This is a genomic window from Streptomyces venetus (genome assembly GCF_039540295.1).
GTDB lineage: Bacteria > Actinomycetota > Actinomycetes > Streptomycetales > Streptomycetaceae > Streptomyces > Streptomyces venetus.
This window is the reverse complement of sequence record NZ_BAABET010000004.1, coordinates 408190-464499: the sequence shown is the minus strand read 5'-3', so window position 1 is coordinate 464499 and position 56310 is coordinate 408190. Positions and strand designations below refer to the sequence as shown.

52 protein-coding genes and 1 pseudogene (2 of these 53 cut by a window edge) are annotated in these 56310 nt (G+C 72.9%); 29 read left to right on the top strand and 24 right to left on the bottom strand.

The genetic code is table 11. The annotated features are described in order from the left end of the window. The 5 genes in view from ABEA82_RS15825 to ABEA82_RS15805 are tightly spaced (at most 31 nt apart) and all read left to right on the top strand, a layout consistent with a single transcriptional unit that may run on beyond the window. Positions 1–512: the 3' portion of an ABC transporter permease gene (locus ABEA82_RS15825; RefSeq protein WP_345662109.1), read on the top strand. Its footprint begins 343 nt before the window's first position; only the last 512 of its 855 coding nucleotides appear in the window; its start codon lies off the left edge, out of view; its stop codon occupies positions 510–512. After that, positions 509–1396, top strand: a complete 888-nt coding sequence (locus ABEA82_RS15820; protein ID WP_345662108.1) for a carbohydrate ABC transporter permease — start codon at positions 509–511, stop codon at positions 1394–1396. Before ABEA82_RS15825 ends, ABEA82_RS15820 begins: the two co-directional genes overlap by 4 nt. A 17-nt stretch (positions 1397–1413) precedes the next feature. Continuing rightward, on the top strand, positions 1414–3063 hold the full coding sequence (locus ABEA82_RS15815; RefSeq protein ID WP_345662107.1) for an extracellular solute-binding protein: 1650 nt from the start codon (positions 1414–1416) through the stop codon (positions 3061–3063). 31 nt (positions 3064–3094) lie between these two features. Next, positions 3095–4162, top strand: coding sequence for a LacI family DNA-binding transcriptional regulator (locus ABEA82_RS15810; RefSeq protein ID WP_425588524.1), 1068 nt, complete (start codon positions 3095–3097; stop codon positions 4160–4162). Positions 4163–4184: 22 nt separating this feature from the next. Further along, a complete protein-coding gene (locus ABEA82_RS15805; protein WP_345662106.1) occupies positions 4185–6098 on the top strand; it encodes a DUF2264 domain-containing protein in 1914 nt (637 codons plus the stop codon). Between the two features lie 69 nt (positions 6099–6167). Here the strand turns inward: ABEA82_RS15805 and ABEA82_RS15800 are convergent, their stop codons facing one another. Genes ABEA82_RS15800 through ABEA82_RS15790 form a run of 3 tightly spaced genes read right to left on the bottom strand, consistent with a single transcriptional unit; the run spans position 6168 to position 9182 of the window. Next, the gene (locus ABEA82_RS15800) at positions 6168–7661 is read right to left on the bottom strand and encodes a tripartite tricarboxylate transporter permease (protein WP_345662105.1); all 1494 of its coding nucleotides are present in this window, start codon (positions 7659–7661) and stop codon (positions 6168–6170) included. A gap of 1 nt (position 7662) precedes the next feature. Then, positions 7663–8202, bottom strand: coding sequence for a tripartite tricarboxylate transporter TctB family protein (locus ABEA82_RS15795; RefSeq protein WP_345662104.1), 540 nt, complete (start codon positions 8200–8202; stop codon positions 7663–7665). Beyond that, the gene (locus ABEA82_RS15790; RefSeq protein WP_345662362.1) at positions 8199–9182 is read right to left on the bottom strand and encodes a Bug family tripartite tricarboxylate transporter substrate binding protein; all 984 of its coding nucleotides are present in this window, start codon (positions 9180–9182) and stop codon (positions 8199–8201) included. Before ABEA82_RS15790 ends, ABEA82_RS15795 begins: the two co-directional genes overlap by 4 nt. A gap of 227 nt (positions 9183–9409) precedes the next feature. Between ABEA82_RS15790 and ABEA82_RS15785 the strand changes: the two genes are divergently transcribed. Beyond that, positions 9410–10165 (top strand): response regulator, encoded by a 756-nt coding sequence (locus ABEA82_RS15785; RefSeq protein ID WP_345662103.1) that lies wholly within the window; start codon positions 9410–9412, stop codon positions 10163–10165. A gap of 202 nt (positions 10166–10367) precedes the next feature. Here ABEA82_RS15785 and ABEA82_RS15780 read toward each other — a convergent pair whose 3' ends face one another. From ABEA82_RS15780 to ABEA82_RS15770, 3 genes are all read right to left on the bottom strand, one after another. After that, positions 10368–11771: an NAD(P)/FAD-dependent oxidoreductase gene (locus tag ABEA82_RS15780; protein ID WP_345662102.1), complete on the bottom strand. Its 1404-nt coding sequence runs from the start codon at positions 11769–11771 to the stop codon at positions 10368–10370. A 7-nt stretch (positions 11772–11778) separates the two neighbouring features. Next, entirely contained in the window at positions 11779–12450 is a 672-nt protein-coding gene (locus ABEA82_RS15775; protein WP_345662101.1) for an HAD-IA family hydrolase, read from the bottom strand. A 152-nt stretch (positions 12451–12602) separates the two neighbouring features. Next, on the bottom strand, positions 12603–13262 hold the full coding sequence (locus tag ABEA82_RS15770; RefSeq protein WP_345662100.1) for an SDR family NAD(P)-dependent oxidoreductase: 660 nt from the start codon (positions 13260–13262) through the stop codon (positions 12603–12605). Between the two features lie 166 nt (positions 13263–13428). On the opposite strand from ABEA82_RS15770, the gene ABEA82_RS15765 reads away from it, so the two are divergent. Both ABEA82_RS15765 and ABEA82_RS15760 read left to right on the top strand, forming a co-directional pair. Beyond that, positions 13429–14772 carry an MFS transporter gene (locus ABEA82_RS15765; RefSeq protein WP_345662099.1) on the top strand — a complete coding sequence of 448 codons (1344 nt, stop codon included), beginning with the start codon at positions 13429–13431 and terminating at the stop codon, positions 14770–14772. Positions 14773–14875: 103 nt separating this feature from the next. Further along, a complete protein-coding gene (locus ABEA82_RS15760; protein ID WP_345662098.1) occupies positions 14876–16435 on the top strand; it encodes a PucR family transcriptional regulator in 1560 nt (519 codons plus the stop codon). A 12-nt stretch (positions 16436–16447) separates the two neighbouring features. On the opposite strand, the gene ABEA82_RS15755 is transcribed toward ABEA82_RS15760, so the two are convergent. Further along, positions 16448–18040 (bottom strand): alpha/beta hydrolase, encoded by a 1593-nt coding sequence (locus ABEA82_RS15755; protein WP_425588523.1) that lies wholly within the window; start codon positions 18038–18040, stop codon positions 16448–16450. A gap of 288 nt (positions 18041–18328) precedes the next feature. Between ABEA82_RS15755 and ABEA82_RS15750 the strand changes: the two genes are divergently transcribed. From ABEA82_RS15750 to ABEA82_RS15720, 7 genes are all read left to right on the top strand, one after another. Then, complete coding sequence (locus ABEA82_RS15750; RefSeq protein WP_345662096.1) at positions 18329–19453, top strand: Gfo/Idh/MocA family protein; 1125 nt, start codon at positions 18329–18331, stop codon at positions 19451–19453. Continuing rightward, positions 19450–20376 (top strand): DUF6807 domain-containing protein, encoded by a 927-nt coding sequence (locus ABEA82_RS15745; RefSeq protein ID WP_345662095.1) that lies wholly within the window; start codon positions 19450–19452, stop codon positions 20374–20376. The genes ABEA82_RS15750 and ABEA82_RS15745 overlap by 4 nt, the downstream gene beginning before the upstream one ends. Beyond that, positions 20370–21131, top strand: a complete 762-nt coding sequence (locus ABEA82_RS15740) for a cupin domain-containing protein (protein ID WP_345662094.1) — start codon at positions 20370–20372, stop codon at positions 21129–21131. Before ABEA82_RS15745 ends, ABEA82_RS15740 begins: the two co-directional genes overlap by 7 nt. 68 nt (positions 21132–21199) lie before the next feature. Further along, positions 21200–22483, top strand: a complete 1284-nt coding sequence (locus ABEA82_RS15735) for an ABC transporter substrate-binding protein (protein WP_345662093.1) — start codon at positions 21200–21202, stop codon at positions 22481–22483. Continuing rightward, the gene (locus ABEA82_RS15730) at positions 22480–23418 is read left to right on the top strand and encodes a carbohydrate ABC transporter permease (protein WP_345662092.1); all 939 of its coding nucleotides are present in this window, start codon (positions 22480–22482) and stop codon (positions 23416–23418) included. The genes ABEA82_RS15735 and ABEA82_RS15730 overlap by 4 nt, the downstream gene beginning before the upstream one ends. Beyond that, positions 23415–24275: a carbohydrate ABC transporter permease gene (locus ABEA82_RS15725; RefSeq protein ID WP_345662091.1), complete on the top strand. Its 861-nt coding sequence runs from the start codon at positions 23415–23417 to the stop codon at positions 24273–24275. The genes ABEA82_RS15730 and ABEA82_RS15725 overlap by 4 nt, the downstream gene beginning before the upstream one ends. Positions 24276–24280: 5 nt before the next feature. Continuing rightward, positions 24281–24871 (top strand): hypothetical protein, encoded by a 591-nt coding sequence (locus tag ABEA82_RS15720; protein WP_345662090.1) that lies wholly within the window; start codon positions 24281–24283, stop codon positions 24869–24871. Between the two features lie 327 nt (positions 24872–25198). Here the strand turns inward: ABEA82_RS15720 and ABEA82_RS15715 are convergent, their stop codons facing one another. Beyond that, complete coding sequence (locus ABEA82_RS15715; RefSeq protein ID WP_345662089.1) at positions 25199–25900, bottom strand: phosphatase PAP2 family protein; 702 nt, start codon at positions 25898–25900, stop codon at positions 25199–25201. Positions 25901–26064: 164 nt separating this feature from the next. Between ABEA82_RS15715 and ABEA82_RS15710 the strand changes: the two genes are divergently transcribed. Next, positions 26065–26721 (top strand): class I SAM-dependent methyltransferase, encoded by a 657-nt coding sequence (locus ABEA82_RS15710; RefSeq protein ID WP_345662088.1) that lies wholly within the window; start codon positions 26065–26067, stop codon positions 26719–26721. A 12-nt stretch (positions 26722–26733) separates the two neighbouring features. On the opposite strand, the gene ABEA82_RS15705 is transcribed toward ABEA82_RS15710, so the two are convergent. Both ABEA82_RS15705 and ABEA82_RS15700 read right to left on the bottom strand, forming a co-directional pair. After that, positions 26734–28986 carry a heavy metal translocating P-type ATPase gene (locus tag ABEA82_RS15705; RefSeq protein WP_345662087.1) on the bottom strand — a complete coding sequence of 751 codons (2253 nt, stop codon included), beginning with the start codon at positions 28984–28986 and terminating at the stop codon, positions 26734–26736. Between the two features lie 3 nt (positions 28987–28989). Continuing rightward, positions 28990–29202, bottom strand: a complete 213-nt coding sequence (locus ABEA82_RS15700) for a heavy-metal-associated domain-containing protein (RefSeq protein WP_345662086.1) — start codon at positions 29200–29202, stop codon at positions 28990–28992. 204 nt (positions 29203–29406) lie between these two features. Here ABEA82_RS15700 and ABEA82_RS15695 point away from each other — a divergent pair, with 204 nt between their 5' ends. Next, positions 29407–30369: a hypothetical protein gene (locus ABEA82_RS15695; protein ID WP_345662085.1), complete on the top strand. Its 963-nt coding sequence runs from the start codon at positions 29407–29409 to the stop codon at positions 30367–30369. 3 nt (positions 30370–30372) lie between these two features. Here the strand turns inward: ABEA82_RS15695 and ABEA82_RS15690 are convergent, their stop codons facing one another. Beyond that, positions 30373–32208 (bottom strand): glycoside hydrolase family 15 protein, encoded by a 1836-nt coding sequence (locus ABEA82_RS15690; protein WP_345662084.1) that lies wholly within the window; start codon positions 32206–32208, stop codon positions 30373–30375. A 64-nt stretch (positions 32209–32272) separates the two neighbouring features. Continuing rightward, a complete protein-coding gene (locus tag ABEA82_RS15685; RefSeq protein ID WP_345662083.1) occupies positions 32273–33052 on the bottom strand; it encodes a DeoR/GlpR family DNA-binding transcription regulator in 780 nt (259 codons plus the stop codon). 116 nt (positions 33053–33168) lie between these two features. Here ABEA82_RS15685 and ABEA82_RS15680 point away from each other — a divergent pair, with 116 nt between their 5' ends. Then, positions 33169–34050, top strand: a complete 882-nt coding sequence (locus ABEA82_RS15680) for an SIS domain-containing protein (protein ID WP_345662082.1) — start codon at positions 33169–33171, stop codon at positions 34048–34050. A 20-nt stretch (positions 34051–34070) separates the two neighbouring features. Next, a complete protein-coding gene (locus ABEA82_RS15675; RefSeq protein WP_345662081.1) occupies positions 34071–34931 on the top strand; it encodes a class II fructose-bisphosphate aldolase in 861 nt (286 codons plus the stop codon). On the opposite strand, the gene ABEA82_RS15670 is transcribed toward ABEA82_RS15675, so the two are convergent. Next, on the bottom strand, positions 34921–36066 hold the full coding sequence (locus ABEA82_RS15670; RefSeq protein WP_345662080.1) for a methyltransferase: 1146 nt from the start codon (positions 36064–36066) through the stop codon (positions 34921–34923). The genes ABEA82_RS15675 and ABEA82_RS15670 overlap by 11 nt on opposite strands. 56 nt (positions 36067–36122) lie before the next feature. On the opposite strand from ABEA82_RS15670, the gene ABEA82_RS15665 reads away from it, so the two are divergent. The 4 genes from ABEA82_RS15665 (at position 36123) to ABEA82_RS15650 (ending at position 39512) form a co-directional block, all read left to right on the top strand. Then, positions 36123–36764, top strand: a complete 642-nt coding sequence (locus ABEA82_RS15665; RefSeq protein WP_345662079.1) for an alpha-ketoglutarate-dependent dioxygenase AlkB family protein — start codon at positions 36123–36125, stop codon at positions 36762–36764. Positions 36765–36800: 36 nt separating this feature from the next. Beyond that, positions 36801–38039 (top strand): ROK family protein, encoded by a 1239-nt coding sequence (locus tag ABEA82_RS15660; protein ID WP_345662078.1) that lies wholly within the window; start codon positions 36801–36803, stop codon positions 38037–38039. Between the two features lie 140 nt (positions 38040–38179). Beyond that, on the top strand, positions 38180–39070 hold the full coding sequence (locus ABEA82_RS15655) for an NAD(P)-dependent oxidoreductase (protein ID WP_345662077.1): 891 nt from the start codon (positions 38180–38182) through the stop codon (positions 39068–39070). 19 nt (positions 39071–39089) lie between these two features. Further along, positions 39090–39512: a PPOX class F420-dependent oxidoreductase gene (locus tag ABEA82_RS15650; RefSeq protein WP_345662076.1), complete on the top strand. Its 423-nt coding sequence runs from the start codon at positions 39090–39092 to the stop codon at positions 39510–39512. 18 nt (positions 39513–39530) lie between these two features. Here the strand turns inward: ABEA82_RS15650 and ABEA82_RS15645 are convergent, their stop codons facing one another. The 3 genes from ABEA82_RS15645 to ABEA82_RS15635 are packed head-to-tail and all read right to left on the bottom strand — an operon-like array spanning position 39531 to position 41588. After that, on the bottom strand, positions 39531–40439 hold the full coding sequence (locus ABEA82_RS15645) for a phosphotriesterase family protein (RefSeq protein WP_345662075.1): 909 nt from the start codon (positions 40437–40439) through the stop codon (positions 39531–39533). Further along, a complete protein-coding gene (locus ABEA82_RS15640) occupies positions 40436–41014 on the bottom strand; it encodes a DUF4865 family protein (protein WP_345662074.1) in 579 nt (192 codons plus the stop codon). Before ABEA82_RS15640 ends, ABEA82_RS15645 begins: the two co-directional genes overlap by 4 nt. Positions 41015–41024: 10 nt before the next feature. Next, entirely contained in the window at positions 41025–41588 is a 564-nt protein-coding gene (locus tag ABEA82_RS15635) for a TetR/AcrR family transcriptional regulator (RefSeq protein WP_345662073.1), read from the bottom strand. Between the two features lie 238 nt (positions 41589–41826). Between ABEA82_RS15635 and ABEA82_RS15630 the strand changes: the two genes are divergently transcribed. Continuing rightward, positions 41827–42108 (top strand): SHOCT domain-containing protein, encoded by a 282-nt coding sequence (locus tag ABEA82_RS15630; protein ID WP_345662072.1) that lies wholly within the window; start codon positions 41827–41829, stop codon positions 42106–42108. Between the two features lie 62 nt (positions 42109–42170). Next, positions 42171–42254 (top strand): annotated as a pseudogene (locus ABEA82_RS15625) (ATP-binding cassette domain-containing protein); the annotation flags it as partial. A 152-nt stretch (positions 42255–42406) separates the two neighbouring features. On the opposite strand, the gene ABEA82_RS15620 reads toward ABEA82_RS15625, so the two are convergent. After that, complete coding sequence (locus ABEA82_RS15620; RefSeq protein WP_345662071.1) at positions 42407–42946, bottom strand: ATP-binding protein; 540 nt, start codon at positions 42944–42946, stop codon at positions 42407–42409. A gap of 183 nt (positions 42947–43129) precedes the next feature. Then, the gene (locus ABEA82_RS15615; protein ID WP_345662070.1) at positions 43130–43453 is read right to left on the bottom strand and encodes a hypothetical protein; all 324 of its coding nucleotides are present in this window, start codon (positions 43451–43453) and stop codon (positions 43130–43132) included. A 354-nt stretch (positions 43454–43807) separates the two neighbouring features. On the opposite strand from ABEA82_RS15615, the gene cds1 reads away from it, so the two are divergent. Beyond that, positions 43808–44932, top strand: a complete 1125-nt coding sequence (gene cds1, locus ABEA82_RS15610) for an L-cysteine desulfhydrase Cds1 (protein WP_345662069.1) — start codon at positions 43808–43810, stop codon at positions 44930–44932. Between the two features lie 41 nt (positions 44933–44973). Here cds1 and ABEA82_RS15605 read toward each other — a convergent pair whose 3' ends face one another. Beyond that, entirely contained in the window at positions 44974–45804 is an 831-nt protein-coding gene (locus ABEA82_RS15605) for a DeoR/GlpR family DNA-binding transcription regulator (RefSeq protein ID WP_345662068.1), read from the bottom strand. Between the two features lie 290 nt (positions 45805–46094). On the opposite strand from ABEA82_RS15605, the gene ABEA82_RS15600 reads away from it, so the two are divergent. Continuing rightward, the gene (locus ABEA82_RS15600; RefSeq protein WP_425588522.1) at positions 46095–48437 is read left to right on the top strand and encodes a hypothetical protein; all 2343 of its coding nucleotides are present in this window, start codon (positions 46095–46097) and stop codon (positions 48435–48437) included. 8 nt (positions 48438–48445) lie between these two features. On the opposite strand, the gene ABEA82_RS15595 is transcribed toward ABEA82_RS15600, so the two are convergent. The 4 genes from ABEA82_RS15595 to ABEA82_RS15580 all read right to left on the bottom strand — a co-directional run bounded on the left by ABEA82_RS15595 (position 48446) and on the right by ABEA82_RS15580 (position 53224). Further along, positions 48446–50881: a right-handed parallel beta-helix repeat-containing protein gene (locus tag ABEA82_RS15595; protein WP_345662067.1), complete on the bottom strand. Its 2436-nt coding sequence runs from the start codon at positions 50879–50881 to the stop codon at positions 48446–48448. A 228-nt stretch (positions 50882–51109) separates the two neighbouring features. Beyond that, positions 51110–51715: an Rv1733c family protein gene (locus ABEA82_RS15590; RefSeq protein ID WP_345662360.1), complete on the bottom strand. Its 606-nt coding sequence runs from the start codon at positions 51713–51715 to the stop codon at positions 51110–51112. A 205-nt stretch (positions 51716–51920) separates the two neighbouring features. Then, a complete protein-coding gene (locus ABEA82_RS15585) occupies positions 51921–52748 on the bottom strand; it encodes an MOSC domain-containing protein (RefSeq protein ID WP_345662066.1) in 828 nt (275 codons plus the stop codon). A gap of 44 nt (positions 52749–52792) precedes the next feature. Beyond that, entirely contained in the window at positions 52793–53224 is a 432-nt protein-coding gene (locus ABEA82_RS15580) for a DUF6643 family protein (protein WP_345662065.1), read from the bottom strand. A gap of 296 nt (positions 53225–53520) precedes the next feature. On the opposite strand from ABEA82_RS15580, the gene ABEA82_RS15575 reads away from it, so the two are divergent. Then, positions 53521–54762 (top strand): TerD family protein, encoded by a 1242-nt coding sequence (locus ABEA82_RS15575; RefSeq protein WP_345662064.1) that lies wholly within the window; start codon positions 53521–53523, stop codon positions 54760–54762. 15 nt (positions 54763–54777) lie between these two features. Here ABEA82_RS15575 and ABEA82_RS15570 read toward each other — a convergent pair whose 3' ends face one another. Further along, positions 54778–55971 carry a glycosyltransferase gene (locus ABEA82_RS15570; protein ID WP_345662063.1) on the bottom strand — a complete coding sequence of 398 codons (1194 nt, stop codon included), beginning with the start codon at positions 55969–55971 and terminating at the stop codon, positions 54778–54780. A 39-nt stretch (positions 55972–56010) separates the two neighbouring features. On the opposite strand from ABEA82_RS15570, the gene ABEA82_RS15565 reads away from it, so the two are divergent. After that, positions 56011–56310, top strand: partial view of a glutamate racemase gene (locus ABEA82_RS15565; protein ID WP_345662062.1) — the beginning only. 486 nt of this gene lie beyond the right edge of the window; the window shows 300 of its 786 coding nt (coding positions 1–300); it begins with the start codon at positions 56011–56013; the stop codon falls past the right edge of the window.

The following is a 56310-nucleotide window of genomic DNA, read 5'->3' as shown; positions in this document are numbered from 1 at the left end:
TGCTGGGCGACACCGGCCTGCTCAACAGCGGCCTGAGCGGGGCCGGTCTGCACACCGTCGACATCATCGGCAACCCGGACGCCTTCGAGCCGCTCGTCGTCGCCCAGGTCGTCTGGAAGGACGCCGGCTGGGGCACGATCATCTTCCTCGCCGCGCTCGCCCAGGTCGACGAGCAGCAGTACGAGGCCGCGGCCATCGACGGCGCCGGGCCCTGGCGCCGCTTCTGGCACGTCACCCTGCCCGCCATCCGCCCGGTGATCGTGCTGCTGCTCATCATGCGGCTCGGCGACATCCTCTCCGTCGGCTTCGAGCAGATGCTGCTGCAACGCGACGCGGTCGGCCCGGAGACCGCCGAGGTCATCGACACCTTCGTCTACTACCAGGGCATCGTCGGCGGCGACTACGGATTCGCCGCCGCCGCGGGCCTGTTCAAGGGGCTCGTCGGCGCCCTGCTCGTCTACGCGGCCAACAAGGCCGCCCACCGTCTCGGCGAACAAGGGGTCTACAGATGAGCGCGTCCGCCCGTCCCGGCTGGATGGAGAAACCCCGGCCGCTCACCCGGACCGCGAAGGTCCTCGCGCTGGCCACGGTCGTGCTGCTGGTCTGCGTGCCGTTCCTGGTGATCGTGTCGACCTCGCTGGCCTCCACCCAGGAGGTCGTCGACAACGGCGGCTGGGTGCTGTGGCCCGGCGACCCCACGCTCGACGCCTACCGTGACATCCTCGACGGCGGCATCGTCACCCACGCCCTCGGCGTGAGCGCCGGGGTGACGATCGTGGGCACCCTGCTCAGCCTCGCCTGCACGGTCGCCCTGGCCTACGCGCTGTCCCGCCCCGGTGTCCTCGGCGGCAGACCCGTGCTGCTGCTGGTGCTGTTCACGTTCCTCTTCCCGCCCGGCATGATCCCGAGCTTCCTGCTCGTGAAGGAACTCGGCCTGCTCGACTCGTACGCCTCGCTCGTCCTGCCCGTCCTGGTCAACGTGTTCAACCTGGTCGTGCTGCGCGGCTTCTTCCAGTCGATCCCCGAGGAGCTGTACGAGGCGGCCCGGCTGGACGGGGCGGGGGACTGGCGGGTGCTGGTGTCGGTGGTGCTGCCGCTGTCCAAGGCCGCGCTCGCCGTCGTCGGCCTGTTCTACGCGGTCGCCTACTGGAACTCCTGGTTCTACGCCTCGCTGTACCTGGAGAGCGACCACTGGCCGCTCCAGCAGGTGCTCCGCACCTATGTGGTGGCCGGTGCCGGACTCACCGACGCGACCACCGGCGAGGCCACCGTCACCGCCCCGCAGACCGTGCAGATGGCGGTGCTCGTGATCGCCACCGTGCCGATCCTGCTCGTCTATCCCTTCCTGCAGAAGTACTTCACCAAGGGCGTGCTCACCGGCGCCGTCAAGAGCTGACACGAGGTGGTTCATCCATGCCCCGCATGTCCCGACGCACCCTCCTGCGCTCCATGGCGGCCGGCGGCGCGGCCGTCTCCGCGCCCGCCCTGCTGACCGCCTGCTCCTCCGGTTCCGGCGACAGCGACGTCTCCAACGCGGGCAAGAAACTCGCCCCCTGGCCCGCGTACCGTCCCGCAACCGGCCCGAAGCCGGACCTCGCCCCCACCGAGGAGGGCGTCCAGGCCGGATACACGTCCTACCCCTCCGACCTGGTCAGGTCCGTCTCCCGCACCCCGGGCGACGGCTCCACCGTCCGCGTCATGACCGTGTCCTTCGGCACGCCGCCCAGGCCCGCCTCGCAGAACCGGTTCTGGGCGGCCGTCGAGAAGGCCCTCGGTGTGAGGATCGAGTACACGGTCATCTCCCAGGCCGACTACCAGAAGAAGATGGCGACGGTCATGGCGGGCGACGCCGGTGCCCTGCCCGACATCATCAACATGTTCTCCGGCTTCACCCTGCCCCGCGAGGCACAGTTCGTGCAGCGCCGCGCCCAGGACCTCACGCCGTACCTGTCCGGCGAGGCGATCGGCGACTACCCCAACCTCGCCAACATCCCCACCCACGCCTGGCGCGACATGGGCCGCATCGGCGGGCGCGTCTACGGCATCCCCCTGGAGCGGCCGCTGCCCGGTTCGACCCTCTGGATCAACCAGGGCATGTTCGCCGACGCGGGCATGAAGGACGGCTGGACCGCGGAGGACTTCACGGCCGTGGCGCGGCGGGGCACCCGCGGCAGGACGTACATGCTCGGTGCCGCCAACGGGTCCCTGTTCGGCAACGCCTTTCACTCCGCCGCCCACAACGCGCCCCAGGGCTGGGCCGTCACCGACAAGGGCACCTTCCTGCCGGCGGCGGCCGACGAACGGTACAAGGAGTCGATCGCCTTCCAGGCGCAGCTGCGCAAGAACGGCTCCTACCACCCCGACGCCACGTCCGTCTCCCAGATCGACCTGACGACCCTGTACTACAACGGCACCGTCGGCTCCATGCAGGACGGGTTCGGCGCCTACCTGCCCAAGTACCGTGAGTCCGAAGGCAAGATGACCCCGGCGGCCGCCCTCCCGTACAGCGTCGGCGGCGAGCCCGGCGGAATCGTCGCCGCCCGCCGCTCCTTCGGCTACACCGTCCTGAAGCAGGCGAAGAAGGAACGCATCGAACTGCTGCTGCGCATCCTCGACTACCTCGCCGCGCCCTTCGGCAGCGAGGAGTGGGAACTCGTCCACTACGGCGTCGAGGGCGTCCACTTCACCCGCGCCGAGGACGGCTCACCCGAGTACACCGAGCTCGGCGAGGTGGAGAACAACACCAACCTGCCGCTGAAGTACCTCGCCGAAGGCCCCCAGGTGCTGTTCGTGCCCGGCATGCCCGACGCCGTGCGCGCACTGCACGCCTGGCAGCGGAAGGTCGTGCCGCACGCCGTCCGCAACGCCTCGTTCGGGCTGCAGTCCGCGACGAACAACTCCCTGGGCGCCACCCTCAAGACGTTCCTCGACGACACCGTCACCGGGATCATCGCCGGACGTCTGCCGATGTCGGAGTGGGACGCGGCCGTGAAGAAGTGGCGCGGCCGCGGCGGCGACAGAATGGCCGAGGAATACGCCGAGGACCACGCGGCCAACACCTGAACAGCGGTCAGCGGAAGAGGAGAAGCGGGGGATGGGGAACGACATGGTGTCCAAGGGACGGGTCACGATCCGCGAGGTCGCCGAGCGGGCGGGTGTGTCCACGGCCACCGCCTCCCGCGCGCTCAGCGGCAACCACCCGGTGCCTCCCGCGACCCGGGCCCGGGTGCTGCGGGCGGCCCGCGACCTCGACTACGTGGCCAACGCCCACGCCCGCGCCCTGGTAGGCGGCGGCCGCAAGATGGCCGCCGTGGTGGTCCGTCAGGTCACCAGCCCCTTCTACGCCCAGGTCGCCGAGGGCGTGGAGGCGGAGGCCGCCGACCGCGGCTGGCTCTGCGTGGTCGGCGCGACGGGCGGGGACGCCCAGCGCGAGATGGAGTTCGTGCGGCTCATGCGGGAGGAGGGGGCGCGGCTGGTGATCCTCGTCGGCGGAGTCGTCGAGGACGAGGCCTACCGCGAGCGCGTCGCCCACTACGCCCATGCCCTGGACTCCTCCGGAGCCCGGCTCGTGCTCTGCGGACGGCCCGCGCCCGGCCCGGAGATCCCCGCGCTCGTCGTCGAGTTCGACAACGAGGCCGGGGCCCGCGCCGTCACCGCCCACCTGCTCTCGGCCGGGCACCGCCGGATCGTCTTCCTCGGCGGACTGCCCGGCAACACCGCCCTGGACGCCCGCGTCGCCGGCTACCGGGCCGCCCTCGCCGACCACGGACTGCCTCCCGAGGCCGCGCACGTCGTCGACTGCGGACTCGGCCGGGCCGCCGGCCACCGCGCGATGACCGAACTCCTCAAGAAGACGGACGAGTTCACGGCCGTGTTCGCCGGTGACGACATGGTCGCCGCCGGCGCCCTGCGCGCCATCGCCGATGCCGGACGGCGTGTCCCCGACGACATCTCCGTCGTCGGCTACAACGACATCCCGCTCGCCGAGGACTTCAACCCGCCGCTCACCACCGTCCGCACCCCCGCCGAGGAACTCGGCCGCGCCGCCGTGCGCATCGCGCTGCGCGACCCCGAGCACGCCGCCGGGGCCCACCATCTGCTCGGCACCCACATCGTCGTCCGCGAGAGCGTCGGCGCGCCCCCGCCCGGGCGCGTCCTGTGACCAACGGAGGAACCGCACCCGCATGAGCGCGCCGCACGTGTCGCTCCCCGACCCGAGGCACCTCCCCAACCTGCCCCACCTGCCACCTCCCGACCCGCTGACCTCGCCCGTCACCGGCTGGACCCGCGCCCACTGGGAGTCGATCGCCGACCGGCTCCTCGACGCCCTGACGCCCTACGCCTCGCCGGGCCTCGCCCAGTACCGGCTCCCCGGGCCGCCCAGCCATTCCGGGCCGTGGTCGGACGGGCTCGAGGGCTTCGCCCGCTCCTTCCTGCTGGCCGCCTTCCGCATCGCCGGTTCCGGCGGACAGCGGCCCGCGCTCGTCGAGCGGTACGCGGCCGGGCTCGCGACGGGCACCGACCCCCGCAGCCCCGACCACTGGCCCGCCATCACCGACCGGTCCCAGCCGATGGTGGAGGCCGCCTCCGTCGCGATCGCCCTGCACGAGACCCGCCCGTGGATCTGGGACCGGCTCGACGACCGCGTACGGCAGCGGATCGCCGACTGGCTGGGCGGCTTCGTCGGAGCCGTCGTCAACGACTCCAACTGGCGGCTGTTCCAGGTCATCACCGAGGAGTTCCTCGCCTCCGTCGGTGCGCCCCACAGCCGCGGCGAGATCGACGCCGGCCTCGCCCGCCTGGAGGACTGGTACCGGGGTGACGGCTGGTACACCGACGGCGACGGCCGCAAGTTCGACTACTACAACGCCTGGGCCCTGCACCTGTATCCGGTGCTGTGGGCCCGGATCGCCGGTCCGCGCGCCGATCCGGCGCTGGTGGCGGGCCACCGGGCGCGACTGCGCTCGTTCCTCCACGACCACCAGCACTTCTTCGGCACCGACGGGGCCCCGGTCCACCAGGGCCGCTCCCTCACCTACCGTTTCGCGACCACCGCACCGCTGTGGGCCGGGGCCCTCGCCGACGCCACGCCGCTGCCGCCCGGCCGCACCCGCCGCCTCGCCTCCGGCGCGCTGAAGCACTTCGCCGAACGCGGCGTGCCCGACGAACGGGGCCTGCTCACGCTCGGCTGGTACAAGCCCTTCCTCCCGGCCACCCAGCGCTACTCGGGCCCGGCCTCCCCCTACTGGGCGAGCAAGGCCTTCCTCGGTCTGCTCCTGCCCGCCGACCACCCCGTGTGGACCGCGCCGGAGGAACCCGGACCGGTCGAGAAGGGCGACGTACGCCTCGCGCTGCCGGCACCCGGCTGGCTGCTGCACTCCACCGCGGCCGACGGGATCGTACGGCTCGTCAACCACGGCAGCGACCGGCTCCCGCCCCCGCCCGCCGAAGCGCAGGACAGCCCGCACTACGCCCGGTTCGCCTACTCCAGCGCGACAGCCCCCGAGACACCGGCGGACCGGGGCCCCGACAACCACCTCGCCCTGCTCGCCCCCGACGGCACGCCCAGTCCGCGCGGCCGTATCCACCCCCTCGGTGTCGACGGCGCCCGTGCCGCGTCCTGGCACCGGGCCGTGCTCCCGGGCGGCGGTGAGGGGCACCGCATCGAGACGGTCAGCGTCGTCCACGGGCCCTGGGAGGTCCGGGTGCACCGCGTCGACGCGCCGCCCGGCACGCCCGTGCGCGAGGGCGGCTGGGCCGTGGCCGACGACACCGGGCCACCGGCCGTCCGGACCGGCCCCGGCCGGGCACTGGCCCGGCGCGCGGACGGCCTGACCAGCGCGCTCATGGGACTGCACGGCTGGAGCGACGCCGAGGGCACGGTCGCGGCGGCAGTGGGCCGCAACGCGTACGGGCACCACTCGGCGACTCCGCTTCTGACGCTGCCGTCCCACCCCGGTGGTACCTGCCTGCTGGTGACGCTGGTGGTGCTCAGTGCCGACCCGCGGGTACCGGTCACAGGAGCCCGGGTCCAGACCGCCGCCGACGCGTCCGTGGAGATCCGCTTCCCCGACGGCGTACGCGAGACGGTGCCCTGAGAGGTGCCCCAGGACATGCCGAGGGGCGCGGCTCGGAAACAGCCGCGCCCCTCGGCGGAACCTCGCGCGTCAGGCCTCGACGCGCCCGCGCCTCACCGCCTTCTTCAGCAGCGGCCAGGCCAGCAGCACCACGATCACCGCGTACACGGTCACCGCGAACGGCGTGTTGACCAGGCCCGTCACGCTGCCGTCGCTGATCTGCAGGGCCCGCCGCAGCTGCTGCTCGGCGTTGGGGCCGAGGATCACGCCGATGACGGCGGGCAGCACCGGCAGGCCGTAGCGGCGCATGCCGAAGCCGATCAGGCCGATGATCAGCAGGATCACCAGGTCGATGACCTCGCCGCCGACCGCGTACGCGCCGACCGCAGCGAAGAACATGATCCCGGCGTACAGGTACGGCCGGGGGATGCGCAGCAGCTTCGCCCACACCGGCGCCAGCGGCAGGTTGAGCGCGAGCAGCAGCACCATGCCGACGAACAGGGAGGCGATCAGCCCCCACACCAGGTCGGGTTCGCGCTCGAACAGCAGCGGGCCCGGCTGGATGCCGTACTGCTGGAAGGCGGCCAGCATGACGGCCGCGACCGCCGTGGTCGGCAGGCCCAGGGTCAGCATCGACACCAGGGTGCCCGCCGCCGAGGCGGACGCCGCCGACTCCGGTCCCGCGACGCCCTCGATGGCGCCCTTGCCCCACTCGTCCTTGTGCTTGGACAGGCGCTTCTCCGTCACGTACGACAGGAAGGTGGGGATCTCCGCGCCGCCCGCCGGGATCGCGCCGAACGGGAAACCGATGAACGGGCCGCGCAGCCACGACTTCCAGGTCCGGTTCACGTCACCGCGCCCCAGCCAGGGACGACCCACCGGGATCGGCTCGGGCGGCCTGCGCCGCAGGTGCGCCGCGACCCACAGGGCCTCGCCGATCGCGAAGAGACCGACCGCGACGATCACCACGTCGATGCCGTCGGCCAGTTGGAGCGAGCCGAACGTCAGGCGCTGCTGGCCGGTCATCTGGTCCAGGCCCACCAGGCCCAGGGTGAGACCGATGAGCAGGGAGGCGAGGCCGCGGATCCGGGACGAGCCGAGCACCGACGTCACCGCGATGAACGCCAGCACCATGATGGCGAAGTAGTCCGGCGCGCCGATGTCCACGGCCAGCTTCGCGACCGTCGGCGCGAGCGCCACCAGCAGGAGCGTGCCCACCATGCCGCCGGCGAAGTGACCGATCGCGGCCGCCGCCAGGGCTTGGGCGCCGCGGCCGGACTTGGCCATGGGGTTGCCCTCCATGGCCGCGACCACCGCCGCGCTCTCACCGGGCGTGTTGAGCAGGATGGAGGTGGTCGAGCCGCCGAACATCGCGCCGTAGTAGATGCCGGCGAACATGATGAACGCGCCGATCGGGTCGAGCCCGTATGTCACCGGCAGCAGCAGGGCGACCGCCATCGCCGGGCCGATGCCGGGCAGCACGCCGATCGCCGTGCCGAGCAGGACACCGATCGCGGCCCACAGCAGGTTGACGGGGGTGAGGGCCGTACCGAAGCCGTCCAGCAGGGAGTTGAAGGCGTCCATGTCACAGCACTCCCATCAGCGGACCGCCCGGCAGGGGCACTCCGAGCAGGTTGTTGAAGACCACGTAGGTCACGAGGGCCAGCCCGGCCGCGATGAGCGGATCGCGGTCGATCCGGCGGCTGCCCAGCGTGAACGCCGCGCCCCAGAACAGCAGCGCCCCGGCGACGGGGAAGCCGAGCGGCTCGATCAGGACGGCCGCGCCGAGGAACACCCCGGCGAGCAGCAGCACCGTGCGCCAGTCCGCGGGCTCGGACAGGTCGACGTCCTCGCCGCTCTCGGCCTGGCCACGGCCGCCGCGCAGCACGTCCACGGCGAGCAGGGCGGCGATCACCAGCAGACCGGCGCCGACCACGACCGGCACGGTCTTCGGGCCGACCGGGCCGCGCTGGGCGATGTCGACGTCCATGGTGAGCGCGTCGGTCAGGACGAGCACGCCCAGCACCAGCAGCAGCGCACACACGCCGAGTTCGGAGTGCTCCCGCAGCCACGAGCGCTTCTCGCTGCGCTGCGCGGGAGGAATGTCGGTGGTCTGCGTCGTCACAGTCCCAGCTCCTTCAGCACCGAAACCACGCGCTTGTCCTCGGCGTCGAGGAAGGCGCCGAACTTGTCGCCGGTGAGGAAGGCGTCGTCCCAGCCGTTCTGCTTCAGGGACTTCTGCCACTCGTCCGAGCCGTGCAGCTCCTCGACCAGCCGCACGAGCTTGTTCCGCTCGCCGTCGCCCAGACCGGGCGGGGCGACGACGCCGCGCCAGTTGGTGAAGTCCACGTCGTAGCCCGCCTCCCGCAGCGTGGGCGCGTCCAGCCCCTCGACGCGCTCGGGGCCGGTGACCGCGAGCAGGCGCAGCTCGCCCGCCTTGATCTGGTCCAGGTACTCGCCGACACCGGAGACACCGAAGGCGACCTTGTTGCCGAGGATCGACGCGAGCAGTTCCCCGCCGCCGTCGAACGGGATGTAGTTGACCTGCCTCGGGGGGATCCCGGCGGCCCGCGCCATCAGCATCGGGGCGAGGTGGTCGGGCCCGCCGGGCGACGAACCACCGCCCACCGGAAGCTTGCCCGGGCTCTTCTTCCAGGCGCCGACGAGATCGTCGATCGTCTTGTACGGGGAGTCCTTGGCGACCACGACGACGTCCTGCTCCTCGGTGAGCCGGGCGATCGGCGTGGTGTCGCCGAGCGTCTTCGGCGCGTCGTTGGAACGGACGGCGCCCACGACCCCGAGACCCATGGACATGGCGAGCTTGCCGTTGCCGTGCTCGCTCACCAGCCGGCTCAGCCCGACCGTGCCACCGGCGCCGGGCAGGTTGAACACCTCGATGTTGTGGGTCAGTCCGGCGTCCTCGGCGTTCTTCGCGGCCGTCCGGGCCGTGATGTCGTAGCCGCCGCCGGGCGTGTTGGGGACCATGAATCGCAGGCCCGGGATCTGTGTGCCGGTCTCGGTGCCGCTGCCGGTGGTCAGCAGCGGCGGTCCGACGAGCACGAGCACGGCGGCCCCGAGCAGGGCCAGGGGGGTGCGCAGGCGCACGAGTGCCACCACCTGTCGGTACGTCGATGCGGTTGGGAAAGGCCCTGTGGGGGAGGGTGACGTGGGCCACATGCTGCACCGGGGGCCGACGAACTGTCTCTCTTGCGGAACCAACGGAGGTTTTGGTCTTTGCGGTCGGCGTGAAAACGCGAGCGCCGCGTGCACGTCCCTTTCCCCCACCGCAGGCGGACGCCATGATGGGCGGCCCCGGCGCGGAAGGAGGCACGATGACCAGCCAGCCCGGTACGTCCGGCAGGACCGACACGATCGACGTCCTCGTGGTCGACGACGACTTCATGGTGGCCAAGGTCCACCGTGCCTTCGTCGAGCGCGTCGAGCCGTTCCGCGTCGTCGGTGCCGCCGGTACCGGCGAGGAGGCCGTCACCGCCGTCGACACCCTGCGCCCCGACCTGGTTCTCCTCGACCTCCACCTGCCGGACGTCTTCGGCCTCGACGTCATCCCCCGGCTGCGCACGGCGGGCCACGACTGCGACGTCATGGTCGTCAGCGCCGCCCGGGAGGCCGAGACGGTACGCGGCGCCGTCCGGCACGGGGTCGTCGACTACCTGCTCAAGCCGTTCGAGTCCGAGGAACTGCGCACCCGCCTGGAGCGCTACGCCGACCGGCGCGGCCGGTTGCTCGGCACGGTCGTGCGGGGCCAGGCCGATGTCGACCGCGTACTGGCCGGAGCGGCCGGACCGGGCTCGGCCGCCCCGGCCCTGCCCAAGGGCATGAGCGTGGAGACCGCCGAGCTGGTCGAGCGGGCCCTGCGCGCGGCGGACGGCACCCTCTCCGCCACCGAGTGCGCCGCCCTGACCGGCGTGTCCCGCGTGAGCGCCCGCCGCTACCTGGAGCACTTCCACACCGTCGGCCGCGCCGAGGTGTCCCTGCGCTACGGCGTGGCGGGTCGCCCCGAGCGCCGGTACCGCTTCCGCGAGGCGCCCACGGCCCAGTGGCGGGGCGGTGCGGAGCGCGCCCGGTAGTCGGGGCGGGCGCGGGGAACGTGCTGAGTGGTCGAGTGGCGGGGTGGTGCGGAGACCGCCCGGCGGTTGAGCGGGGCTTCAGACGCCGGGTGACCTCGTCGGGCGGCGAAGAACGCGCCGAGTCGCCGCGTGGCGAGGACCGCGCCACCGGTCGCGGACACGGACGCGGTCCTCCGGCATGTCGACGCGGTCCTCCGGCATGTCAGGGGCGGCGGCTGATGACGTCGGCCACCCTCGCGAGCCGCGACGCGCGTCCGTGCCCCGCGAGCTCCCTGCGGTCCGCCCGGCTGTAGGCCAGGTACATGGACCGCACCCCCAGCCACCGCAGCGGTTCCACCTCCCACTTGCGCGAGGTGTGCCCCACCCAGGGCAGCCGGGTCAGCTCGGTGTCGTGCCCGAGGACCAGGTCACGCAGGGTGCGGCCGGCCAGGTTGGTGGTGGTGAGGCCCTGGCCGACGTATCCGCCGGCGTGCCCCAGCCCGGTGGCGGGGTCGTAGACGGCGCTCGAGCACCAGTCCCGGGGCACGCCGAGGACACCGCACCAGGCGTGTGCCACCCGGTGGCCGCGCGCGGCGGGGAACCTGCGGTGCAGGATCTCCGTGAGGGAGCGGACGGTCGCCTCCTGAGTGGCGCCGTCGCGGTCGGTGGCCGAGCCGAAGCGGTAGGGGATGCCCCGGCCACCGATCGCGATCCGGTCGTCGGCCGTGCGCTGGCCGTACATGTGGGAGTAGCACTTGTCGCCGAGGGTCTCGCCCCGGCTCCAGCCGATCTCGTCCCAGACGGCCCGCGGCAGCGGCTCGGTGACGATCATCGAGCTGTTCATCGGGAGCCAGGTGCGCCGTTCCCCCGCCAGGGAGGCGGTGTAGCCCTCCGTGGCGCGCAGGATCACGGGAGCCCGGACGACACCCCGGTCGGTGTGCGCGGCGCCGCTCTCGATGCGGGTGACGGCGGTCGACTCCCGGATCGTGACGCCGAGGGACTCCACGACGCCGGCCAGGGCACGGACGTAGCGTGCCGGCTGCATGCGGGCGCAGTGCGGGGTGTAGGCGGCCTTCACGGCCTCCGGGATGCGGATGCGCTCGCGGAGTTCGGCGTCGTCGAGGAGGCGGGAGTCGGTGACTCCCCACCTGTGGTCCTCGGCGACCCCCGCGGTCAGCCGCCGCACCTGCGCCGGCGAGGTGGCGATGCGCAGGGTGCCGCCCTTGACGATGTCGGCCTCGATGCCCTCCGCCGCGGCGACGGCGACGATCTCGTCGACGGCCTCGTGCATCACGCGCTGCTGGTCCTTCACCGCGTCGGCGCCGTACAGCCGCGCGAACCGGTCCCGGGAGCCGGCGAGCAGCCCGGAGGCCCAGCCGCCGTTGCGCCCGGAGGCGCCGTAGCCGGCGAACTCGCGCTCCAGGACGACGATGCGGAGGGAGGGGTCGGCCTTCTTGAGGTAGTAGGCGGTCCACAGGCCGGTGAACCCGGCGCCGACGACGCACACGTCCGCGGTGGTGTCACCGGGCAGCGCGGGACGCAGCGGAGGGCGTCCGCCGATCGCCTCGAACCAGAAGGAGACGTTCCCGTTGACCAGGTCCGCTCGTGGGTCGGTGGTCGAGTGCATGGCGTGATCAGAGCCCCAGCAGCGCCGGGAGTTCCGACAGGTCGCGGATCTCGTCGTACGGCTGGAAGGCGTCGCTGCCCTTGAGGCCGTAGCGGTTCACCCACACCCTGCGGGCGAGGCCGAGGTCCTTGGTGGGCATGATGTCGTAGTCCCAGCCCTGCGCGGCATGGGTGATCTGGTCCCTGCGCTGCGGAAGGACCTCGAAGAGCTTCTCGAAGGCCTGGCGGCGGGGCTTGTAGGCGCCTGCCTGTTCGGCGGTGACCACGTGGTCGAAGGGGACCCCGATGGTCTCGAGGTGATGAGGGATCAGATCGTTGTCGCTGTTGGTCAGGATGGCGATGTCGTACCCCTCCTTGAGCCTGCGCAGCGCGTCGGGGACGTCGGGGAAGACCGGGAACCTCTCGGCGGCCGCGACGAGCTGTTCGTAGTCCTCGTCGCGGTACTCGACGCCGTGCAGCAGCATGCAGTTCTCGAGCGTGTCCCGCAGGATGTCGCGATAGCGGCGGTAGGGCTGCACGACGCCCTGGAAGCGCATGACGCGCAGGTTGTCGAGGAAGACCTCGTGGTCGACGCCGACCTCGTCGAGGCGGTCGCGGACGATGGGCAGGGTGGCGCGGTTGAGGTCGAAGTCGATCAGGGTGCGGTAGCAGTCGAAGGAGACGACGGGCCTCGAGGACATGGGCGATCCTTTGGGTCGTGCGGCGAGGCGCCGCGGGCGAGGAAAGTGCGTCGGGACGTCGTCTCCTCACTGTCGGCCGGGCGGCCCCCGGCCGACAGGAACAGACTGTCAGCGCATCACGGTGCCGCTTGACACGGCGTCGTGGCTGCCCGTCACCAGGCGAGAGGCTCCCGGTCCCGGAAGAAGCCACCGGTGGGCCCGTCGTCGGGCAGGGTCGCGAGCCAGACCGGGGTGTCGGCGCCCTCGGCCGGGCCGCGCGTCGCGGACGGGCTCATGTCGGTGCGGACCCAGCCGGGCGAGGCGGCGTTGACCAGCACCCCGGTTCCGGTGAGCTCGGCGGCCAGCACCCGGGTCAGCGCGTTGAGCGCGGCCTTGGAGACGCGGTAGGCGGGCTCGCTCGGCCGGTCCATGAGACCGAGTGAGCCGAGCGTGCTGCTGACGTTGACGATGCGGCCGTAGCCGGCCGCGCGCATGCCCGGGAGGACCGCCTGGGCACACCGCCAGGCCCCGAGGACGTTGGTGTCCCACACCCGGGCGGCCACCTCGAGATCGGCCGTGGCGGGAGCCTGCCGGCCGTCGGTGACCCCGGCGTTGTTCACGAGGATGTCGACGCGTCCGTCCTCGTCGAGGATGTGCCGCACCGCCGCGGTCACACTGTCCGCGTCGCGGACGTCCAACCGCACGTCGTGTGCCGTGCGGACACCGTCCCGCACACCGCGCCACACGCGGATGCCCTGCCCGGCCAGAGCGTCCGCGATGGCGGCACCCAGCCCTCGATTGGCGCCTGTGACCAGCGCGTTTCTCACTTCCATGCGACCAGCTGTACCGCATCGGCGGGGCATGCGACACGCTTGCGCCCAGATCGGAACGCCGTGTCAAGCGGGCTCCGGGACGACCTGACACTCTGTCTCTGTCGGCCCCGGGTGGCCTGGCCCACAGTGTCTGGACATCGTCCCCGCCGACGAGAGGCACCCCACCATGTCAACCGCTCTGGACGACGTCCCCGTCAACCGTTTCCACAAGCGCCTGGTCGCCGTCGCGATGGGCGGGCCGTTCTGCGACGGCTACCTGCTCGGCATCATCGCGATCGCGATGAGCCAGATCACTCCGCAGCTGCACCTGGGCTCCGTATGGTCCGGCCTGCTCGCCAGCTCCGCCCTGATCGGTGTCTTCATCGGGGCGCTGGTCTTCGGCGCCGTCACCGACCGGATCGGGCGCCGGCTGATGTACCTGCTGAACCTCGTGGTGTTCGTCGCCGCGTCGATCCCGCAGTTCTTCGTGCAGGAGGCCTGGCAGCTCTTCGTGCTGCGCCTGGTCATCGGGATCGCCGTGGGCGCCGACTACCCGATCGCCTCCGCCCTCACCGCCGAGCTGGTGCCCAGGAAGCTCCGCGGTATCGCGCTGCCCGGGCTGGTGCTGTCGTGGTGGATCGGCTACGGCGTCAGCTACTGGGCGGGCCTCGCCCTGCTCAACCTGGGCGACGACGGATGGCGCTGGATGCTGGTCTCGGGCGCCCTGCCGGCCACGGTCTTCCTGCTCATGCGGACCGGCGTCCCCGAGTCCCCGCGGTGGCTGGCCAGCCGGGGCAGGGTGGACGAGGCGACCGCCATCGTGCGCCGCTACGTCGGCCCCGACGTGGCGGTCGACGACCTGGTCGCGGAGAGCAGGGCCCCGCGGCGCGGCGGTACCGGCCTGAGCAACATCGGCGAGGTGTTCCGCCGCGGTTACGGCAGGCAGATCGTGTTCTGCTCGATGTTCTTCCTCTGCCAGGTGGCGACGGGCTTCGCCATCCGCACCTTCCAGCCGCAGATCCTGGAGTCCATGGGCGTCGGCAACGCGACGACCAGCGCCGCCGTCATGATGGTGATCCCCATCCTGGGCGTGTCGGCGGGGCTGCTCCTGGTCGACCGGATCGGCCGCCGGCCCCTGCTGATCGGCAGCTTCGTCGGCATCTTCGCGTCGCTGTTCTGCCTCGCGGTGATCCCGATGCACCTCGCTCTGCCCGTCATCCTCCTGTTCCTGCTGTTCCACTTCGCCGAGGCCGCCGGCAGCGCCCTGCAGTTCCTGTACCCGAGCGAGCTCTTCCCGACGGATCTGCGGGCGACCGGAGTCGGGTTCGCCTCGGCCATGAGCCGCTTCGGCTCCGCCGGAGGCACCTTCTGCCTGCCGCTGCTCATCGCCGGTGTGGGCGGCTCCGGGACCCTGCTGATCGGAGCCGGGGTCACACTCGTCGGCCTCGTGGTCTCCCTCGCCCTGGCACCGGAGACGAAGGGGCAGGCGCTCACCACCGAGCAGCGTTCCGAGGTCCCCGCCACGACCTGAGACCGCTGACGCACGGCCCGGCCGAGCCCACGCCCCCACCGAACCTCCTGGTGACACCCGTGAGCCCATTGCGCGGCGAGTCGGAAAGATGCAACTTGTGAGAGTGAGCGACGGCGGGACGGTGACGGTGGCCGAGGTACTGGCCCTGCCCGTGCTGGCCCATGGGCTCCCGAAGATCCTCGCCGGGCACGACCGGCTGGACCGGCGGGTGCGCTGGGTGCACATCACCGAGTGGGAGCATCCGGCCTCGGCACTGCGCGGCGGGGAACTGGTGCTCACCACCGGTGTCGGCTTCCCCACCCGGCTCGACGAGTGGGCCGCCGAACTCGCCGACATCGGCGCCGCCGCCGTGGTGCTCGAACTGGGACGCTGCTACCACGAGGCGCCCTACGAGCTGGTCGCCGCGTGCCGCACCCGGGGCATGCCGCTGATCGTGCTGCGACGGGGCATCAAGTTCGTCGACGTGACCCAGGAAGTCCACGCGATGATCCTGACCGGCCAGGTCCGCACCCTGAGGGCCGCGCAGCGCGTCCACGACACCTTCACCGCGCTGTCCCTGCGCGGGGCCGGGGCCGACGAGGTGGTCCGGGCCGCCGCGGCCATGACCGGCAGCGCCGTCGTCCTGGAGAACCTGGCGCACCAGGCCCTCATCTGCGCGCCGGGGGAGGGCACGGTGGAGGACGCGCTCAACCGCTGGGAGGAGCGTTCCCGCGCCACTCCCTCACCCACCGGGCGCACCGAGGTGTGCGGTCAGGAGGGCTGGCTGGTCACCGCGGTGGAGTTCCGGGGGCAGCGGTGGGGACGCCTGGCCATGCTGCCCGGGAGCACCGCCGACCAGCAGTTCCTCGTCGACCACGTGATGGTGCTGGAGCGCGCGGCCATCGCTCTCACCCTGGCCCGGCTGACCCACGACACGCGGTGGGAGGAGCAGGCCCAGCGCGACGCGCTGCTCGACGTGCTCGAACAGCGGCACCTGTCCTGGCGCGACACCCGGACCAAGATCGCGGCGCTGGGCGTGTCCACCCACGGGCGCCGGCTGGCCGTCGTGCTGGTCCGCACCGCCGAGCGGGACGTGGTGCTCGACAAGCTGCGCGCGCGGTTCGAGGGCGGCGCGCTCGTGGGAGATCTGGGCGAGCGGGGCATCGGGGTGCTCCTGACCTTCCGGGAGCCCGGAGGATGGCACCCGCTCGCCGCCGAGATCGCTGAACTGGCCGGCACCCCCGTGTACGTGGGTGCCGAGGTGGGCGACCTGACTGAGGTGCCCCGGTCCGCCGCGGAGGCCGAACAGGTCGCCGACGCCGTGCCGCCCGAGGGGCGGCCGGCGGTCCGCACCCTCGCCGACATCGGCCTGCCGGAGCTGTTCTACTCGCTGCGCGACGACCCGCGGGTGCAGGCCTACGCCGAGCGGCAGCTCGCCGCCCTGCTCGCCCACGACCAGCAGCACGGCACGGATCTGCTGACGACCTTGCGGCACTATCTGGCGGCGGCGGGCAACAAGTCGATCGCGGCACGCCGCAGCCACCTGTCACGGCAGGCCCTCTACCAGCGCCTGCACATCGTCGAGGACATCCTGGGCGCGGACCTGGAGTCCGGCGACCGCCGGGCCCAGTTGCACGTCGCGATCGCGGCCCTCGACGCCCAGCGGATCAGGAAGCGCTCCTGAGACCGGGGAGCGTCAACGGCGCGCAGGCGCGGCGCAGTCCACGTCCCGTGCCGGCAGCCGGCCCGTGGCGAGGTACGCGTTGACCGCGTCGTCGACGCAGGGCGAGCCGAAGATGCCGTACACCCCGTGCTGGTCGGCGCCGCGCAGGGTCACCAGGCGCGAGGAGGGCCAGTCGGAGCGGACCGTCCTCGCGCCGTCGTAGGAGGTGCGCGGGTCGCCGGTGGCGTTGACGAGGAGGGCCGGCAGGTCGTCCCGGACCGTGGTCGGACGTTCGCGCGGCCGGTCCCAGTAGGCGCACGGGTTGAGATTGTTCGTCACGGGCGCGAACAGCGGGTCCCGCGCACGGGCGCGCTGGACGTCACGCCAGTAGACCTCCGGGTCACGCGGAGCGGCGTTGTCGCCGCACACGACGGCCGCCTGGGCACTGCCGTAGGGCGAGTCGGCGCCCGTGAGCACGAAGTCCAGCACCCCGGCGAGCCCCGGGGACGGTGTGACCCGCTCCCCCCACGACGCCCGAAGCATGTCCCGTACGCCTTGCGCGAAGTCACCGTAGGCTTCGTCGTTGTCCTGGGAGAGGCCGTTGAGGACGACGATCGGCATCACGTGCTCGTCCAGCCGGTGGTCACCGAGCCGCAGCGGGGTGCGGGCGGCGGCGGCCCGGATCCGCTCCACGGTGGCCAGTACCTCCCCCCGCGTACGGCCCAGGCCGTAGGTCGCGTCCCGGGCGGCGGCCCAGGAGGCCCACCCTTGCAGGGCCTGGCGGTTGGCCGGCTCGACGCCCCGCCACAGCCGGGCGCTGTAGCGGTCCGGGTCGATCACGCCGTCCAGGACGACCCGGTCGGTGCGGCCGGGGAACATCGAGGTGTACACCTCGCCGAGGTAACTGCCGTACGAGTAGCCCAGGTAGGAGATCCGCCGCTCGCCGAGCGCGGTCCGGACGACGTCCATGTCACGCGCGGTGTTGCGGGTGGTGGCGTGGGGGAGGACGTCGCCCGCGTGGGTACGGCAGCGCCGGGCCAGGTCCTTGGAGAACGCGGCCATGCGGTCGAAGCCGGCCCGGTCCTCGCCCGCCCCGCGCCACGCCGAGCCGGTCGGCCAGCGGCAGTCCAGTGCTGTGCTGCGGCCGACGAAGCGGGGGTCCACGCCCACCACGTCGTACCGTGCGGCGACGTCCTTCATCGCCTCGCGCACCCACGGCGCGTCGCCGAGCGACGGTCCGCCGGGGCCGCCGCCGTTGAGGAGCAGCGGGCCGACGCGGTGGGCGGTGTCGGTGGCGCGGATCCGGGAGATCGCGACGGTGATGGTGCGGCCGCCGGGGTCGGAGTAGTCCAGCGGTACGGTCACGTCGGCGCAGCGGGCGCCGGCCTGCTCCAGTTCCTTGCCGGTCGTGTCGTCCGGGCCGAGCACGCAGCTCTTCCACGCGAGGCGCTGGTGGTGGAAACGGGCGAGGGGATCGGGGGTGCCCTGAGCCGTGGCGGGCAGTGCCGTGAGGGCGAGGGCGGCGGCTGTCAGCGCGAGGGCGAGTCTGCTCGCTCTTCCCGGGGAACGGGATAACACGTCGTGTCCTTTCTGTCGCCGATGCCCCCCGTGAACTGGCAGGGACATGGCCGGGAGGTGGGTCGTGCGACAGAACGGTAGGGACGACCCGCCGCCTGATCACTCCGGCTGGCAGCCGGATCATGGTGGGGGAAACCCCCGCGCGGAGCCGCGGAATGCCGTTTCCGTGGCGGCGGCAGCAATCGGAAACTCCGCCTCAAGCTGGGAGAATGCTCGGGCGGACCTTGTACAGGTCGATGCAGGGGGGTTGTCCAGACATTCGCTCGCGCCTAGGGTCACCTTCCGAGTGCAAGCGCTTTCCAAGCGTGTGTCCGCCGGCTGTCCGAGGAGCGCCGCATGTCCGTGTCCCCAGGGTCTCCCGCCCGCCGTCGCGTGGCCGTCGTCGGCACCGGAGCGATCGTCAGCGGCAGCCACCTTCCCGCGCTGCGGGCCCACGCCGACCGGGTGGAGCTGGTCGCCGCCGTCGACGTGGACCAGGAGCGGCTCGACGCCTTCCGGGAGCTGGCCGGCGGCCAGGTCGCCGGATACACGTCGGTGGACGCCATGCTGGACGCCGAACGCCCCGACCTGGTCCTCATCGGGACCCCGCCCTCCCTGCACCGGGACCAGACGGTGGCCGCGCTCAAGGCCGGTGCCTGGGTGCTCTGCGAGAAGCCGCTCACCCTGTCGCTCGCCGAGTACGACGAGATCGCCGCCGCCGAGGAGGCCTCGGGCGCGTACGCGTCGGTCGTCTTCCAGCACCGCTACGGCTCCGGCGCCGTGCACGCCCGCGAACTGATCACCGGCGGCGAGCTGGGCGCCCCGCTGGTCGCGCACTGCCAGACCACCTGGCACCGGGACGCCGCCTACTACGCCGTGCCGTGGCGCGGGAAGTGGGCCAGCGAGGGCGGCGGGCCCACCATGGGCCACGGCATCCACCAGTACGACCTGCTGCTGCACCTGCTCGGTCAGTGGGAGGAGATCCAGGCCATGGCGGCCCGGCTCGTCCACGACACCGAGAGCGAGGACGTCTCCACCGCGCTGGTCCGCTTCCGCGGCGGCGCCCTCGCGACCGTCGTCAACAGCGTGCTCTCCCCGGACGAGGTGAGCCGGATCCGCGTGGACTGCGCCGACGCCACCGTCGAGCTCACCCACCTGTACGGCCACACCAACGACAACTGGGTCTACACCCCGGCCCCGCACGTGGCCTCCGAGCGGGCCACTGCCTGGCGCACCCCCGCGAACGACGTGCCCAGCTCGCACACCGCCCAGCTGGGCGCCCTCCTCGACGCCTACGACACCGGCACCCGGCCACCCGGCAGCGGCCAGGACGCCCGGGCCACCCTCGAGTTCGCCGCCGCCCTGTACAAGGCGGCGTTCACCGGCCGCTCCGTGCGCGCGGGCGAGATCGGCCCCGGCGATCCCTTCTACGAGGCCATGCACGGCGAGTACCCCGACTGGGCCCCCAAGGAGCGCGCATGAGCATCCGAGTCACCCACACCCACGGCGAGGACATCGCCGTCACGGCGCCAGGCGGCACGGAGATCCTCCGCTACGTCTACCGCCCCGACCCGGACCCGTTCGAGTCCCGCAAACCGTACGCGCACCCGGTGCGCACCCTGTCCGGCCGCACGGTCACCGGCTACCGCCCCAACGACCACCGCTGGCACAAAGGCCTGCAGATGACCGCGAGTCATCTCTCCGGCCAGAACTTCTGGGGCGGCAACTGCTACGTCCACGGCCAGGGCTACCTGCCCCTGCCCGAGCGCGTCGGCTCGATGCGGCACGACGGCTTCTCCGGCTTCACCGTCGAGGACGACCGCCTCGCTTTCACCGAGAACCTCACCTGGATCGAGAACGGCGGCGAGGAGTGGGCGCGCGAGGTGCGCGGCCTGACCGTGCACTCCGTGGACGAGGAAGCCGGCGCCTGGGCGCTGGACTGGTCGATCCGCCTCACCAACACCCGTTCCGCACCCCTGGCCTTCGGCTCCCCGACCACCGCGGGGCGCGAGATGGCCGGCTACACCGGACTCCAGTGGCGCGGCCCGCGCGACTTCACCGGCGGCACCGTCTTCGCCCCGGGCACCGACGCCGACGCGGGCAAGCTGATGGGCACCCAGAGCCCCTGGCTCGCCTTCAGCACCGAGCACGACGACGTCGACGGGCACTCCACCCTGGTGTTCGCACACGCGCCCGAGAACCTCGAAGAGAAGTCCGCGATCCACGAGTCGCACTGGTTCGTCCGCTCCGAGCCCTTCCCGACGGTCGCCTTCTCCTGGGCGTTCTTCGAGGAGTTCGAGCTGCCGCCGGGCGAGTCCTTCGGCTACCGCTACCGGCTGGTGATCGCCGACGGCGCCTGGGACAGCGACCGGGTCGGCACCCACCTGGAGGGCCTGCCGTGGTGAGCGACCCCAAGCCCGCCCTGCCGCACCCGCTGCCCGGCGCGATCGGCCTGTCCCATCTGAGCGCCTACGACTGGGAGGCCGCCGACGGGGTCTGCGGCGGCAGCCCGCACCTGCACCTGGTGTGCACCGAGGCGTACGTCGTCACCGGCGGCCGGGGCGCGGTCCAGACGCTCAGCCCCGACGGCTACCGGGACATCCCCCTGGCCGCCGGTTCCGTCGCATGGTTCACACCGGGCACCGTGCACCGCATGGTGCAGGGCGGCGATCTGCGCATCACCGTGCTGATGCAGAACAGCGGCCTGCCCGAGGCCGGGGACGCCGTGTTCACCTTCCCGCCCGACGTCCTCGCCGACCCGGAGAAGTACGCCGCCGCGGCCACCCTGCCGCCCGGCACCGGACCGGAGACGGAGGCCGCCGCCCGGCGCCGCAGGGACCTCGCCGTACAGGGCTACCTCGTGCTTCGCGAGGCCCTCGTCGCCGGGGACAACGGCCCGTACCTGGAGTTCCAGCGGGCCGCCGCCCGGATCGTGCGCGACAAGGTGCCCACCTGGCGCGCCCTGTGGCGGGCGGGCGCCCTGGCCACCGCCGAACGCACCGGCGCGCAGCTCGACGCCCTGGCCGACGGCGAGCCCGCCTACCTCGGCGAGGCCACCGCCCACGAGGCCGCGCCCACCCGGCTCGGCGGCTTCGGCATGTGCGGCCGCCGGGACGAGTACGCGCTGCCGGGCAGCACGCTGCCGTACCAGGGGGAGTAGCCCAAGGGGGGGCGAGAGGGATCTGAGGGGGGCTCAACCGATACTCCGAGGAGAGGAGTGACCTCGGCATGCCCGGACACAGGACAAAGGGGTTCTGCGCGTCGGCCGCCGCACTGGCACTGTGTGCCGTGCTGGCGGGCTGCGGAGGATCCGGGGAGTCCGCCGGCGGCGGCAAGGTCGTGCTGCGCTACACGTGGTGGGGCAACCCCGACCGCGCGGAACGCACCGAGCAGGCCGTCGCGCTGTTCGAGAAACAGCACCCGGACATCGACGTCACGACGTCGTTCTCCGGCTACGACGCCTACAAACAGAAACTCGCGACCCAGGCCGCCGGCGGTGACGCCCCGGACGTCATGCAGCTGGACTACCGCCAGATCGACCAGTACGCCTCCGGCGGCGTCCTGCTCGACCTGGCGAAGCAGAAGTCCGCTCTGCGCACCTCCGAGATCGACCAGGGGCTGCTCGCCACCGGCCGCGTGGACGGCCTCCAGTACGCGATCCCGCAGGGACAGGGCACCGAGACCGTTGTCTACGACGTCGAGGCCTGGAAGAAGTCGGGCGTGCCGCTGCCCGGCGAGAGCTGGACGTGGAGCCGGTGGGCCGAGGCGATGCGCGCGCTCGCGAAGAAGACCGGCAGGCCCGGCGGCACCGACCCCGGCCAGAGCGAGGACGCCTTCGAGGTCTGGCTTCGAGGCCAGGGCAAGTCCCTCTACACGAAGGACGGCGGCCTCGGCTTCACCGCCGACGACCTCACCCGCTGGTGGACCTTCACCGACCGGCTGCGCCGCGAGGGCGCGGTCTCGCCCGCCGAGCAGACCACCCAGCTCGACGGCTCGGTGGAGAACACCCCGCTCGGGCGCGGCAAGGCGACGTCCGACGTCAACTGGGACGCCCCGGCGAGCGGTTACCTCGCCCTCGTCCCGACCGGCGTCGCCCTCGCCCCGATGCCCTCCGGCGAGGACGGAGCCCCCGGCCAGTACTTCAAGCCGTCCATGTTCCTCGGCGTCTCCGCCAACACCGGCCACCCGAAGGAGGCGGCGCAGCTCGTCGACTTCATGATCAACGACCGGCAGGCCGCGAAGATCCTCGGCGCGAGCCGCAGCATGCCCGTCAACGAGATCATCCGCGACGAGATCGGGCCGCGACTGACGGACTTCGACAAGACCATCGCGGACTTCCAGGAGTCCCTCGACGGCAAGCTCGAGGACCCGCCCCAGGCGCCCCCCTCGGGCGACAACGCCCTGCAGAGCACCTTCCAGCGCGACTACGACCAGGTGTCCTACGAGCGCATGTCGCCCCGTGAGGCGGCCGAGAACTACGTCACCGAGGCGAAGGCGGAGCTGAGGTCATGACCACCACCGCGATCCCGCCGGAGGCCCAGCGCGCCCCGGCCGCCGCCCCCCGGCGCCGCCCCAAGCGTGAACGCGAAGGCGCCGCCTGGGTGTTCCTGTCCCCCTGGGTGCTCGGCGCGATCGTCCTGACGCTGCTGCCGATGGCCGTTTCGCTGTACCTGTCGTTCACGGACTACGACCTGTTCAACCCGCCGCGGTGGGTGGGCCTGCGCAACTACACGCAGATGTTCACCGAGGACCCGCGCTACTGGCGCTCGGTCGTGACGACCCTGACGTACGTCGTGATCGCCGTACCCCTGCAACTGGCGCTCGCCCTCCTCGTCGCCCTCGCCCTGAAGGGCATGAAACGCGGCAAGGCCTTCTACCGCTCCGCCTTCTACGCGCCCTCGCTGCTCGGCGCGTCGATGTCCATCGCCCTCGTCTGGCGGGCCGTCTTCAACGACGGCGGCCCGGTGGACAACCTCTTCGGCACCGGCGGCTGGGTCAACAAGCCCGGCTGGGCGCTGCTCGCCGTCGCCCTGCTGACGGTGTGGCAGTTCGGCGCGCCGATGGTCATCTTCCTCGCCGGACTCCAGCAGATCCCCGCCGAGCTCTACGAGGCGGCGGCCGTGGACGGGGCCACGAAGTGGCGGCAGTTCCTGTCGGTCACCGTGCCGATGCTGTCCCCGGTGCTCTTCTTCAACCTGGTCCTCCAGACCATCCAGGCCTTCCAGGTGTTCACGCCCTCCTTCGCGGTCAGCGCGGGCAAGGGCGGGCCCGCGGACTCGACCCTCGTCTACACCATGTACCTGTACGACCGCGGCTTCGTCGCCTCCCACATGGGCTACGCCTCCGCCATGGCCTGGGTGCTGCTCGCCGTGATCGGCGTCGTCACGGCGGTGCTGTTCCGCACCTCGCGCTCCTGGGTCTTCTACGCCTCCGAGGGGGACCGATGACCTCGACCGCCCTTTCCCACAAGCCGGTTCGCCGGGGCCGGATCGCCGTGCACCTCGGCTGTCTGGTCGCGCTGCTGGTCATGCTGTACCCGCTGGCGTGGCTGCTGGCCACCTCGCTCAAGCCCGCCGACGAGGTCATCGCGAGCCTGAACCTGCTGCCCGGCCACCTGGAGTGGTCGAACTACTCCACCGCCCTGGAGGGCGTCAACGACGTCTCCATCTGGCGGCTGCTCGGCAACTCCCTGCTGATCGCGGGCGGCGCCGTCCTCGGCAACGTCCTCAGCTGCTCGCTCGCCGCCTACGCCTTCGCCCGCCTCAGGTTCCGCTTCCGCGGGCCGCTGTTCGCCTTCATGATCGCCACGATCATGCTCCCGCACCACGCGGTGCTGATCCCGCAGTACATCATCTTCAACCAGCTGGGCCTGGTGAACACCTACTGGCCGCTGATCCTGCCGAAGTTCCTCGCCACCGAGGCGTTCTTCGTCTTCCTCATCGTGCAGTTCATGCGCGGACTGCCGCGCGAACTGGAGGAGGCGGCCCGCATCGACGGCTGCGGCCCCTTCCGCAGCTTCTTCCAGGTCGTCCTGCCCCTCACCCGGCCGGCCCTGATCACCACCGCCATCTTCACGTTCATCTGGACCTGGAACGACTTCTTCACCCAGCTCATCTACCTCTTCGACCCGGACAAGTTCACGCTGACGCTCGCCCTGCGCTCTTTCGTGGACGCCTCCAGCACCTCCGCGTTCGGCCCGATGTTCGCCCTGTCCGTCATCGCGCTGCTGCCGATCGTGCTGTTCTTCCTCGCCTTCCAGCGGTTCCTGGTGGAGGGCATGGCCAGTTCCGGAGTCAAGGGGTGAGCGGGATGCGCACACGCGAGGCCGGCGAGGTCTTCGGGCCGCGCATGGCCCTGTTCGCCGACGTGCTGAGCGTCGGTCTGGCCACGTCGCTGGCGTGCCTGCCGCTGGTCACCGCACCGGCCGCGTTGTCGACGGCGTGCGCCGTCCTGCGCGGGGCCGGACAGGACCGGCCCGTCACGGCGGGACGGTACTTCGCCCTGCTGCGCCAGCGCCTGCGCGCCGGTGACCTGGTCGCCGGGGCCGTCGCCCTTGCCGGGCTGCTGCTGTTCGCCGCGGACCTGGCGCTCGCCGGGGCCGGGCTGCCCGGGGCGACGGTGTTCGCGGTGACCGCCGCCGCCATCGCCGCCTGCGCGGCGGCCGTCGGCCTGCGGGCCTGCGCACGCCCCGAGTCGCTCACCGACTGGCGGGCGGCGGTACGCGAAGCGGCCCGGGACGCCGTGGCGGACGTGGGCGGCAGCGGCCTCGTCCTGCTCGCCGTCGCGACGGCCGCGCTGTGCGCCTGGATGCTGCTGCCCCTGGCCTTCCTCGCTCCGGGGCCGCTGGCCCTGGCACTCACGGCTGTCGACGTGCGCCGCTCGGCTGCCGCTCTCCGGTGAGTTCCGTGCATCACATGAAACGGCGCAACGCCAACGACCCGAAGGAGGCGCTCCTTCGGGAACGTCGCATGCGCTCAACGCCCTTGGCCGACGCTTCGTCGCCGCAGTCGGCCACCACGGGCGGTGAGTGAGACAGAGCCAGGACCAAGCGGCTCGCCGAGGTTGTTCCTCGGCGAGCCGCCGTGTTTCGTGAGACCTGTGGCTGATGGCTCGTCAGTGCGGGCACGCCGTACCGGGGCGGTGGCTCCGAATCCGGCCGACCCGCGGCGCACGCGCGTGTGGAAACGGCCGGCCGGCAGCCCCGCGTACGGCGATGCCGCCCGCGGCTCAGCCGCGCACCAGGCCGCCGATCCTGATCCGCGGCCACGACCGGGCCGCCGCGAGCAGCGCCTGGGTCCGCGCCGAGGGAGTGGCCGCTGCCGCCGCCAGCGCCGCCGCGGCGCTCGCGATGCCGAGGACCGCGCCCGCGGCCACGTCGCCCGGGTAGTGCACGCCCGTGTGGACCCGGGAGTAGCCGACGGCGCTCGCCAGTGCGCCGAGCGGCACCGCCGCCGGGGGCAGGACCACGCCGACGGCGGTGGCGAACGCGACCGCCGACGCGGTGTGCCCGGACGGGAACGAGGCCGACGTCGGCATGGGCACATGCCGGTCCACCGTCACCCGGGCCGCCTCCCGGTCCGGCCGGGCCCGGCGCACCAGGCGCTTGCCGAGCAGGTTGGCCGAGGCCGATGCCACGGCGATCGCCCCGACACCGGCGATCGCGGCCCGGCGCGGGCGCTTCCCGGCCAGCGCCAGGGCGGCGGCGATACCGAACGAGATCTTGGAGTGGTCGGCGGCATGGGACAGGTGGCGCAACGTCCGGTCGAGGGTGGGCGTGGGGGTGGCGGCCACCGCCGCGTACAGGGCGCCGTCCACGGCCCTGAGATCGCCGAGCACGGCACCCAGGAGCCTGCCGGGTCCGCCGGTGGGCTTCCCGCCGCTCGGGAGCGGACGGGGGGCGTCCGCGTCTGTGGTCGTCGGATCGGTCATGTGCTTCTCCCCGCAGTGGCCTTCCTCAGCAAGGTACCGGGACGCGCCGGGCGCACGCTCGGCGCCCCCGCGGGCCGGTACCTCCCGAGTGCCCAGGCGGCGGTCGGCCATCCTGGTGAGCCGGGGCAGGGCGACCCGGTGACCGCATCTGATGGACTGGGCGCATGACGCTCCTGCCACGCCGGGCCCCGCGTGCTCTCGATCGTTTCCACGCCGACCGCCCCTGGGACCACAACGCCCACTTCCACCGCTGGATCCTGCGGCAACTGCCCGCACGGGTGGGCAGTGCCCTGGACGTGGGATGCGGCACCGGCGACCTCGCCCGGCTGCTGGCCGCCCGGGCCGAGCGCGTCCAGGGCGTCGACGCCGACCCGGTGATCACGGCCCGGGCACGGGAGCTGACCCCGGCGGCGACCCCGGTGACGTACACGGTGGCCGAGGCGCCGGGCGGGCTTTCCGACGGTCCGTACGACGTCATCACCTGCGTGGCGGTGCTCCACCATCTGCCGTTCACCGAGGCCCTGCGGGCCTTCCGCGACCGGCTGGCCCCCGGCGGCATCCTGGTGGTCGTCGGTGTCTGCCGGGAGGGGACGCCCGCCGACCGTCTGCTCGGGGTCGCGTCGATCCCGCTGAACATCGGCATGGCGCTGCTGAAGAACCGGGGCCGCCCGGCGCCCCGCCCGGTCTCGATGACCGCGCGCACGAGCCCCGCGGACATGACCTTCCCCGAGGTCGTCCGCGAGGCCCGTGCCGTCCTGCCCGGCGCCCGCCTGCGCCGCCGTCTGTTCTGGCGCTACACCCTGGTCTGGCACCTTCGCTGATCGGCTGTCGCTTCAGCCGGCCGCGCGGAAGGTGCGCAGCCGCAGCGAGTTGCCGACGACGAAGACCGAGGAGAAGGCCATGGCCGCCCCGGCGATCATCGGGGTGAGCAGGCCGGCGGCGGCCAGCGGCAGGGCCGCCACGTTGTAGGCGAACGCCCAGAACAGGTTCGAGCGGATGGTGCCGAGGGTACGGCGGGCGAGGCGGATGGCGTCCGCCGCGGCCCGCAGGTCGCCCCGCACGAGGGTGAGGTCGCCCGCCTCGATGGCGGCGTCCGTGCCGGTGCCCATCGCCAGACCGAGATCGGCCTGCGCGAGGGCCGCCGCGTCGTTCACCCCGTCGCCGACCATCGCGACCGAACGGCCCTGAGCCTGCAACCGCTTGACGACCTCGACCTTGTCCTGCGGCAGAACCTCGGCGACGACGTCCTCCGCGGCGATGCCGACCTCACGGGCGACGGACCGGGCCACCGCCTCGTTGTCGCCGGTCAGGAGAATCGGGGTCAGCCCGAGGGCGCGCAGCCGGCGGATCGCCTCGGCGCTGGTCTCCTTCACCGCGTCGGCGACCTCCAGCACCGCCCGAGCCTCGCCGTCCCACGCGACCGCGATGGCCGTGCGCCCGGCCTCCTCGGCCGCCGCCCTGGCCCGGGCCGGCCCCTCCGGCAGCTCCATCGCCCAGTCGGCCAGCAGCCGCTCCCGGCCGACGAGCACCGCGTGCCCCTCGACGATGCCCCGTACCCCGAGTCCGGGCACGTTGGCGAAGTCCTCGGGCGTGGGCAGCGCGCCCAGCTTCTCCAGCGCCCCGTCTGCGACGGCACGGGCGATCGGGTGCTCGGAGGAGTGCTCCAGCGCCCCCGCCAGCCGCAGCACCTCGGCCTCGTCGGTGCCGTCGGCGGTGTGCACGGCCAGCAGGGTCATCCGGCCGGTGGTGACGGTGCCGGTCTTGTCGAGGACGACGGTGTCGACGCGGCGCGTGGACTCCAGCACCTCCGGGCCCTTGATGAGGATGCCGAGCTGGGCGCCCCGCCCGGTGCCGACCATGAGCGCGGTCGGAGTGGCCAGGCCGAGGGCGCAGGGGCAGGCGATGACGAGGACGGCGACCGCGGCGGTGAACGCGGCCGTCAGTCCCACGCCGTTGCCGAGCCAGAAGCCCAGCGTGGCCAGGGCGAGGGCGATCACGACGGGCACGAACACGGCGGAGATCCGGTCCGCGAGCCGCTGTGCGGCGGCCTTGCCGTTCTGCGCGTCCTCCACCAGCCGGGCCATCCGGGCCAGTTGGGTGTCGGCCCCGACCCGCGTGGCGCGCACGACGAGCCGGCCGCCGACGTTGATCGTGGCGCCGGTGACCGGGTCCCCCGTGCCCACCTCCACCGGCACGGACTCACCGGTGAGCATCGAGGCGTCCACGGCGGACGAACCCTCGACGACGGTTCCGTCGGTGGCGATCTTCTCTCCGGGGCGCACCAGGAACCGGTCACCGACCCGCAACTCCGCGACCGGGACGGTCTGTTCGCGCCCGTCGGCGCGCAGCACGGTGACGTCCTTCGCGCCCAGCTCCAGCAGCGCCCGCAGCGCCGCGCCCGCCTTGCGCTTGGCCCGGGCCTCGAAGTACCGCCCGGCCAGGATGAAGGCGGTCACGCCCGCGGCGGCCTCCAGGTAGATGTTCCCGGCGCCGTCCGTGCGCTGGATGGTCAGCTCGAAGGGGTGGGTCATCCCCGGTGTGCCCGCGGTGCCGAAGAACAGCGCCCACAGCGACCAGAGGAACGCGGCCGAGGTGCCCACCGAGATCAGCGTGTCCATGGTGGCGGCGCCGTGCCGGGCGTTGGTGAACGCCGCCTTGTGGAAGGGCCACGCCGCGTACGTCACGACGGGCGCGGCCAGCGTCAGCGACAGCCACTGCCAGTACTCGAACTGCAGCGCGGGGATCATGGCCATGGCCACGACGGGGACCGCCAGCACCACGGCCGTGACCAGGCGCTCACGCAGCGGCCGCAGTTCGTCGGCCTCTGCGGCGGGCTCGTCGGACGCCTCGGGAGGCGCGGGCTCCTGGGCGGTGTACCCGGTCGCCTCGACGGTGGCGATGAGATCGCCGACGGAGAGGTCGCCCGAGTAGCTGACCTTCGCCTTCTCGGTGGCGTAGTTGACGGTGGCGGTGACCCCGTCCATGCGGTTGAGCTTCTTCTCGATGCGCGCCGCGCACGAGGCGCAGGTCATGCCTCCGATGGCGAGTTCCACCTCGGCGGCGGTGCCGGTCGCACTGGTGGTCATGGCTCACACCCTCCCGGTCAGTTCGTAGCCGGCCTCGTCGACGACCGCGGTGATCTCGGTGTCGTCGGGCTCGGTGGCGGTGGTCACGGTGACGCGGCCGGTCGCGAGATCGACCTCGACGCCGCTGACGCTGTCCAGCTCGCCGATGGCCTCGGTCAGCGTGGCCTTGCAGTGGCCGCAGGACATTCCGGAGACGGCGTAGGTGGTGGCGGGCATCGGTGCCTCCTCTGTGAGACGCAGACATATGGGCGATGCGGATACGGGCCGGGGGTATCTCCTCGGCGACATCATATATACCCCCTAGGGGTATAGGATGCAAGCGTCAAGGCAGCTTGACTCGATACCCCTAGGGGGTATGGTGAGCTGCGTGGAGGCCCCGCAGTCGAGTGGGAGCCCCAGTTTCCGAAGGGGACGTCGGCCATGAACACCGGACTCAAGATCACGACCTTCGCCGCCGCTCTGGCCGCGACCTTCACCGCGGCGTACGGCGTCGGCCGGGGCATCGACCCCGTCGTCGCCGACAGCCCGCCGAAGCACCAGGACGAGCACACCCGGCCCTCGCCCCGGCCGGAGGAAGGCGGCGGCCACACCGGACACGAGACACCCCCGGCCGGTGGACTCCAGATATCCGAGGACGGCTACTCCCTCGACCTCCGGACCCCGCGCGTCACCGCCGGGAAGCGCACCGACCTGCGCTTCACGATCCGGGACAGCGGCGGCCGCGCCGTCACCGCCTACCAGCGCGAACACGACAAGGAACTCCACCTCGTCGTGGCCTCACGCGACCTGGTCACCTACCGCCATCTGCACCCCACCCGCGCGGCCGACGGCACCTGGAGCATCCCCGTCGACCTGCCCCGCGCGGGCGGCTACCGCGTCTTCGCCGACTTCACCCCGGCGAAGAAGGACGCCCGCAACCTCACCCTCGGCGCGGACCTCGCCGCCTCCGGCCCCTACCGGCCGAAGAAACTCCCGCCGGCGAGCACCACGGCCGAGACCAACGGCTACGAGGTCGAACTGGCCGGCGCCCTGCGCCCCGGCAAGGCGAGCGAACTGAAACTGAAGGTCTCCCGCGCCGGCGAGCCCGTCACCGACCTCCAGCCCTACCTCGGCGCCTACGGCCACCTGGTGGCCCTGCGCTCCGGCGACCTCGCCTACCTCCACGTCCACCCGAACGGCGAACCCGGGGACGGAAGGACCAGGCCCGGCCCGGACATCTCCTTCACCGCCACGGCCCCCAGCGCGGGCTCCTACCGGCTCTTCCTCGACTTCAAGCACGGCGGAAAGGTCCACACGGCGGCCTTCACCGTCCGGGCCGGCGGGGCGACGGCCGCCGAGCCGGGTACCCCCCAGGGGCACCCGGAGGGCGGTCACGGGCACTGAGTCTCAGCCGAGCGCCCGGTCCAGGTTGAAAGCCGCGCTGATCAGGGCGAGATGCGTGAACGCCTGCGGGAAGTTGCCCTGCTGCTGCCCGGTGTGGCTGATCTCCTCGGCGAACAGGCCGAGATGGTTGGCGTACGTCAGCATCTTCTCGAAAGCGAGGCGCGCCTCGTCGATCCGGCCGGCGTGCACCATGGCCTCGACGTACCAGAACGAGCAGATGGAGAACGTGCCCTCGTCACCGTGCAGCCCGTCCGGGCTGGACTGCGGGTCGTAGCGGTAGACCAGCGAGTCGGAGACCAGCTCCTCGGTGAGCGCGTCCAGCGTCGACAGCCACTTGGGGTCGGTCGGCGCGATGAACTTCGTCAGCGGCATCATCAGCACGGCAGCGTCCAGCACGTCGCCGTCCTCGTGCTGGACGAAGGCCCGGCGCGCCTCGGACCAGCCCCGGCTCATGATCCGCCGGTAGATCGTGTCGCGGCACTCCCGCCAGTGCCGCAGGTCGGCCGGCAGACCGCGCCGGTTGGCCATGCGGATGGCCCGCTCGATCGCCACCCAGCACATCAGCCGCGAATACAGGAAGTTCTTGCGGCCGCCCCGGGTCTCCCAGATGCCCTCGTCGGGCTGGTCCCAGTGCGCGCACACCCAGTCCACCAGCGCGCACACGTCGTCCCACTGGTCGCTGGAGATGGGCTGGGCCCACTTGTCGTAGAGGTAGATGGAGTCGATCAGCGCGCCGTAGATGTCGAGCTGGAGCTGGTCCGCCGCCGCGTTGCCGACCCGGACCGGCGCCGAGCCCTGGTGGCCCTCCAGGTGATCGAGGGTCCTCTCGGGCAGCTCGGTGCGGCCGTCGATGCCGTACATGATCTGCAGCGGGCCGGAGACCGTGCCGTCGCCCGGGCTGATGTGCCGGGTCACGAACCGCATGAACGCCTCGGCCTCGCCCGTGAAGCCCAGCCGCAGCAGGGCGTAGACGCAGAAGGCCGCGTCGCGCACCCACACGTACCGGTAGTCCCAGTTGCGTTCGCCGCCGAGCCGCTCGGGCAGGCTCGTCGTCGGCGCGGCCACGATCGCGCCGGTCGGGGCATAGGTGAGCAGCTTCAGCGTCAGGGCCGACCGGTGGACCATCTCCCGCCAGCGGCCCTTGTACCGGGACGCCGACAGCCAGCGCCGCCAGTACGCCACCGTCGCCGCGAACTGCTCCTCCGCCTCGGTGCGTGCGCACCGGCGGGGCGTCACGTCGCCGCCGACCTTGTCCAGCGCGAACACCGCCGACTCGCCCTCGGAGAGCTTGAAATCCCCGCGCACGTCAGGCCCGGCGGTCTCCAGCGGCACCGTCGCCGTCAACGCCAGCGCCATCCCGTCGGTCTCGAAGACCGCCGTGTCACCCGTCAGCCGAACGGTGTGCGGCCGGGCCCCGTAGTCGAACCGGGGAGCGACCCGGGTGCGGAACGGGATCGAGCCGCGCACGCACACCACCCGGCGGATCAGCCGGTGCCGCTCGGCCTCCGCCGGCTCGCCGTCGAGCGGCATGAAGTCCTGCACCTCGCCCACGCCGTCCTCGGTGAAGAACCGGGTGATCAGGACGTTGGTGTCGGGGAAGTAGAACTGCTTGGTCCGGGCCGGCACCGTGGCCGCCAGTTCGAAGCAGCCGCCGCGCTCCGCGTCCAGGACCGAGGCGAACACGCTCGGCGCGTCGAAGGCCGGACAGCAGTACCAGTCGATCGTGCCGTCCGTCCCCACCAGGGCCACGCTGCGCAGATCACCGATCAGCCCGTGCTCGGCGATCGGCAGATACCGCAGGCCGCCCGGCACGTCGTGGTCCGCCGCTGGTCCGCCCATGACAGCCTCCCTGGCCCGGCACGTGCCTCAGCCCCAGCCTAGAACCGCCGGCGGGCCGCCGCCGTCAGACGGTGACCACCCGCAGCCCGGCCTCCTCGAAGCTCCGCACCGTCCGAGCGTCGGCAGCCGTGTCCGTGACCAGCGTGTCCACCGCCTCGGCCGCGCAGATGCGGGCGAACGCCCGCTGCCCCAGCTTGCTGGAATCGGCGGCCACCACCACCCGCTCCGCGCGCTCGCACAGCAGCCGGTTGATCGCCGCCTCGGCCTCGTCGTGCGCCGCCGCCCCGTGCGTCACGTCGAAGGCGACGACGCCGAGCACCGCCACGTCGACGGTGATCTGCCCGAGCACGCCGTCCGCGAGCGGGCCGACCAGCTCGTACGACTGGGCGCGGGCCACCCCGCCGGTCAGCACGATCTTGAACTGGGGTCGAACGGCCAGCTCGCTCGCGATGTTCAGCGCGTTCGTCACCACGGTCAGCGCGGGCGACCCGGACGCCAGGTCCCCGCGCACGGCCAGGGCCCGCGCCACCTCCGTGGTCGTCGTGCCGCCGGTCAGCCCGACTGCCTCACCCGGCGCGACCAGGTCCGCCACCGCCTTCGCGATGCGCTGTTTCTCGGAGGCGTGCCGGGCCGTCTTGTAGCGCAGCGGCAGCTCGTACGACACGCCGTGCACCACCGCGCCACCCCGCGTGCGCACCAGCATCTGCTGCTCGGCGAGCCCGTCGAAGTCGCGGCGGATCGTCGCCGCCGACACCCCGAGCTCCGCCGCCGCCTCCTCGACGTCCAGCCGGCCGCGCTCCACGAGCAGTTCCAGCAGCGCCTTCCAGCGGGCGTCGCGCGACATCCGCACCTCCACCTCTCGATCTCCGGCGACCCTAGCGCACCCGATCCGGTCGAATGCTTGATGATGCTCGAAAGCTGGCGCTATCTTGCAGAAACAATCAGAGCGGAGGATGCGGCATGACGCATGTCGAGGACGAGCTGATCAGCCAGCCCGAGTGCTGGGCACGCGCCGCGGCGGAGGCGGGGCGGTGCGCCGAGGCGCTGCCGGCGCCGGGGGAGCGGGTGGCGCTCGTCGGCTGCGGCACCTCGTACTTCATGGCGCAGGCGGCCGCGGCCCTGCGCGAGGGGGCGGGCCAGGGCGAGACGGACGCGTTCGCCGCCTCGGAGTTCCCGCACGGCCGCGACTACGACCGGGTCGTCGCCCTCACCCGCTCCGGCACCACGACCGAAGTCCTCGACCTGCTCGGCCGGTTGAAGGGCCGCACCCGCACCACCGCGATCACCGCCGACCCGCACACACCGGTGACGGCGGCCGCCGACGACCTCGCCGTCCTGGACTTCGCCGACGAACGCTCGGTCGTCCAGACCAGGTTCGCCACCACGGCCCTCACCCTGCTCCGCGCCCATCTGGGCCTCCACCCCGACGCCGCCGTCACCGACGCGGGCACCGCCCTGACGGAACCCCTGCCCGAAGGGCTCGCGGAATGCGCCCAGTTCACCTTCCTGGGACGCGGCTGGACCGTCGGCCTGGCCCACGAGGCCGGGCTGAAGATGCGCGAGGCCGCACTGGCCTGGGCGGAGTCCTACCCGGCGATGGAGTACCGGCACGGGCCCATCAGCGTCACCACGAGCGGAACCGCGACCTGGATGCTCGGAGCGGCGCCCGAGGGGCTGGCGGAACAGGTGCGGTCCACGGGCGGGACGTGGATCGAGGGGCGGCTCGACCCCCTCGCCGAACTGGTCCGCGCCCAGCGCCTCGCCGTCGCCGTCGCCGCGTCCCGCGGCCTCGACCCCGACAGCCCCCGCCACCTGACGCGCTCGGTGATCCTCGCGCCCTGACCCTCGACCCTGGAGACACCGTGCCCCTCACCACCACCGGCGAGCTCGTCACCCGCGCCTCCGCCGCACGTGCGGCCGTCGCCTCGTTCAACGTCATCACCCTGGAACACGTCGAGGCCGTCATCGCCGGCGCCGAGTCCGTGACCGCCCCCGTCGTCCTCCAGGTCAGTGAGAACGCGGTCAGGTTCCGCGGCGGACACCTGCTCCCGCTCGCCCGCGCGGCCGTCGCCGCCGCCGAACGCGCCGCCGTACCGGTCGCGTTGCACCTCGACCACGTGCAGAGCGAAACGCTGCTGCACCAGGCCGCCGACGCCGGCTTCAGCTCCGTGATGTACGACGCGGCCCGGCTGCCCTACGCGGAGAACCTCGCCGCGACCCGGGCGGCCGTCGACTGGGCGCACGCCCGAGGACTGTGGATCGAGGCCGAGTTGGGCCAGATCGGCGGCAAGAACGGCAGACCCCCGCTGGACGCCCACGCCCCGGGCGCCCGCACCGACCCCGACGAGGCCCGGGACTTCGTCGCCGACTCCGGCGTGGACGCCCTGGCGGTCGCCATCGGCAGCGCCCACGCCATGACCACCCGCACCGCCACCCTCGACCACGCCCTCCTCAAACAGCTGTCCGCCGCACTGGACGTCCCGCTCGTCCTGCACGGCTCCTCCGGCGTCCCGGACGGCGAACTCACGGCGGCGGTCGCGGGCGGCATCACCAAGGTCAACATCGGCACCGCCCTGAACATCGCGCTGACCGGCGCGATCCGCGACCACCTCGCCGACCACCCCGAGGCGGTCGACCCGCGCGGCTACCTGACGGTGGCGCGGGAGGCCATGACCCGGACGGTGGCGCGGACCCTCCAGGTGCTCGGCGCGACTACCGCTTGACGGCCTTCAGCACCACGAACTTCCGGTCGCCCGCCACCAGTTGACAGTTGCCGAACAGCCGCCGCAGCTTCACGTGGTAGCCCAGATGCCGGTTGCCGACCACCCACAGCTCACCACCCGGCCGCAGCGTGCGCCGCGCCCCGGTGAACATCCGCCGGGCCGTGGCGTCCGTCGTCGCCTGATGGGAGTGGAACGGCGGGTTGTTGAGGACCAGGTCGACACTGCCGGAGGGCACGCCCGCCAGCCCGTCGCCCACCCGGAACTCGGCGTGCCCCGGCACCCCGTTCGCCTTGTACGTCGCCTCAGCCGAGGCCACCGCCTGGAACGACTCGTCCACGAACAGCACCTCGGCCGCCGGGTCGGCCAGCGCCACCGCCGTACCGACCACGCCGTTGCCGCAGCCCAGGTCCACCACCCGCCGGCCGCCCCCGCCGCCCGGCAGATGCCGCAGGAAGAACCGGGTGCCGATGTCGAGCCGGTCCGCGCAGAAGACCCCCGCGTGGTTGACGACGGTGCCACCCGCCGCCGGGCCGATGTCGTCGGGGAGCGTGTACACGTACGGCCACGGACTGGCGGGCCGCTCCAGGGCGGGATCCGGCGTGCAGAAGATCAGCCGGGCCTTCTTGACGGCGAGCGAGGTGCGGGTCGGGCCGAGGATCCGCTCGAACAGCCGGAGCGTCGAGGTGTGGATCTCTTTGACCATCCCCGTACCGACGACGACCGTCCCCGCGTGCACCGCCGGCGCCAGCCGCAGCAACTGGTCCTCCAGCAGCGCCAGGCTCTTCGGCACCCGCACCAGCAGCACGTCGATCCGCTCCGGCGGCGGATCCTGCGTGGTGAGCAGCCGCACCGCACCGGGCTCCGCCCCGGCCCGCGCCAGATTCGCCCGGGTCGCCTCCTGCGCCAGGTACGAGTCGGTGATCTGCGCCGGCCGGTGCGCAGCCAGCGCCGTGGCCAGCGCGCCCCAGCGGTCCCCGACGACCACCACCGTCCCCGACAGCGGGACCCGCTCCTCGGCCAGATGCCCCAGCAGATACTCGTCGGAGGCGTCCCAGGCACGCAGCCTGTCGCGCGGATCCTCGGGAAAACGGCTCAGCGCGAGCTCGCCCCACGGCGTCGTCATACGGTCGTCCATCGTGCGTCAAGGCTAGCCGAGCCGCAGCTCACCACCGGTGGGGGAGGATGGGAGGCATGGACGCCGAGCTGTTCCCGCGGGAGCGTACGCAGGTCGCACCGGGCGCCGTGCACGTCCCCGACTGGCTGGACCCGCGGCACCAGCGCGAACTGCTGGAGGCCTGCCGCACCTGGGCGCGCCCGCCGGCCGGACTGCGCACGGTCCGCACACCCGGCGGCGGCACCATGACCGCCCGGCAGGTGTGCCTGGGCTGGCACTGGCACCCGTACGCCTACGCCCGCACGGTCGTCGACGGCGACGGCGCCCCGGTCAAGCCGTTCCCCGCGTGGCTCGGCGAGCTGGGCCGCCGGGCGGTGCGGGACACCCTCGGTGAACCGGTGGCGGACTACGACATCGCCCTCGTCAACTTCTACGACGACGACGCCCGCATGGGCATGCACCGCGACGGCGACGAGAAGTCCGACGCGCCGGTGGTGTCGCTGAGCCTCGGCGACACCTGCGTCTTCCGCTTCGGCAACACCGAGACCCGTACCCGGCCCTGGACCGACCTCGAGTTGCGCAGCGGAGACCTGTTCGTCTTCGGCGGCCCGTCCCGCCTCGCCTACCACGGCGTTCCCCGGGTGCACGCGGGCACGGCACCAGCCGGACTGGGACTGACAGGACGGCTCAACATCACGCTCCGGGTCAGCGGGCTGTAGGCCGCCGGCCCGGCGGATCATGGGAGACTCGCCCTCATGAGCGGGAAGGCGGACCCCCGGCCGGCGGGGGATGGGAGCACCTCGAGGACGCGGCTGGACCGGGGGCGCTCGGCGCTCGGCCCCGCGCTGGAACTCGTGCACACCGGACGCGCGCCGACCCGGGCCGTGCTCACCGCGGAGCTCGGGGTGACCCGGGCGACGGCCGGTGCGGTCGCCGCCGAGCTGGAGGCGCTCGGGCTGATCCGGGTCGACGCCCGGCCCGCCGCGGCGGCCGGTTCGCAGGGCCGGCCCTCGCACAAGCTGGCCGTCGCCGACGACGGGCCCGTCGCGCTGGCCGCGCAGGTGCACGCCGACGGGTTCCGGGCGGCCCTGGTCGGGCTGGGCGGGCGGATCGTCGCCACCGCGCCCGGCTGCGAGGTCGTCGACGCCGACCCGGCGAAGGTGCTCGCCTCCGTCGTCGAAGCGGGCGCCGAGCTGCTGCGGGAGACCGGACGCCGGTGCGTCGGCGCGGGACTGGCCGTACCGTCCGCGGTCGCCGAACCCGAGGGCCTCGCCCTGAACCCCCTGCACCTGGCCTGGCCCGCGGGCGCGCCCGTCCGGGGCATCTTCGCCGAGCAGGTGCGCGCGGCCGGCATCGACGGACCGGCGTTCGCCGCGAACGACGTCAACCTCGCCGCGCTCGCCGAGCACCGGCACGGCGCCGGCCGCGGCGCCCGCGACCTGCTGTGCGTGGCCACCGGCCACCGGGGCGTCGGCGGCGCGCTCGTCCTGGACGGTCGCCTGCACCGGGGCAGTTCCGGCCTCGCGCTGGAGGTCGGCCACCTCACCGTGCATCCCGAGGGCCGCCCCTGCCACTGCGGCAGCCGCGGCTGCCTGGACGTGGAGACCGACCCGCTGGCCTTCCTCACGGAGGCGGAACGCGAGCCCGGCCCCGAGGTGTCCCTGCTCCAGCAGTCCATCGACCTGGTCCGCCACCACTACGACGACCCGGGCGTCCGCACCGCCACCGAGACGCTCATCGACCGGCTCGGGCTCGGTCTCGCCGGCCTGGTCAACATCCTCAACCCGGACCGCATCATCCTCGGCGGCCTGCACCGCACCCTCCTCGACGCCGACCCCGACCGGCTCCGCGCGGTCGTCGCCGACCGCAGCCTGTGGGGGCAGAGCGGCGGCGTCCCCATCCTGCCCTGCACCCTCGACCACAACAGCCTGGTCGGCGCCGCCGAACTCGCCTGGCAGCCGGTGCTGGACGACCCGCTCGGGGCACTCACCTAGGGCCTGTCGTTTGGATCATGCCCCAGGACGGACGCCGGAAGGGGGCTTGTCCGCGCGGCTTTCGGGAAGGCGCGCTGCTGAGCGGGCAGGCTGTTGCGCAGGCGGCCCGCCCGCACCGCACCACCGAGGAAGTTGACGCAATGACCGACAAGCTCACCGTGAGTGTCCTGGGCACGGGCATCATGGGCGCCGCCATGGCCCGCAACCTCGTGCGTGCCGGGCACACCGTCCGCGCCTGGAACCGCACCCGCGCCAAGGCCGAGCCACTGGCCGCCGACGGGGTGCACGTCGCCGACACCCCCGCGCAGGCCGTCCAGGACAGCGACGTCGTCCTGACCATCCTGTACGACGGCTCCGCCGCCCTGGACGCGATGCGCGAGGCCGCCCCGGCCCTGCGCGCCGGCACCGTCTGGGTGCAGTCGACGACGGTCGGCATCGACGGTGTCGCCGAGCTGGCCGCCTTCGCCCGCGAGCACGGCCTGGTCTTCTACGACGCCCCCGTCCTCGGAACCCGTCAGCCCGCCGAGGCCGGGAAACTGACCGTGCTCGCCGCCGGCCCCGCCGCGGGCCGGGAGCAGGTGGCCCCGGTCTTCGACGCCGTCGGCGCCCGCACCGTGTGGGCCGGCGAGGACGGGGCGGAGGGCGGTGCCACCCGGCTGAAGCTGGTCGCCAACAGCTGGGTCCTCGCCGTCACGGCAGCCGCCGGCGAGGCCCTCGCCCTGTCCAAGGCCCTCGGTGTCGACCCGCACAGCTTCTTCGACATCGTCGCGGGTGGCCCGCTCGACATGGGCTATCTGCGCGCCAAGTCCGACCTGCTCCTCGACGACCGGCTGACGCCACCCCAGTTCGCGGTGAGCACCGCCGCCAAGGACGCCCGTCTGATCGTCCAGGCCGGCGCGGCGGGCGGTGTCCGCCTGGACGTGGCCGAAGCGGCCGCCGCACGCATGGAGCGGGCCGCCGAACAGGGCCACGCCGACGAGGACATGGTCGCGGCCTACTTCGCCAGCTTCGACCAGCAGAAGTCCGTCTGATCACCTGGAGGTTCATCTCATGTCCAAGCCGCCGCTGCCGCCCGAGGCCGACGCCCTGCTCAGCCGGCCCAATCCGTGTGTCATGGCGACACTGCGCTCCGACGGCGCACCGGTCTCCACCGCCACCTGGTACGCGTGGAAGGACGGCCGGGTGCTGATCAACCTCGACGCGGGCCGCGTCCGTCTGAAGCACCTGCGCCGCGACCCGCGCGTGACGTTCACCGTCCTCGCCGCTGACGACTGGTACACCCACGTCACCCTCATCGGCCGCGTCACCGAGATGTACGACGACGAGGACCTGGCCGACATCGACCTCCTCGCCCGGCACTACATCGGCAAGCCCTACCCGGACCGCGACCGTCCCCGGGTCAGCGCGTGGGTCGAGGTGGACCGCTGGCACGGGTGGGGCGCGCTGAAGGACAGTGACCAGGCCGGGGGCTGAGGCCGCCGGCCACGCCGGTCACCGCCACTCCACGGCGAACGCCCGGCCGGGGTTCTCCGTGAGGATGCGCCCCACGAGGTCCTCGCCCACGGCGTGGACGAGCCGCTGACGCACCCGGCGCAGCAGGTACGGCATCCCGGGGCCGCCGTCCACCGAGCGGGCGGCGGCCGTCGTGGTGTCCGCGCCCAGCAGCAGCCGGTCGCCGAACCCGGCGTCGGCGAGCGCCCGTACGGCGTCCGGCATCCTCCAGTCCGTCGCGTGGTTCGTCCGGGACGGCCCGTCGAAGGCCAGATAGCAGCCGGACTCCGCGGCCTGCCGATGCACCACGAGGTCGGGGGAGCGGTTCAGGTGCCCGAGCACCACCCGGTGCGGCGGCACCCCCGACTCCCCGCACAGCAGGTCCAGCACGTCCAGCGCGCCGGTGCCCAGTTCCAGGTGCACGACGATGCTCGCCCCCGTGGCGTGATGCGCCTCGGCCGCCGCCGTCATGGTCCAGCGGGCGTGCGCGTCCAGGCCGTGGAAACCGCCCGCGACCTTGATGAGCCCCGCTCGCACCCCCGACACCCCGATGCCCGTGGTGAGTTCGGAGACGAACACCTCGGCGAGGCGGCCCCGCAGCCCGGCGAGCGTGTCCTCGTCGTAGTGCACGGCCTGGTGCAGACCGGTCGCCGCCACCACGTGCACGCCGCTCTCCCGGGACAGCGGCGGCAGGTCGGCGGCCCGCCGCCCGAGCCCGTACGGCGTCCACTGCACCACCGCCTGCCCGCCCTGCTCCCGGAACGCGGCCAGCTCCGCCCGTGCCGCCGCCACGCTGCGCAGCTCCTGCCCGGGCAGCAGCGGGCTGCCGAAGAACAGGTGGTCGTGGGCGTCGCAGACCCCCAGGTCGCCGGGCGGCACGTCCCCCAGCACCGTGCGGACCGCGCTCACCACCGGCGCCCCTGGGGAAGCAGATCCCGGCCGGGCGCCGACAGGTGCAGCACCTCGAACACGTCACCGTCGGCCTCGGGCCGGTCGTGCTCCCAGAGGGAGAAGTGCACCAGTTCCCAGCGGCTCGTGTCGACGGCGGCCGCGGCGAGCAGCGCACCGTCCCGTGCGGCCAGCCGCCGGGCCTCGCGCACCGCCTCCTCCGCCGCCTCGGCCAACGGCCCGCTGTCCGCCACGGGTTGGCGTCGCCGTACCGCGAACCGCGCGTTGGAACCGGTCCCTTCCTCGTACGCGAGTCCCGTCCACTGCCGCGCGGAGGGCCGCCCGAAGGCGTCGCTGAGCCCCTGGAAGCCGCCGCCCCAGAGGAAGGCGTTCATGCCGTCGACGGTGTTCCACAGGTAGAACGGCGCGTACTGGTTGACCGACGAGCCGCGCCGGCCGCGCTCACGCATCAGATACGCCTTGAGCCCGAGACCGTCCCAGTCGTCGAGCAGATGCCCCAGCCGGGCGACCCGGTCGCGGACGACCCCCATGTCGTAGTCCGCGGGCAGGGTCAGTTCGTACTGCATGGCATGCATGGAGGTCTCCTCAGGCGGTGCGGGGTGCCAGCAGGGACAGCAGGCCCCGCACGCCCGCGTCGAACGCGGCCGGGGAGCCGGAGGCGCGGGCGAGCACGTAACCGCCCTGGACGGTCGCGACGACCGCCGCCGCGATCTCCTCGCCGTCCAGCGAGGGCGGGAACAGGCCCTGCTCCTGCCCCTCCTCGACGATCCCGGCGAGCCGGTGCCGGAGCCAGTCGAGCGTCTCGTCGACCGGCGCGCGCAGTTCGGCGCTGGCGATGACGTCCGGGTCCATGGTCAACCGGCCGACGGGGCAGCCCCGCAGCACGTCCCGTTCGCGTCGCAGATACGCCTCGATGCGCTCGTAGGGCGTGCCCGGGCCGTCGAGTACTCCCGCGGCGATAGCCCGCATCTCCTCGGCGGTTCGCCGGATGGCGGCCAGTGCCAGGTCGGGCTTGCCCTTGAAGTGGTGGTACATGCTGCCCTGCCCGGCGTCCGCGCGCTCCAGGATCGCCTTGGGGCTCGTCCCCACGTAACCGCGCTCCCACAGCAGCTCGCGGGTGGATTCGATCAGCCGTTCCGAGGTGCTCATACCCGCACTGTACATACCAGTAGTTACAGAAGTCGAGGCCCGGGGAAGCAGCCGTGCCCCGTCCGCCTACTCCCCACGAGGTACGCACGGTGCCGCTGGCCGTACGACGACCAGGGGCCCCTCCCGGGGCGACTCTCGGAAGCGACACGCAGGACATCGCGACACGCAGGACATCGCGACACACAGGACGTCGCGGCATCGCATCCATCGCGACACCGCGAAAGAGGAGTTGGACGACATGCAGACCCTGGCGAACTTCGGCGACGGCGGCCCCGGGCCGTGGATCCTGCTCTTCCCGGTGATCTGGGCCCTCGTCATCGGCGGCGGCATCGCGCTGCTGCGCCGCACGGTGTGGCGCGGACGCCGCGGCGGCCCCTGGCGGCAGCCCCCGGCCGGGAACGACTCGCCCATCACCGTGCTCGGCCACCGCTTCGCCTCCGGCGAGATCGACGAGGACGAGTACTGGCGCCGACTGTCCGTGCTGAACGAGGAGTTCGGCCGCAAGGGCGGTGCGGCATGACGGCCTCGACCACCGCCGTCGCACGCTCCTGCGCCGCGACCGCGTGGGCTTCGTGTTCCGGACTGTCCGGTGGACAGCAGCAACGCGTCCCCGTGGCCCGGGCGTTCGCCGGACGGCCGGACGTCGTCCTCGCCGACGAGCCGACGAGCCCGGGCAGCCGGGCGCGCGCCACCGTCAACGGGCGCGCCCGCTCCCGGCCCACCCCGGCGGTACCGAAGCCCGAGGCCTGGGGCGGACGGTACCCGGCGACTGACACCCCGGCGGCGATGCCCGGGAGGGAAGAGTGGTCACCGCCCGGTCAACCGGCAACGGCGGACCGGGCGGGAGCATGTTCGGGCCGGAGCCCGTCGGCGGCGTGCGCGACCTCCGCGACGGCGAACCTGCGCGCGGGCTTCTCCTGGACCGCGCGCCGCACCCGGCGCGGCGGGGCCGCGACCGCGGGAGCGGCCGTGGGGAGCGTGAACCACACGACCTTCCCGGACTCGCCGTCCGGCCGGACGCCCCAGCTCTCGCTCATGGCGGCCACCATCGCGAGCCCGCGCCCGCAGGTCGCCAGCGGCTCGGCGTCGTCCACCACGGGCATCCGGGGGTCGTGGTCGCGCACCGACACCGTGAGCCGGTCGAGCAGCAGCTCTATCTCCACGGTGCACGTCTTGTCGGGCTGGGCGTGCCGGTGGACGTTGGACAGAAGCTCGGTCACGCCGAGCGAGGCCCGGTCGATCAGGGCATCCAGATGCCAGTAGCGCAACTGCGCAGATACGATTCTGCGGACCTGGCCGATCCGCGACGGCAGGGCTTGGAGCTCCACCGTGCAGTGTCTGCTTGGGTAGCTGATCACGGCTGCGACTCCCCGACGTGAGGTCCGGAAGAACACGGAGTTCGGATCCAGCAGGGCGCCTTCGTGACGCTGTCGCCCGCTGTCGTGGCCGGCGGGCTGGTTCGCAGCGTTATCGCCGGTAAACCCAGAGTGACGTGAGACAAGAGTGACGCAGGGGGTGGGGTACCGCAACTCGCGGACATCTCAGTCGCCACGCCCCGCCGCCCGGCGCACGGCCTCGATGAAGCGTCGTGCGGCCGGCGGCCCCGGCTCGCCCGGAGCGGGGTCGTGGTCGCCCAGGGTGAGCAGGTACCGCTTGCCGTTGAGATCCGCGGTGGCCCGGTCCTCGGGACCGAACCAGGGCTTCGAAGCGCGCACCGCCTGCACCGGCGCGCTGTCGATCTCACTGCCGTAGCTGGTCAGCAGCTCGAGCCGGCCGTCGCTGATCCGCACCTGCCCGGCCCGGGTGAGCGAACGCAGCCGCTTCCCGATCCGCACGCCCGTGGCCCTGAACTCCGGCTCCGCCATGCCACCCGCCCCCTTGTGCGCGTCGGTGCACCGGACCGCGCTCCCCACGGTACCCGGCACAGGCTCGTGTCCTGATCCAGTGTGCCCCCGTCCGGGGCCTCCGTCCCGCGATGCAGTCTGCCCCCACCCCTCGTCGAGCACCAGTACACACGACGCCCTCTCCAGGGGGCGCCCGGAGCACGGGTGCAAGTGCGCCCGCGGGACCGCGCGCCCCCTTGCACCGGGCCCTGCCCCAGGGGGCGCTTTGGGGGGCTCAAAGCAGCGTTTATGCAGGTGAGAAGCGTGCGGAAGGTGCATATGATCGGGGTGTCGGCCGCGCGCCCCGTTGTCGGCGCGCAGCGTTAGGAGCCCCACGTGAGCACCCCCCAGCAGACCCGGACCGGCGTGACCCTCGATGTCGACCACAGCGACGCCGCCTACCGCGCGTGGCTGAAAGAAGCCGTCCGCAGGGTCCAGGCCGACGCCAACCGCTCGGCCGACACGCACCTGCTCCAGTTCCCCCTGCCGGAGCGGTGGGGCATCGACCTGTACCTCAAGGACGAGTCCACCCACCCCACCGGCAGCCTCAAGCACCGGCTCGCCCGTTCCCTCTTCCTGTACGGCCTGTGCAATGGCTGGATCCGGCCGGACAGACCCGTGATCGAGGCATCCAGCGGCTCGACGGCCGTCTCCGAGGCGTACTTCGCCAAACTCATCGGCGTTCCCTTCATCGCCGTCATGCCGCGCACCACGAGCGCCGAGAAGATCCGCCTCATCGAGTTCCACTCCGGCCGGTGTCACTTCGTGGACGACCCCCGCACGATGTACGAGGAGTCGGCCCGCCTCGCGGCCGAGACCGGCGGCCACTACATGGACCAGTTCACCTACGCCGAACGGGCCACGGACTGGCGCGGCAACAACAACATCGCCGAGTCCATCTTCCGGCAGCTGCGCCTGGAGCGGTTTCCCGAGCCGGCGTGGATCGTCGCCACGGCGGGCACCGGCGGCACCTCCGCGACCCTCGCGCGCTACGTCCACTACATGCAGTACGACACCCGCGTCTGCGTGGCCGACCCCGAGAACTCGTGCTTCTTCGAGGGCTGGACGACCGGCGATCCGGACGTCACCTGCGACTGCGGCTCCCGTATCGAGGGCATCGGCCGGCCCCGGATGGAACCCAGCTTCGTCCCCGGCGCGATCGACCGGATGATGAAGGTGCCCGACGCGGCAAGTGTCGCCGCCGTACGGGCACTGGAGCGCGCCATCGGCCGCAAGGCGGGCGGTTCGACCGGCACGGGCCTGTGGAGCGCGCTGAAGATCGTCGCGGAGATGGTGGCCGAGGGGCGGCAGGGAAGCGTCGTGACCCTGCTGTGCGACCCGGGGGACCGGTACCTCGACAAGTACTACTCGGACACCTGGCTGGCCTCCCAGGGGCTGGACATCGAGCCGTACACGGCGGCGATCGACTCGCTGCTGCACTCGGGCGTCTGGCCCGACTGAGGCCGGGCTTCGAGGATCAGGTCACCCTGGCCGGCGCCCCGTCAGATGTCCGTACCGTCCTCGGGCTCCCCGGCCACCACCAGCCGCCGCAGATGCTCCGTGACCACACCGCGCGCCTCGTCCGGCAGGCCGGCGTCCGTCACGAGGGTGTCGATCCGCTCCAGTTCGGCGAACGAACTCAGGCCGACCTTGCCCCATTTGGTGTGGTCGGCGACCACCACCACCCGCCGGGCGGAATGCACGAGCCGCCGATTCGTCTCGGCCTCCGCGAGGTTCGGCGTCGACAGGCCGGCCTCGACCGATATGCCGTGCACCCCGAGGAACAGCAGGTCGAAGTGGAGCGCGGCGATGGCCTGGTCGGCGACCGGCCCCACCAGCGAGTCGGACGGCGTGCGCACACCGCCGGTCAGCACGACCGTGGCGGCGCCCTGCCGGGGACCCGAGGTGCGCTGTGCCGCGTGGAACACGTCGGCCACCCGCACCGAGTTGGTGACCACCGTCAGGTCCGGCACGTCGAGCAGCTGGTGCGCCAGCGCGAACGTCGTCGTACCGCCGGACAGGGCGATCGCCGCACCCGGCGCGACCAGCTTGGCCGCGGCCCGGGCGATGTCCTCCTTGGCGGTCAGCTCCAGACCCGACTTGGCCTCGAACCCCGGTTCGTGCGTACTGGCCTCGACCACCGGGACCGCACCGCCGTGCACCTTCTCCAGCACGCCCTGGCGGGCGAGCGCGTCGAGGTCGCGGCGGACCGTCATGTCCGACACGCCGAGCTTGCGGGTCAGCTCGTTGACCCGGACCCCACCCCGGCGGCGCACCTCGTCGAGGATCAGGGATCGCCGCTGCTCCGCGAGGAGGTTCTGATTCTCGCTCACGTACGCTCCGGTCCTTTCGCCTCAATGCCGTCCGACACGCCTCGCACACCCTCCCCGACTGGGACGTTCTTCCCGTCTCCGGTGCGCGGACGTCCCATCCTTGCATGTCGCGGAGTGGACGGCGTCACCGACTGCTCGTCGCACACACGTCACTCAGGGCTCATCTGCCGCCCCGCTTCATCACAGATCGGGGATATTCCGTGACAGGGGGTGTACGGCGCCCCAGAAGTGGAGATCCTTGTGCCCGCACGGACAGAGCCGACGGCGTGTCACGGGGGAAGTGCGAATCAGTGGAACGTGCGCAGGAACATGCGCCGGCCGGAGGGCCGGACAGACCCCTCCCGCGGCCCGGTGAGACCGGGACCGCCCTGGAACTCCTGGTTCACGGCGTGGGCGGCACCACGCCGCAGGAGATGCTCAACGATCCGCGCACGGTGCGGATCACCGGCGACAACATCGCGGCCGTCTTCCGCCGCGCCGACGACGTCGACGCGGAGACCAGCCCCGCCGCCCACCGCGACGGCCCGGTGCCCGAGGCCTACGTCTGGTGCAACCTCACCTCCGGCAACGGCACCCGGGCCCTGTGGCTGTTGCTGCTGCCGTTCATGGTCATCAATCTCGCCCACTGGATGCGCCCCCGCGCCCGGGGCCGCCGTCGCACCGTGCGTCTGTACGGCCTCCTGGTGCGACTCGCGGGGCTCACCCTCACGGTGCTGCTCGTCGCGGCGGCCTGCGAGGTCGCCCTCGACCTGGCGGCCTGGCAGTGCGCGGGCACACGCGCGTGCGCCGACCGCCACTCCTGGCTGGGCTTCCTCTCGCCCACCGTCTCGGACGGCGGCTGGTGGAGCAGCCCCGGCCGCAGGCTCGCGCTCGCCTCGTTCGTCCCCGCCGCCCTGACCGGTCTGCTGTGGTACCTGTCCCGGCGCACCTGGACCGACTACGAGTCCCAGCAGCCGCTGTCCCGCGCCCCCGAGCCCGAGGAGGACGGCGGCCCGACCGCACTGGGACGGCCGGGCTTCTGGTACGGACGGCGGCTGGTCGCCCGGCTGCGCGCCGCGCACACCGCCGCCGGACTGGTCACGGTCGCCGCGGCGGTCGCCAGCGCCGCCGCCCGCCACGACCGCCGGCCCGGCGGCCCCGCCGTACTGAACACCCTCGGCCTGCTCCTGGAAGCGGCGTTGGTGGCCTGCGCGGTCGCCGTGGTGTGGGTGGTGTGCCGCCGTGGACGCAGCGAGCGACGCCTCGACCGGCAACTCGACGAGCGCTTCGTACGGCGTCTGCCACTCGCCGCGCTGGTGCTGCTGGCCCTCTCTCTGCTGTACGCCGGATGGGAGCGCCCCGGGTGGGAGTCGTCCGGGCGGCTTCCCGGCGACGCGACCTTCGGCGGTGTCGCCCTCGTGCAGGGCCTGCTCGTGGTCGTCCTGGCCGCCGTCGCCCACGTCCTGCACCGCACCGACCCCGACCGGCGGGCCGTGCTGCGGGGCCTCGGCGGACCGGCCGTCGCGATGCTGGCCTGCGCCCTCGGCGGAGTGATGTCGGGCGGCGTGTCCCAGCGCGTCTCCGACTGGCTGGACGGCACCGGCACGTCCATCGACGGCCCGCCGGTCCTGCTGACCTGGCAGTCGTCCGTGATCCCGCCCCTGATCGTGGTCCTCCTCGTGCTCCTCGGCTGGCTCGCCCACCGCGCCTGGCAGCTCGCCCGCGCCGAACGCGAGGCTGTGGCACGCGACTACCCGGACGAGGCCCAGGACCGCGCCCGCACCCGCCGTATCGCCTACGCCCGCGCGATGGCCGCGCTCACCGACCGGGGACCCCGCGTCGTCGCCGTCACCTCCGGAGTGACCCTGCTGCTCGGCGCCGGTGCCCTCGTGGGCGCCCTGACCACCGACGAGACACCGGGCGAGGCGGCCCAGGGGGCCCACCCGGTCGTGCACGGAGCCGCGGAGACCGCCCAGGCCCTCGGCTCCTGGCTGATCGGCCTCGGCTTCATACTCTTCGTCACCTGGGGGAGACGCGCCTACAAGGACGCAGCGGCGCGCCGCACCATCGGCATCCTGTGGGACGTCGGCACCTTCTGGCCGCGTGCCGCCCACCCCTTCGCCCCGCCCTGCTACGCCGAGCGCGCCGTGCCCGACCTGACCTGGCGGATCGCGACCTGGACCCGGGCCACCGGCGGCCGGCTGGTCATCTCCGGGCACTCGCAGGGCAGCGTGCTCGCCGCCGCGGCGGCCTGGCAACTCGCCCCGTCCGACCGCGGACGCGTCGCGCTGCTGACGTACGGATCCCCACTGGAGCGCCTCTACGGACGCTGGTTCCCGGCGCACTTCGGCCCGGCCGCGCTCGGCTCACTGCACCGGGAGGTCGACTGCTGGCGCAACCTCTACCGGCTCACCGACCCCATCGGCGGCCCGGTACGCCTGCCCGGCGACCGCGATCTCGGCGTCGACCACGTCCCGTTGATGGATCCCCTCGCCTACGGCCGCACCGACCTGCACCCGCTGCCCGCGCCGATCCTCGGCCACTCCGACTACCAGGCCGACCCGGCCTTCGCCGAGGAACGCCGCAAGCTGCTGGCCCGGCTGCGGCCGGATCTGCCGGCGCCGCGCGAGGAGCCCGAGCCGCCCGCCGCGTAGGCGGGCGGTCAGGGCAGCTCGGGCAGGTCCTCGGCGTAGAGCAGCGTCAGGTCGTCCGTGCTCGGCTCGGCGACCTGGGCGACCCGGCTCGCGTGCCGCTCCACCATCGCCTCGAAGGTCTGCCGCGCGGTGCGGCCGTTGCCGAACGCCGGGCCCTTGGGGATCTCCGTGAAGTACTTCCGCAGGGCCTCGGCCGCGCCCGGCGCCAGCCGGTACTCGTGCTCCTCGGCCTGCTGCTCCACGATCCGCAGCAGGTCGTCCGGGTCGTAGTCGCTGAAGGTGATGGTCCGTGAGAACCGGGACGCCACGCCCGGGTTCACCGACAGGAAGCGCTCCATCTCGGCCGTGTAGCCGGCCACGATCACCACGACGGCGTCCCGGTGGTCCTCCATCAGCTTCACCAGCGTGTCGATGGCTTCCTTGCCGAAGTCGCGGCCGCCGTCCTCGGGGGACAGCGCGTACGCCTCGTCGATGAACAGCACACCGCCGCGGGCCTTCTCGAAGGCCTCCTGGGTGCGGATCGCGGTCGAGCCGATGTGCTCGCCGACCAGGTCGACGCGGGACACCTCGACGAGGTGGCCCTTCTCCAGGACGCCGAGGGAGGCGAGGATCTCGCCGTACAGCCGCGCGACCGTCGTCTTGCCGGTGCCGGGGGAGCCGGTGAAGACCAGGTGCCGCTTGACCGACGCCGCCTTCAGGCCCGCCTGCTGCCGACGCCGGCCGACCTCGATCATGTCGGTGAGGGCGCGCACCTCGCGCTTGACGCTGTCCAGGCCCACCAGCGCGTCCAGTTCACCGAGGACGTCCTTGGAGGTGCGGGCGGGCTGCTCGGGCGCCACGGCCGGGGCCGGGGGCTCGGCCTCGGTCCGCGGTCCCGGCAGCGCGCCCAGCAGGCCGGGGGAGTGGCTCACCGTCTGCACGGCCGTCTCGCGTGCCGCGGGCGCCCGGAGCCCCGTGCTCTCGTCGCTGGTGCAGTCCTCGACGACGGGGCCCGCCCCGGACGATGCGTCCGCGCCGCTGTCGGCGAACTCGTAACCGCCGCGCGCGCACCGCTCCGTACGGCACTTCCGCAGCGTCGTGCGGCTGCCGTCGATCACATGGAAGCCGTAGCCGCCGCTGCCCGTCACCCGGCAGTTCTGGAAGCTGCCGCGGCCACCGGCCGAGACGTAGACCCCGGCTTCCGCCGGCGAGTCGATCGTGCAGCGCTCCACCGAGGGGTCCGCGCCCTTGGTGACGATCACGCCGGTCTGGGTGCCGTCCAGCGTGCAGTTGCTGAGGGTGCCGCCGCTGCCGTGGTCGCGGAACCAGGCGCCCGTCGCCGCGTCCCGGATCCGGCAGTCGTCGAGCTGCGCGGTCGCCCCGTCGCTCACCGACACGGCCGTGTTGCGCACCTGCGACAGGTCGCTGTCGACGACGTCCGCGCGCGAGCCTCGGTCGAGGACGAACAGGGCGTCCGGCACGTCGTGCACCCGGCACGAGTCGAGCACGGCGGTGGCCCCGTCGCTGACCCACACCGCCGGGTAGTCGCCCGTGCTGTCGAAGATCTCGCACTGGTTCGCGTCCACCCGTGTGCCCGGGTCCCACACCGACAGGCCGTTGCGCCCGAACTGCCGCACCGTGGTGCGGGTCAGCGTGAGCACGGAGCGGGAACGCAGGTCGACCGCGTTCTCCGGGATGTCGTGGATACGGCAGTCGGCGAGCGTCAGCACGGCGTCCGTGTCGAGCGTGACACCGTCGGCCGTGGTGCGGTGCACATCGCAGTCGGTGAGGTGCGCGGTGGCCCGGCCGGTGACCTGGACGCCGCTGCCCCGGACCTCGTAGACCTCGCAGCCCACGGCCTCCAGAGCCGAGTTCTCCCCGGTCGCCGACAGGCCCGAGCCGGACGTGTGGTGCACCCGGCAACGATCCAGCCGGGGATGGGCACCGCCCCGGACCGCCACCCCGGACTGCCCGGCCGCGACGACCTCGCACTCCTCGAACACCCCGCCCGCACCGTCGAGCACGGCGATGCCGACTCCCGCCGGATTGTCGACGGCGCAGCGCCGGACCGTGGGCCGGGCACTGCCCCGCACCTCGATCCCGGCCGCCGACCGCGTGACGACCCGTACGTTGGTCAGTTCCGGCGTGCCCTCCTCGACCAGCACGGCCGGGGCGGCCGCGTCCTGGCCCTCCACGTGCAGGTCCTGGACCACCGCCGAGGCGCGCACGGTCAGGGGCACCCCGTCCACGGGCGCGATCCGCACCGAGCCGGGGGAGCCGTCGGGGCCGCGCAGGGTGACCGCGCGCTGCACGACGAGGTTCTCCCGGTACGTACCGGGGGCGACCGTGAGGACGTCTCCGTCGGCCGCGGCCTCCAGGGCGGCTCCGAGCGATGCGTACTCACCCGTGCGGCGCCGCCACCGCGACGTGCCGCTGTGCGTCACCTGGACCGTGCCCTGTGCCATGGTGTAGCTGTGCCCCCACCTCGGTCGTACTGATGGCTCGTTCGCCTTCGGGACGTGCCGGCCGATGCCGGGACCACCATCGCGCCCGGCCCCTTCGGGCCTCGCGCGCACGCGGGCTCGCCACCGGCGCGCCCCTCCTGCTCGCTCGCGCGCGGGTTGTGCCGAACGGTTCGGCCGGACCACCGTAGCGTGCGCGCGGGTGGTGGGTTGACCAGAGCCGGAAGGCTGTCAGCTGCCGGTGCCCGTCCTGCCCCAGTCCGGGCCCGCGTTGTCCCATGCCTGGTCCCAACGGGCGTACCGGCGGCGGACCATGCGCCAGACGATCAGCCGCCTGCCGCCCTCGACGAGACCGCCGGCCGCCAGGGCCGCGCCGAGGCCGGCGAGGACGGCGTGCGTCGACGCTGTCGCGGAGTCGAGCGGGCGGGCCACCATCCGGCCGTGCCGGTCGGTCCATATGCGGAACTCGTCGCCCTGCTGTGGGTCCTTGAGGCTCGCGAGGACCGGGCCGTGGTGCACGGTGCCGTCCGGCGCGGTCCAGTCGGCGAGGACGCGGTTGCGCAGATCCCGGCCCGTGGAGGTCTCCGGGTCGGCGTCGAGCGGGGAACCGTCCAGCTTGCGGACCACGGTGGCCGTCACCAGATGCCGGGCCTCGTGCTGAGCGCGGACGGAGCGCTGGAGGGCGTCCTGTGCGGCGCCCCCGACGAGGGAGCCGGCCACCGGGGCGGCCAGGAGGATCAGCATCAGGGCAGCCAGCGCCACCCACGCCTCGGCCAGGTCGGTCGCCCGGCACAGTGGATTGCGCCGCCAGCGCCAGAGCCCCCTGATCGCTCGCACTGTCTGCACCCCCTTCCCGCTCCGTGATAACCCCCCACGGAGCCGTCCACGCGCCGAACCGGCGAAGAGAGAGGGACATCACCTCTCCCCGGCGGCTCTCATGAACTTCTCACACATGGCCAACGCCCGGGCCCGCGGCCCGGTTCCCGCGTCCCGACGGGAGAGCTCCCGACCGGGCCGGCCGAGGACTGGGGCCCGACCCGGATCAGCCGAGGATCCGGACGGGGTCCCCGACCCGGATCGTGCCCCGGGACAGGGGGACCAGGTTCTGCCCGAAGACCAGCTTTCCGCCGAGCCGGCGGTGCCGTCCCAGACTGTGCAGGGGCTCGCGGCCACGCTCGCCCGAGCTCTGCTCGGTCGTGGTCACCACACACCGTCCGCAGGGCTTGGCGACGCGGAAGGACACCTCTCCGACGGCGATGCGCGACCAGTCGTCCTCGGCCCAGGCGGTGGTGCCCGTCACGACCACGTTGGGCCGGAAACGGTTCATGGGCAGCGGGCCCTCGTCCGCGTGGTCACCCCGCGCGATCAGGGTGTTGAGGGCGTCGAGCGAGGCCGTCGTCGTGAGCAGCAGGGGAAAGCCGTCGGCGAAGGAGACGGTCTCGCCGGGCCGCGCGTACTCCGGGTCGACGGGCCGGCGCGTGGCCGGGTCGTCCATGTGCACCAGGCGCACGCCGATGCCGAGCCAGGAGCTGAACCAGGCGTGCGCGGCCTCGTCCTCGGCCGGGACCCCCTCGACCTTGTCGCGGAAGATCTCCACCGGCACCGTGCCGAACGGCCGGGGCACGGGCACCGTCAGCGGCTCCATGCCGGGCGCGGACAGCCGGACGCCGCCACCGGGCAGGAGCTCGGCGGCGGCCAGCGCGAGGCGCGGCTGCTGGCGTTGCGTGAGGACCTTTCCCCCGTCGTCGATCAGCACCCAGCGCCGGTCACCGGCCAGCCCCCAGGGCTCCACGGCGGCCTCCCGGGGCGCGAGGCCCCGGACCGCCTTGACCGGGTGGACGTGAATCGAGTGCAGGTGTGCGTTCCCCATGGGGCCATCGTGCCAGCCGGCACCGACAGCCCCCGGGAGGCGGCTCAGTAACCGCGGTACTGCTGGTTGTTGTACGGCTCCTGATAGGGGGCCGGGGCGGGCCGGGGAGCCGCGGGGCGCATCGCCTCGTAGCCCGCCGCCGGCGCCGCCGGGCGCGGCTGCTGCGGCTGGGGGCCGGGATAGCCGCGCGGCGCGGTCGCCTGCTGCGGGATGTACGCCGCGGGCGCCTGCTGGAGCGGGGCGGGCTGCTGCGCCTGCGGATAGCCGTAGGCGGGCTGGGACGGGGCGGCCGGCAGGGCGGGCAGTGCCGACGGCAGGGCGGGCAGGCTGCTGCCCGGCATGTCGTACTGAGCGGGGACCCGGATCGGGGCGATCTGCGGGGTGCCCCGCTCGGCGACGAGCTTGTCGTAGATCGGGGTGTCCGGGAAGGAGGCGGAGTAGTAGCCGCCGCCGAAGGTGGAGCGGGGGGAGGTCATGGCACATAAGTTAAGCCAACGATGTGCTGGTTGGGGAGACCGATAAGAGGGTTGTTTTCCGTTCCCGCAGTGACCGGGGATCCCCAATGCGAGCGAACTCGGCAAAAAAGGGCGCTGAACCGGGTTCTGATCGTGTAAAGGCCGAGTTCCGGGCGGGTTACCAGCGGTTGGCCACCGGTCCCGCTGGTGGCGCGCACGGGAGTTCGCCGCGGGGAGGAATAGGTTGTGCGAACGGAACTCGACGGACGGCCGGGATGTGCCCGGGGCGTTGTGACGCAATGGGGGCGGACATGCAAATGCTGAAAGGTTCAAACACTCCGGTGCCCACCGCGGCGCTGCGGGTGGAATTGGGCTGGCGTACCGGCCCCGGCGTGCCCGACGCCGACGCCTCCGCTTTGCTGCTGGTAAGCGGAAAGGTCCGGTCCGACGCGGACTTCGTCTTCTACAACCAGCCCGCCCACTCCTCCGGCGCGATCCGGCACGAGGGCAAGCGGAACGACGACGGCAGGGTGACCGACACGCTCCTCGTCGACCTCACGCGCGTGGAGCCCGCGATCGAGAGGGTCGTCCTCGCCGCGTCCGCCGACGGCGGCACCTTCGGTCAGTTCCCGGGCCTCTGCCTCGAGGTGCGCGACGCCGCCCGGGGCAGCCAGGTGGCTCGCTTCGAGAACCCGGGCGCGACCACCGAAACCGCTTTCGTCCTGGGCGAGTTCTACCGCCGCCAGGGCGCCTGGAAGTTCCGCGCCGTCGGACAGGGCTACAGCAGCGGACTGGAAGGCCTGGCCACGGACTACGGCATCACCGTCGACGAGCCACAGCGTGCGGCCCCGGCTCCCGCACCGGCCGTGGCTCCGGTCGTGCCTCCGCCCGCCGCGCCCCCGGCGGCAGCGCCCGCACCCGTCCGCCTCACCAAGGTGACGCTCACCAAGGCGGCGCCCTCGGTGTCGCTCACCAAGCAGGGCGGCACCTCCGGCGCCCTGCGCGTGAACCTCAACTGGCAGGTGCGCAAGCAGTTCTCGGGGTGGAGCGGCAAGTTCGGCCGCCCGGCCGCGATGCACTCCGACCTCGACCTCGACCTGTGCGCGCTGTACGAACTCACCGACGGCAGCAAGGGCGTCGTACAGGCCCTCGGCAACGCCTTCGGAGCGCTGCACCAGCCCCCGTACATCCACCTCGACGGCGACGACCGCACGGGCGCCGTGGCGAGCGGCGAGAACCTCACCGTCAATCTCGACCACAAGAACGCCCTCCGGCGCGTCCTCGTCTTCGTCACCATCTACGAAGGCGCCCGTTCCTTCGCCGACCTGAACGCCACCGTCACCCTCCAGCCGCAGTACGGCGCCCCGGTCGAGTTCTCCCTCGACGAGTGCACCGTCCCCTCTCCCGTGTGCGCGCTCGCCCTGATCACCAACACCGGCGGCGACCTGGTCGTCCAACGCGAGGCCCGCTACCTGGTGCCCGAGCGCGGAGTGAGCCCGCAGCGGACCGTCGACCACGCCTACGGGTGGGGCATGAACTGGACCCCCGGCAGGAAGTGACGCCGCCGCCGGCCGTCAGCCCTCGTCGGGCACCGCGTCCGGGCGCGCGTAGGTGCGGCCCTTCCAGGCCGCGCCTCGCCCCCGGTAGTGCTGCACCGCGGAGTCGACCGTCATGAGGAGGTAGAGGAACGCGGTGAACGGCAGCAGGGGAGCGAGCCACAGCGGCTGCCGGTAGTAGCGCACCATCGGGACGTACGTCCCCGTCATCACGAGCCAGGCCGCCCCGCCGGCGACCGCCGCCGCCGTGTTCCCCGCCGCCAGGCCGGCCACCAGGGCCGCGGGCGGCACCAGATACACCAGCGCCAGCCCCACGACCGTCCCGGCGAGCAGCAGCGGATTGTGCCGCAGCTGGGCGTAGGCGCTCCGCGACACCATCCGCCACAGGTCGTGCAGCCGCGGATACGGCCGCACGCTGTCCACGCCGTCGGCGAGCCCCAGCCACACGCGACCGCCGCTCCCCTTGACGGCCCGCGCGAGCGCCACGTCGTCGATCACGGCGTGCCGGATCGCGTCCGGGATCCGAGCCCGCTCGGCGGCGTCCGCCCGCAGCAGGACACAGCCCCCGGCCGCCGCCGCCGTCCGCGTCCCCTCCCCGCCGATCCGGCGGAAGGGGTAGAGCTGGGCGAAGAAGTAGACGAAGGCCGGCACGACGAACCGCTCCCAGGCGCTCCGCACCCGCAGCCGGGCCATCAGGGAGACGATGTCGAACCCACCGGCACGGGCCGCGGACACCAGCTCCCGCAGACTGTCCGGCGCGTGCGCGATGTCGGCGTCCGTCAGCAGGAGATACTCGGGTTCGCGCGCCCGTGCCAGCCCGATGCCGTGCCGCACCGCCCACAGCTTGCCGGTCCAGCCCGCGGGCGGCTCACCGGGCGAGCCCACGGTCAGCGGCAGCCCGCCGTGCCGGTGCGCCAGTTCGCGCGCCAGATCACCGGTGCCGTCCGAACTGCCGTCGTCGACGAGGAAGATCTCCGCCCGTCCCGGATAGTCCTGCCGGAGCAGCGACGGCAACGAGGCGGGCAGCAGCGGCGCCTCGTCGCGCGCCGGGACGACGACGCACACGGACGGCCACACGTCCGGCTCCCCACGCGGCGGCAGTCGCACATCCGTGCGCCAGAAGAAGCCCTGACAGAGCAGCAGCCACAGCCAGGCGAGAAGTGATCCAGCGGCGGTCCACGCAACGGCGCTCACGCGCGCAGTCTGCCCCACGGAGCCGGGCCGCGACGGCTCATCGTCTATCGTGATCGGGTGAAGATCGCGCTCATGGACTCCGGAATCGGTCTGCTGGCGGCCACCGCCGCGGTACGGCGGCTGCGCCCCGACGCCGATCTCGTGCTCTCCCTGGACCCCGACGGCATGCCGTGGGGCCCGAGGACCCCGCAGGACCTGACCGAGCGCGCCCTGGCCGTCGCCGAGGCCGCCGCCGCGCGCCGTCCCGACGCCCTGATCGTCGGCTGCAACACCGCGACCGTGCACGCGCTCACCGCCCTGCGCGCCCGCTTCGAACCGGACCTTCCGGTCATCGGCACCGTCCCGGCGATCAAACCG

What these genes read in the sequence shown, in the direction of transcription:
- ABEA82_RS15820 (WP_345662108.1), top strand. Translation starts at nt 509, where the DNA reads ATGAGCGCGTCCGCCCGTCCCGGCTGGATGGAGAAACCCCGGCCGCTC.
- ABEA82_RS15815 (WP_345662107.1), top strand. Translation starts at nt 1,414, where the DNA reads ATGCCCCGCATGTCCCGACGCACCCTCCTGCGCTCCATGGCGGCCGGC.
- ABEA82_RS15810 (WP_425588524.1), top strand. Translation starts at nt 3,095, where the DNA reads ATGGGGAACGACATGGTGTCCAAGGGACGGGTCACGATCCGCGAGGTC.
- ABEA82_RS15805 (WP_345662106.1), top strand. Translation starts at nt 4,185, where the DNA reads ATGAGCGCGCCGCACGTGTCGCTCCCCGACCCGAGGCACCTCCCCAAC.
- ABEA82_RS15800 (WP_345662105.1), bottom strand. Translation starts at nt 7,661, where the DNA reads ATGGACGCCTTCAACTCCCTGCTGGACGGCTTCGGTACGGCCCTCACC.
- ABEA82_RS15785 (WP_345662103.1), top strand. Translation starts at nt 9,410, where the DNA reads ATGACCAGCCAGCCCGGTACGTCCGGCAGGACCGACACGATCGACGTC.
- ABEA82_RS15780 (WP_345662102.1), bottom strand. Translation starts at nt 11,771, where the DNA reads ATGCACTCGACCACCGACCCACGAGCGGACCTGGTCAACGGGAACGTC.
- ABEA82_RS15775 (WP_345662101.1), bottom strand. Translation starts at nt 12,450, where the DNA reads ATGTCCTCGAGGCCCGTCGTCTCCTTCGACTGCTACCGCACCCTGATC.
- ABEA82_RS15770 (WP_345662100.1), bottom strand. Translation starts at nt 13,262, where the DNA reads ATGGAAGTGAGAAACGCGCTGGTCACAGGCGCCAATCGAGGGCTGGGT.
- ABEA82_RS15765 (WP_345662099.1), top strand. Translation starts at nt 13,429, where the DNA reads ATGTCAACCGCTCTGGACGACGTCCCCGTCAACCGTTTCCACAAGCGC.
- ABEA82_RS15755 (WP_425588523.1), bottom strand. Translation starts at nt 18,040, where the DNA reads ATGTCCCTGCCAGTTCACGGGGGGCATCGGCGACAGAAAGGACACGAC.
- ABEA82_RS15750 (WP_345662096.1), top strand. Translation starts at nt 18,329, where the DNA reads ATGTCCGTGTCCCCAGGGTCTCCCGCCCGCCGTCGCGTGGCCGTCGTC.
- ABEA82_RS15745 (WP_345662095.1), top strand. Translation starts at nt 19,450, where the DNA reads ATGAGCATCCGAGTCACCCACACCCACGGCGAGGACATCGCCGTCACG.
- ABEA82_RS15735 (WP_345662093.1), top strand. Translation starts at nt 21,200, where the DNA reads ATGCCCGGACACAGGACAAAGGGGTTCTGCGCGTCGGCCGCCGCACTG.
- ABEA82_RS15730 (WP_345662092.1), top strand. Translation starts at nt 22,480, where the DNA reads ATGACCACCACCGCGATCCCGCCGGAGGCCCAGCGCGCCCCGGCCGCC.
- ABEA82_RS15725 (WP_345662091.1), top strand. Translation starts at nt 23,415, where the DNA reads ATGACCTCGACCGCCCTTTCCCACAAGCCGGTTCGCCGGGGCCGGATC.
- ABEA82_RS15720 (WP_345662090.1), top strand. Translation starts at nt 24,281, where the DNA reads ATGCGCACACGCGAGGCCGGCGAGGTCTTCGGGCCGCGCATGGCCCTG.
- ABEA82_RS15715 (WP_345662089.1), bottom strand. Translation starts at nt 25,900, where the DNA reads ATGACCGATCCGACGACCACAGACGCGGACGCCCCCCGTCCGCTCCCG.
- ABEA82_RS15710 (WP_345662088.1), top strand. Translation starts at nt 26,065, where the DNA reads ATGACGCTCCTGCCACGCCGGGCCCCGCGTGCTCTCGATCGTTTCCAC.
- ABEA82_RS15705 (WP_345662087.1), bottom strand. Translation starts at nt 28,986, where the DNA reads ATGACCACCAGTGCGACCGGCACCGCCGCCGAGGTGGAACTCGCCATC.
- ABEA82_RS15700 (WP_345662086.1), bottom strand. Translation starts at nt 29,202, where the DNA reads ATGCCCGCCACCACCTACGCCGTCTCCGGAATGTCCTGCGGCCACTGC.
- ABEA82_RS15695 (WP_345662085.1), top strand. Translation starts at nt 29,407, where the DNA reads ATGAACACCGGACTCAAGATCACGACCTTCGCCGCCGCTCTGGCCGCG.
- ABEA82_RS15690 (WP_345662084.1), bottom strand. Translation starts at nt 32,208, where the DNA reads ATGGGCGGACCAGCGGCGGACCACGACGTGCCGGGCGGCCTGCGGTAT.
- ABEA82_RS15685 (WP_345662083.1), bottom strand. Translation starts at nt 33,052, where the DNA reads ATGTCGCGCGACGCCCGCTGGAAGGCGCTGCTGGAACTGCTCGTGGAG.
- ABEA82_RS15680 (WP_345662082.1), top strand. Translation starts at nt 33,169, where the DNA reads ATGACGCATGTCGAGGACGAGCTGATCAGCCAGCCCGAGTGCTGGGCA.
- ABEA82_RS15670 (WP_345662080.1), bottom strand. Translation starts at nt 36,066, where the DNA reads ATGGACGACCGTATGACGACGCCGTGGGGCGAGCTCGCGCTGAGCCGT.
- ABEA82_RS15665 (WP_345662079.1), top strand. Translation starts at nt 36,123, where the DNA reads ATGGACGCCGAGCTGTTCCCGCGGGAGCGTACGCAGGTCGCACCGGGC.
- ABEA82_RS15660 (WP_345662078.1), top strand. Translation starts at nt 36,801, where the DNA reads ATGAGCGGGAAGGCGGACCCCCGGCCGGCGGGGGATGGGAGCACCTCG.
- ABEA82_RS15655 (WP_345662077.1), top strand. Translation starts at nt 38,180, where the DNA reads ATGACCGACAAGCTCACCGTGAGTGTCCTGGGCACGGGCATCATGGGC.
- ABEA82_RS15650 (WP_345662076.1), top strand. Translation starts at nt 39,090, where the DNA reads ATGTCCAAGCCGCCGCTGCCGCCCGAGGCCGACGCCCTGCTCAGCCGG.
- ABEA82_RS15640 (WP_345662074.1), bottom strand. Translation starts at nt 41,014, where the DNA reads ATGCATGCCATGCAGTACGAACTGACCCTGCCCGCGGACTACGACATG.
- ABEA82_RS15635 (WP_345662073.1), bottom strand. Translation starts at nt 41,588, where the DNA reads ATGAGCACCTCGGAACGGCTGATCGAATCCACCCGCGAGCTGCTGTGG.
- ABEA82_RS15630 (WP_345662072.1), top strand. Translation starts at nt 41,827, where the DNA reads ATGCAGACCCTGGCGAACTTCGGCGACGGCGGCCCCGGGCCGTGGATC.
- ABEA82_RS15615 (WP_345662070.1), bottom strand. Translation starts at nt 43,453, where the DNA reads ATGGCGGAGCCGGAGTTCAGGGCCACGGGCGTGCGGATCGGGAAGCGG.
- ABEA82_RS15595 (WP_345662067.1), bottom strand. Translation starts at nt 50,881, where the DNA reads ATGGCACAGGGCACGGTCCAGGTGACGCACAGCGGCACGTCGCGGTGG.
- ABEA82_RS15585 (WP_345662066.1), bottom strand. Translation starts at nt 52,748, where the DNA reads ATGGGGAACGCACACCTGCACTCGATTCACGTCCACCCGGTCAAGGCG.
- ABEA82_RS15580 (WP_345662065.1), bottom strand. Translation starts at nt 53,224, where the DNA reads ATGACCTCCCCCCGCTCCACCTTCGGCGGCGGCTACTACTCCGCCTCC.
- ABEA82_RS15575 (WP_345662064.1), top strand. Translation starts at nt 53,521, where the DNA reads ATGCTGAAAGGTTCAAACACTCCGGTGCCCACCGCGGCGCTGCGGGTG.